Raw genomic sequence first — 53,616 nt, 5'->3', positions numbered from 1 at the left:
CCCCATCCCCCTGCCTCCCGGCCTGTCCACCGCATCGCCCGATGAGGTGGCCGACGCTCTCGCCTATGCGCTGCGCTACGACGAGCGCGGCAAGCCTCGTCCATCCGGCGGCCAGCTGGTCGCCAGCGTAGCCGCCGAGCACTTGGTGAAGCACCTGGAGCGCTCGGGCTTCCTTGTCCTCAAGCTGCCGCCCGCGCGGCTGCACAGCGCAGGATAGGGTTCCCCGATGTCGGCCTCGGACGCCGTTCTGCGCGACCTCCGAGCCTCGCTCGCCAGGATCGAGCGCGGCACCGGGGGCGATGCGACACTGCCCCCAATCAGCTTGACTCCTCCCATCGATGACCATTTGCCCGGCGGTGGATTGGCCCGGGGCGCACTGCACGAGGTCCAGGCATCCGACCTCGGCGCCGGTCTTGCCCTGTGCACGCTCATCCTCAGCCGCACCGATGGGCCTGTGCTGTGGATCAGCGCCCATGCCGAAGGCGTCTGGGCACCCGGCCTGCATGCCCTCGGGCTGCGCGCCGACCGCCTTCTGCAGGCGAGCTATCGCCAGCCTGCTGATGGCTTGTGGACGATGGAGGAGGCGCTCCGCTCGCCAGCTCTGGGCGGCGCAGTGCTCCAAATGGATCGCCTGGACATGACCGCATCTCGGCGCCTCCAGCTGGCGGCAGAGGGCTCCCCGCGAGTCGGGCTATTGCTGCGGAACGTGGCCGAACATGGCCCGTCCAGCGCCGTCAGCCGATGGCGGGTGGCATCGCTCGCCGACGCTGCGGCGCACCACGCTGGCGGCTGGACCTGCTTCGCTGCCGCGCCGGACGGCCAGGCAGCTGGGATGTCCGCTGGGATGAAGGTGCGTTGGAGGTCGAGGAGGCCGCCTTCGCAGAATACGCGTGAGCCGCCGCTACCTGGCCCCGTGCCTGCCTTACCTCCCTCTGGACCGGCTGCGACGCCAGCATCCTGATTGGGATGACCGGCCGTTGGCTGTCTGGGCCGCCGTTGGCAACCGGCGCTGCCTGACCGCTACGGATGCTCCCGGCCTGTCCCCGGGCCAGGCGCTGGCCGACGCCCAGGCAATCCTGCCGGACCTCATTCTGGCCGACGCGGACCCTGATGGGGACGCTGCCATCCTGGAGCGGCTGGCACTCTGGGCGCTGCGCTTCACGCCCTTGTCGGCCGTCGATGGCGAGGACGGACTGATGCTCGACACCACGGGTGTCGAGGCGCTGTTTGGCGGAGAGGCCGCGCTGCTGGCAGCCGTGCTGGAGAGCTTCGCCAGTGGCGGCTACCGGGTACTGGCCGCCATCGCAGGCACGCCCGGCTGCGCCGCGGCCCTGGCGCGCAGCGGCGCGGCGCCGCAGGTGCTGCCCGCTGGCCAGGAACTCAATTCCTTGGCCCGGCTGCCGCTGGGGGCGCTCCGCCTGTCCCAGGACCTTGTCCACAACTTGGGACGCTTGGGCCTGCGGCAGGTCGGCGACGTTCTGCGCCAGCCGCGCGGCCCGCTCGCCCGCCGATTCGGCCGCCCGCTGCTCGACGCCCTGGACGATGCCACCGGCGCCCGCCCTCGGCCGATCCAGCCGGTGCGACCGCCGCCCGTCTTCTCCGCCATCAGGCACCTGCTCGAGCCCATCGTCACCCGGCCAGCCATCGACCACGTTCTCGAGAACCTGCTCGAGGAACTCTGCCAGGCCATGGAGCACGCAGGGGAGGGGGCTCGCCGCCTGGTCTTGCGTGGCTTCCGTGTCGACCGCGTGGTTCAGGAAGTTTCGATAGGCACCGGCGCCGCGTCGCATGCGGCCAGTCACCTGTTCAAGCTGTTTCGGGAAGCAGTCGGCGAGCTCGAGCCCGACCTGGGATTCGAGCGCATGGTGCTGGAGGCCACCGCGACTGAGCCGGTGGCCCGCACGCAGGCCGAGATGGCCCGCGGCGGTGATGGCACGGCAGCGAGTCCTGGCGCGCTGCCGGAACTCCTTGACCGAACGCGCCAGCGAATCCCGATCTCTCGTCCGCAGCCGCTTTCCAGTCACTGGCCGGAATACGCTGCGGTGCCCACGGATCCTTACCTGGCACCCGACATTCCAAAGGACTGGGGGCAGGAAATGCGGCCTCTGCGCCTGCTGCGGACGCCGCTGGCCATGACGGTCGAGAGCGCGGCGTCGGACGGCGCGCCGGTGCGGCTGCAGTGCGGCGGCCGCGTCTACCGTGTCCTGGCAGCGCTGGGGCCCGAGCGGCTGAAGCCGGAGTGGTGGGGCGAGGATTTGAACCGGCCCATCCGGGACTACTACCGGATCCAGACTGCCGAAGGACCCCGCCTGTGGATCTGCCGGTTGCGTGAGGCCGGAGCGGCGCCGCGCTGGTTCCTCCACGGGGAGCTCGCGTGACGCCATGCCCCCTGGCTACGTGGAGCTCGGCGCCCGCTCCAACTTCTCCTTGCTCGACGGAGCGTCGCATCCAGCCGAACTGGTCCTGACCGCCAAGGCCCTGGGCCATGCCGGGCTCGGCATCTGCGACACGAACAGCCTGGCCGGGGTTGTCCGCGGCCACGTCGCCGCGCGCGAGGAGGAAGTTCCCTACGTGGTGGGCACCCGCTTGGTGCTGGACGATGGCACCGCGTGGCTGGCCTGGCCGACGGACCGCGCCAGCTACGGTCGGCTGAGCACCCTGCTTTCCCGCGGGAAGATGCGAGCCCCCAAGGGCGAGTGCCAGATATCCTTCGCCGAGATGGTGGAGCACGCCCGGGATTGGTGCCTGGCCGCCATTCCGCCGCGGCGCCCGGATGCGGACTTCGCCAGCCGCTTCGCCGTGGCCGCCAAGGAGATGGAAAGCCTCGCTCTGCCGCTGTTCTGCGCCGCCGCCTTTTACCTGGACGGCCACGACCACGAGCGGCTGCCCTTCCTTGCCGACACCGTGGCGCAGGCGGGGTGCGGCGCCGCGCTGCTGGCCTGGAACGATGTCCGCTATCACAACCGGCAGCGGCAGCCGGTGGCCGATCTGGTCACGGCCATCCGGCTCACCGTGACCGTCGATTCCTTGGGGCCGAACGCCGAGCCGAACGACGAGCGCTGCCTCAAGCCACCGGCGGCGATGGCGCGCCTCTTCGCTCGCCATCCAGAAGCGCTGGCCAGCACGATGCGGGTCCTGGAGGCGACGCGCGGCTTCTCCTTGAGCCAGCTGCGGCACGAGTATCCGGACGAAATCCTCGAGCCCGGCCGGACGCCGCAGCAGACCCTGGCCAGCCGCGTCGCCGAGGCGGCCGACGTACGATGGCCCAACGGCGTGCCAGCCAACATTCAGCAGCGGCTCGACCACGAGCTCCGGCTGATCCAGCAGCTGGACTACGCGCCCTATTTCCTGACCGTGCACGAGGTGGTCCGCTTTGCGCGGCGGAAAGGAATTCTCTGCCAGGGGCGGGGCTCCGCGGCGAACTCCACCTGCTGCTATGTCCATGGCATCACCGCCGTCGACCCCGCCAAGCACGACCTGCTCTTCGAGCGTTTCGTCAGCGCCTCCCGCAACGAACCGCCCGACATCGACGTGGATTTCGAGCACGAGCGCCGAGAGGAGGTCATCCAGCACATCTACGAGCGCTACGGCCGTCACCACGCTACCATCGCGGGCACCGTCATCCGCTACCGGGCCCGCAGCGCCGTCCGCGAAGTTGGCAAGGCAATGGGGCTGTCGGAGGACGTCACCGGCCGCCTCGCCAAGGCGTCGTGGGGACCGGGCCGGGAGCAGACGCTGGCGGAGCTCGCGTCCGGCCTCGGTCTGGATCCCACCGACACCCGCCTGAACTGGACGCTCCAGCTGGCCGAGGAGATCCAGGATTTCCCGCGCCACCTGGCCACCCATGTCGGCGGCTTCGTCATCAGCCGCGGCCCGCTGACCGAGCTGGCCGTGGTCGGCAACGCTGCCATGGAGGGGCGCACTGTCCTCGAGTGGGGCAAGGACGACATCGACGCCCTTGGGCTGCTGAAGGTCGATATCCTTGCGCTGGGCATGCTCTCGATGCTGCGCCGGGGCTTCTCGCTCCTGCGGCGCCACCACCGGCGCGAGCTCGACCTGGCTGGCATCCCTCGTGACTGTCCGGAGACCTACGCCATGCTGCGGCGGGCGGACAGCCTGGGCGTCTTCCAGGTCGAGAGCCGGGCCCAAATGAACATGCTGGCGCGCCTGCGGCCGGAGAAGTTCTACGATCTCGTCGTCCAGGTGGCGATCATCCGGCCCGGGCCCATCCAGGGCGACATGGTGCATCCCTACCTGCGGCGCCGCTGGGGGCTGGAGCAGCCGGTCTATCCGTCACCCAGCCCGGAGCACGGCCATCCAGACGAGCTCAAGGATGTGCTGAAGAGGACACTCGGCGTGCCGCTGTTCCAGGAGCAGGCCATGCGAGTGGCCATGGTGGCGGCGGAGTTCACCCCCGAGGAGGCGGACAAGCTGCGGCGCGCCATGGCGACCTTCAAGCACACGGCGGGGGTCAGCGAGTACCGGGACCGGCTCGTGGGCGGCATGGTGCGGCGAGGCTACGACCCGGAGCTGGCTGAGCGGGTGTTCAAGCAGCTTGAAGGCTTTGGCAGCTATGGCTTTCCGGAGAGCCACGCCGCCTCCTTCGCGCACCTAGCCTATGCCAGCAGCTGGATGAAGCGGTGGCACCCATCGGTGTTCGCCGCCGCGCTGCTGAACGCGCAGCCGATGGGCTTCTACGCGCCTGCACAGATCGTCCGGGACGCCCGTGAGCATGGCGTCGCCGTTCGGCCGGTGGACGTCAACCGGAGCGACTGGGACTGCACCCTGGAGCCGGAACCCGACAGCGCCGAGGGGCTGGCGTTGCGTCTCGGGCTGCGGCAGGCGGCCGGACTGGCGCAGGCGGAGGCCGAGCGTGTCGTGAAGGCCCGCGAGGCCGGGAACAGGTCGCCGTTTTCCTCGGTCGAGGAGGTGGTCCGGCGCGCCGAGCTGACCCGGAAGGGGACCGAGGCGCTGGCGGCAGCGGACGCCTTTGGCGGCCTGGGGGTCGATCGGCGGGCGGCGATGTGGGCGGCCCGCGGTGTCGAGGAGGACATCCCGCCGCTGCTGCTGCTGGCCGCCCAGAGCGCCGCCGCCGGTGAACCGCCGCTGCTGCCCGAACCGAGCCCCACGCTGCCGCCGGAGCTGGCAGGCCAGAAGGTCGTCCTCGACTACCTGTCCACGGGCATGTCGCCTGGGCACCACCCGCTCGAGCTCCTGCGGCCGCGGCTGCGGGACATGGGATGCCGGGACACTCGGGAGGAAAACGAGCTACACGCCGGGAAGCGGATCCTGCTGGCCGGGCTCGTGCTGATGCGGCAGCGGCCCGAGACGTCCAAGGGAGTCGTGTTTGTCACCGTCGAGGACGAGCGCGGCCAAGCCAACCTGGTGGTCTTCGCGAACATAGTCGACCGCGACCGGGCGGCGCTCGTCAATGCCCGGCTGCTCGTGGTCAAGGGGAAGATCGAGCGCGAGGAGATGGTGAACCGGAACCCTAGCAGTGTTGCAGGCCATGGTGGACCGCCAGTTCAGCTCTCGTTAGCTGAATTCTTTCCCGAAGGCCCAGCGCACCTACAGCGCGTCTACTTGCATCCTGCCAGTTGACGGCTGTGGCGCCTGGCATGTCCAAGGGCTTTTGCCGCTCACGGCCGCTCAGGCCTCAGGCCGCAATCAATCATTGCCAGTCACCAAATGTGGCCACTGGGAAGCACTTCAGAAGCTAGGCTCAGGACTCATTGATCCAGAAGAGGACGGTTGCGGCGAGGCAGATAGCGGAGAAGAAGGTGTGGGCGCAGCGGTCGTAGCGCATGGCGACGCGGCGCCAGTCCTTGATACGGCCGAACATGTTTTCGACCCGATGGCGCTGGCGGTAGAGCACCTTGTCGTAAGGGATCGGGATCTTCCGGCTGCGCGTTGAGGGAATGCAGGGGATGATGCCGCGGGCGATGAGGGCTTCGCGGAAGCGGCGGCTGTCGTAGCCCTTGTCGCCGAGCAGTTCCTTGGCCTGCGGCAGATGGGGCAGCATCAAAGCCGCACCCTTGTGATCGCTCATCTGGCCTTCGGTGAGCAGCAGCAGGACAGGACGGCCCTGACCGTCGCAGACGGCATGCAGCTTGGAGTTCAGCCCGCCTTTCGTCCGGCCGATACATCGGGATAGAGCCCCTTTTTGAGGAGGCTGGCCGCCGTGCGGTGGGCCTTGAGATGGGTCGCGTCGATCATCAGCCGATCGGGCTGGCCTCGGCGGCCCGCCAGGCCTGCGAAAATCCGGTTGAACACGCCCATCCGGCTCCAGCGGATGAAGCGGTTGTAGAGCGTCTTGTGCGGGCCGTACTCGGCGGGCGCGTCGCGCCAACGCAGGCCATTGCGGATGACGTGGATGATCCCGCTGACGACACGCTGGTCGTCCACCCGCGGCACGCCGTGCGACAGCGGGAAGAAAGGCGAGATCCGTGCGACCTGCGCCTCCGTCAGCCAGAACAAGTCGGCCATGGCAGCACCTCCGGCTGCCACGGAATCACAGTTCCATCAGAGCGCAAGATCAGATTTAATAGGTCCTGAGCCTAGCATCCGTGGCAGCCACAAGGAGCAACGCAGCCCCTCAGGCAAAAAATTCAGCGCGGTGGTCATTCCAGATTGCCGGGCCAGGCCTTTCTCCAGCAACCGGAGGCCGAAGCCCCGGCGCAGGGGAGGCCCCTTCAGGAGTGGGCCGCCCAGCTCGACCCACTCGATTCGCTGAGCGCCGCTGCTCTCGATTGTCAAGGTTACGCGAACCCTCCCTTGAGGAACCGAGAGCGCACCATGCTTGACAGCGTTGGTGAATAGCTCGTGCAGTGCCATCGCGAGCGAAAGCGCCTGCGCAGGCACAAGCATCTCCCCGCCGACACTGGAACCTTGCAGGTCGATGCGGACGTCCCCCGCTGTCGCCAACGAAGCCCGGACGACATCGAACACCGGCGCGCCCTGCCAATCCCGCTGTGTGAGCAAATCGTGGGCGCGGGCAAGTGCGATCAGACGGGCCTGGAACGCCGTGCCGAAAGTGGCTAGGTCTGGAGAGCCCCGCACGGTCTGTAGGGCCATCGCCTGGACCACTGACAGGGTGTTTTTGACCCGGTGGTTCAGTTCCTGTGTCAGCAGGAGCTGGCTCCTTTCCGCGTTAGCTTGCGCGAGGGCGCTCCATGCCCGCTCGGCTGCACTGCGGGCGAAGGTAACCTCCTCAATGCTCCAGGCGCGCGGCGTGGTGTCGTGCACGAACATGAAGGCTGCTGGGTCACCGCCGACGAGGACAGGAACCTTCATAAGTGAACGCACGGAGGCTCCACGATAGAAGGGCAGCGAGGCAGCCGCTCTTGGGTCATCCTCCACATCTCTGACAGCCAAGACGTCTGCCGACTTCGAGGATCTGAGCAGGGCTGCCAGCGGCAGGACGTCCTCGGGAGAGGTGGCGCCTAGCCCCGTGTCGGCCAGGCTTCCGACCCGGCCGTCTGTCCAGTCCCACAGGACTGACACGGCGCCGCGCTCGCCGATGGCGGCATAGCCGACCCGGGCTGCGCCCAGCGCGCGGCCCATCGCCTCCGATGCCGCCAGCACGATGTCCGCAGGGTCACGAAGCTCCCTGAGCCGGTCACCGAGCTCGAGCAGGGTTTTGGTGCGTTCCCAGGCCTGCCGTCGGTCGTTCACATCCTCCAGAACGCCGTGCCACGCGAGGATTGTCCCTGCGAAGTCGCGCCGCGGATAGACGCGGGTCCTGAACCAGCGGGGGCCACCATCGGCGGCAAGCAGACGCCCCTCTACGTCGCAGGCCTCTCCGGTTCGGAGACAATGCACCCAGCGCCGCAGGATCGACTTGCGATCGATGGGTATAATGGCTCTGGCCCAGCCCCAGCCCAGCGTCTGGTCGTGGCTCATGCCGGTGAGGACGCTCCAGCGGCTGCTGAAGTCGAGGACGTTGCCCCGCGGATCGCTGGTGAAGGGAATCTGCGGGCTGAGCTCGACGGCGTAGCGGTAGCGCTGTTCGCTTTCGCGCATGGCCTCCACCGCCTCCTGCCCGCTGGTCCGATCACGCATGATCGCGAGCAGCTCACGCGGAACGGCCTGCGGGTCGTCGGGGTCGCGGACCGCCATGAGCCACCCACTGGCGTAGAAGCGGCTGCCGTCGGCCCGCAGATGCCAGCGCTCGTTCCGTGCCCGCCCCTCCGCTAGGGCCTTCGCGCACTCTATGGCAGGTACGCCCGCCGCCTGATCCTCGGGCGTATAAAGGTCATGGAAGGGGCGGCCCGCGGCTTCCGTGGCCTTCCAGCCAAGGATCCGCTCTGCGCCCGCGTTCCAGGATGTGAGGTGGCCATCCAGACCCAGGGTAACGATCGCGTAGTCGGTGGCACTATCGAGCAACACCTGGAGGCGGTGCCCTGCCTTCCGTGCCCGCCCGAGCTCCGCCCTGAGGTACATGACCTCCGCCACCAAGCCCCGATCGCCCTGGGGCTGTGGCGCCTCTCCACCGGGGTTGCTCATTTACGGCCCCATACGCCACATCCCAACGTCTAACACCGTCTGTGTCTTTCACGCCACACATTCGTTTTACGAAAGGCACTGGTCATGTAGGGCCTGTCGCGCTGCAGTACACCAAGCCTGAGGTACGGCTCCTTAGCGGCCATGACGTCCTTCAAGGAGGAGGCATGGGTAGGGAATTTCGTCAGGTTGGCTACCATGGTATTTCCTACCGAATGCGAGTCCGTGCCCTTCAGCCACGTAACACTCTCTCCAAAGGAAAGCGGAGAGCTGCGCCGCAACCCGTCCACAGGTATGGTGGTCTGACGGGTGCGGATGCTGGCGCAGGCGTGTACCTGCAGACCCGGACGAAGGCCCGCAGGCAGCTGCACGGCGTGTCCTTTCTTGTCGTGCAGCGCTTCTAGGATCTTGACCACGATGGATAACGTGAAGCGAGGGCTTGAGTGGAATGAGGCCGATCGGCTGGCGGCTCTGGACGAGTACGCCATCCTCGACACCTCACGAGAGGATGAGTTCGACAACCTCGTCCGTTTGACCGCGGATCTCCTGGAGGCGCCGGTCGCCGTGGTTAACCTGGTCGCCAGGGAACGCCAGTGGTTCAAGGCCGAGATTGGCCTGGGCGTGCGGGAACTGCCACTCGGCAACGCCCTCGGTGCCAAGCTCCTGCTGCAACCCGACGAACTGGTTGTTCCCGACTTGATGGAAGACCCGCGCTTCAAGGGTAACCCGCTGGTCGCCACTGGACCGGGAATGCGGTTCTACGCCGCCGAGCTTCTAAGGTCGCCGGAGGGCCTGCCGCTCGGGACGTTTTGCGTGCTCGACAGCAAGCCGCGACCGAGAGGACTGACCGACCGGCAAAACTTCATGCTGCGGACCCTCGCCCAGCAAGCCATGGGGCAGCTCAATCTCCGCCGGAGCCTCGCTCGGAAGGCACGCCTCCGGGTCGACCAGGCCCGCTCCGAGGCCCATCGGCAGCAAGTCTTGGACAGCGCTTCCGACTTCGCCATCATCAGCATCGATTTGTGCGGTCAAGTTATTGGCTGGAATGCAGGCGCTGTGAACATCCTGGGTTGGACTGAAGCCGAGATGCTTGGCCGTCCGGCGAACCTGTTCTTCACGCCGGAGGACCGCATCTCCGGCGTTGTGGAAGCCGAGATGGACCAGGCTGGCCGTGCAGGCCGGGCGGCGGACGAACGCTGGCACTCGCGCAGGGACGGGTCCCGTTTCTGGGCTTCGGGCGAGATGATGCCCCTGCACGACGAGGCAGGTGTCCATATTGGCTACCTCAAGGTGCTGCGGGATCAGACTGAACAGCACCTTGCAGGTCGGGCGCTGGAGGTGATGAACGAGCGTCTCCGCCTCGCGCAGCAGGCTACCCGGGACGCAATCTGGGACTGGAGCTTCAAGGACAACAGCGTCCTCTGGAACGAGGCGCTGCAGGAAGCTTACGGGTGGCCGCCCGACCAGGTCGAGCCAACCGGCGACTGGTGGATTGCCCAGATCCATCCCGAGGACCGTGACCGCATCCACCTCAACATCCATGCGGACATCGAGGGCACCCGAACGGACTGGAGTGGCGAGTACCGCTTCCGCCGCGCCGACGGCACCTACGCCGAAGTGCTGGACCGCGGATCCATCATTCGGGGAGTGGATGGACGAGCGGTGCGCATGATCGGCGCCATGCTCGACATCAGCGAGCGCAAGCAGGCAGAGGCCGCGCTCGCCAGGAGTCATCATGAGGCGGACCGCCAGCGCCGTCTCTATGAGGCCATTCTGACTAACACACCGGATTTGGTCTACGTCTGGGGCCTTGATCACCGCTTCATCTATGCCAACAAGGTCCTGCTCCAGATGTGGAACAGGACGTGGGACGAGGCCGTTGGCCGGAATTGCCTGGAACTCGGCTATCCCGACTGGCATGCCGCCATGCACGACCGCGAGATCGAGCAGGTCATCGCCACCAAGCAGCCGGTGCGCGGCGAGGTGCCATTCGACGGCGCCTTTGGCCTTCGCATCTACGAGTACATCCTGGTGCCTGTCATCGGTGAGGCCGGAGAAGTCGAAGCGGTCGCTGGCACGACACGCGACGTGAGCGAGGCCAGGGAAACCGAGGCCGCACTGAAGCTGCATGGCGAGCGCGTCCAGCTCGCGCTGACTGCTGGCGCCATCATCGGCACCTGGCTGTGGGATATGCCTACCGACTGTTTCACGGTCGACGAGGGCTTCGCACGCACCTTCGGCCTGGATCCCGCACTCGGACGGGTGGGGCTCAGCCTCGAGCAGGTGGTCGCGACGGTCCATCCGGATGACAAGGCCGGACTGGCTGCTGCCATCAAAGAGGTGGTTGCCCGGGGGGGGGCTTACGCGCACCAGTACCGGGTTCGGCGTGCCGATGGGAACTACTACTGGATTGAGGCGAACGGCCGGGTTGAGCACGCGCCGGACGGGACGCCCCAGAGCTTTCCTGGCGTGCTGATCGACGTGGAGGAGCGGCGCGCCATCGAGGCGGAACGCGACCGGGCGATCCTGGAGCTCCGCGCGCTGACGGAAACGCTGGAGCAACGTGTCACCGAGCGGACGGCCGAGCTGATGCATGCCGAGGAGCAGCTGCGGCAGTCCCAGAAAATGGAGGCGGTGGGTCAGCTGACCGGCGGGATCGCCCACGACTTCAACAACCTGTTGACCGGTGTGACAGGCAATCTGGAGCTGCTGGGCACGCGCATCGCCCAGGGTCGCCTCAAGGAGTTGGACCGCTACATCGCGGCCGCCCAGGGTGCCGCCGGACGGGCTTCCGCGCTGACCCACCGGCTGCTCGCCTTCTCTCGCCGTCAAACACTGGATCCGCGGCCGACCGATGCGAACCGGCTGATCGGCGGGATTGAGGAGCTCATCCGCCGCTCCATGGGTCCCGGCATCAGCGTCGAGGTGGTGGGAGCCGTGGGGCTGTGGCCAACGATCGTCGACCCGAACCAGCTGGAAAACGCGCTCCTGAACCTGTGCATCAACGCGCGCGACGCCATGCCGGACGGCGGGCGGCTGACGATCGAGACAGCGAACCGCTGGCTCGACGGCCGTTCTGGTCGTCTACGCGACATCCCACCTGGCCAGTACATCTCGTTGTGCGTCTCCGACACGGGCACGGGCATGACCCCGGAGGTCATCGCGAAGGCCTTCGACCCCTTCTTCACCACCAAGCCACTGGGCCAGGGAACGGGTCTCGGCCTGTCGATGATCTACGGCTTTACGCGGCAATCGGGCGGGCAGACCCGCATCTATTCGGAAGTCGGCAAGGGCACCATGGTCTGCATGTACCTGCCCCGACACCTCGGCTTGGCCGAGACACCGGAGGCGGCCCCGGAGCTGACTCAGGCGCCCCGCGCAGAGGTCGGCGAGACCGTGCTGGTGGTGGATGACGAACCCACCGTGCGCATGCTGGTGACCGAGGTGCTGGAGGACCTCGGCTACGCCGCGCTCGAAGCTTCTGACGGAGCCACGGGTCTCAAGCTCCTGCAGTCCGACGCCCGCATCGATCTCCTTGTCAGCGATGTCGGGCTGCCCGGCGGGATGAACGGACGCCAAATGGCGGATGCTGCCCGGGTAGTTCGTCCCGATCTGAAGGTGCTATTCATCACTGGCTATGCGGAGAATGCCGTCGTCGGCGACGGGCACCTGGCGCCGGGCATGCACGTACTGACGAAGCCCTTCAGTCTGGAAAGCCTAGCCAGCCGGATTAGAGATCTGATCGCCGGAGCTTGATTCTGACGGATACGGTATCTCCGGAGCCTGAGCGACCGCGTCCAGCGGCTGCACTCCCCGGAGAGGCGTGCAGCCGCTGGACGCAAACGAGGGGCGGGCGAGGGCGGCCTTGGCCGCCCCTGCTCCGCGCGAATGGCGGAGGGGCCGCTGCCAGGCCGATAGCTTGGCGCCGAAAACGGTCGCCGCGACCGTCAGCGCCGGTGTGCGGAAGTCAGGCTGCCCCGCGCCGGATGTCCGCCGCCGAGGAGACGACGCTGTGTCGCCACTATCGCGCGGCTCCGAGTAATCCCATTCCAAGCTCTCGGCGCACATGCGCGAATTGCATCGGGTCCAAGCCCCTACGTTGGGTTGCCAGCCAACGAAGCGCGTTTAGCCCGGCTTCGGTGAAGTAGGCGCGAACCATGTGCGATGAAGCAGCGCTCACCTCCAAAAGCTCGCGCTCGACCATGCTCTTCATCGCGGCGGGAACCTTCGGTTGCCCGGCCAGCGGTCCGGCTCGCCATACCCGGAGGGCGATGCCATCGGCCAGGGCTGGTGGACACCCGAAACGCACAGACAACTCACGGCGGATCAGGTCGCGTTCCGCAGCGTTCAGGAGTTCTGTCGGATGATCGGATCGGGACGGGAAAGGCATGAAGCCACCATAGCGGTTGGAAGACGATTCGTATTGCTCGCAGCCAAGGCGGGCTTAGGGAACGACACCTCTTGGAAAGGTTATCTGCTCCCGATAGGACGGTGCACCGGATGGACTTCAGTGACCCCACTGCGCCAGGGGCTGTCGTTGGGACTCGCCTGGCCAGGAACAGGTCGTCCCCGCCTTCGTTGATGGAGTGGTCCGAAGCCCCGCGTTCACCGGGATGGCCATTGAGTCCGTGGCCGGGCGAAGGTTTTCGCGAGCATGGGCTTAGGCCGGTGGATGCCCGCATCATTGAAGTCCTTGTGGACCTGGTCATGGATAAACTGGATGGCGCGCGAGATCTTGGGTTTCGACTTGGATATTTGCTGCAGCTCAGCAGGAAACGTCGCGAAGTGAGTGAAGGAGGCTTCGATAAAGTCGGCGAGGTTGTAAACCTTCAAAGGATTGCCTTCTGTAGTAGGCAAGGAGCGGCGGAAAAGCAGGCAGCCCCTGATATTAACTCGCTTACCGAGTTCGGGCGACACATCATCTATCAGGTCGAGCTTGCGCAGGACTGCATGGCAAACGTCGGAGATTGCATATGCTTTCGGATGAATCGGCGTGTGCATGAAGGCGCGCCCGCGCCATCCCTCGAGAATGCCTTCGCCGTCGAGGCCAAAACCGCATAACTACTTAACCAGCGCTCTCGTGGCACTTCCGAATTCGGCGAAGTACCCCAGGCGAGAATAGACGTAGCTGTTGAAGAGCCGGACCGTTCGATCCGCTGAGATGCCTTCGCAAAAGGCAGCAGCAGCCAAGGCAGATGAGCATACGCCAAGCGGGCCCACACCTGTGTTGCCCGCAGGCTTGTTGATGTAAACGAAGTCGGGCTGGAACCCGGCAAACGCCAGACTGGGCATCAGATGGGGGTTCCGGTGCGCCGCTTTCAACAGGGCGCTCTTTTGAAGCGGCCCGAATTTAGCTTCCTGGATGGGATGGATCAGTGCCACATCAAAGCTGGATATCGATGTCGCAATGGCCTCGGCCTGCACTGCGGTTGAAGACGCAGCCGAGGAATAGTGCACGACCTCCGCTTCAGGAAGCCAGATCTGCGTGGCATCTCGGAAGGCAGAGGTTTGGCAGTTCCCGACGATTAAGATTCTCATCTATGTGCACTCGACGCGCTTCTCTCAATCTCTTCTTCATCGCAGACGATGAAGGAGGCTTCGGCTTGTTCGTCCGCTACGGTCTTCTCTGCTGCATCGTCAGAAGCGCTTGGCCTGCCGTGCAGCCTACCTTGGGGTGCCGCGGCTATCGAGGCCGCGGATGCTAAGCCGAGCCGCCCCGGCCTGTTCATCATGTGGTGCTCGAACACGGCCATGACGGCTTCAACACCCTCGGCTGTAACCGACCTGAGATCCTCGGCGTAGTAGCGCCCGCGCGCCTGTTGCCCAGTGATGATCTCGAAGGATGGGAAATAGGTCACGTCAGAATGCGTATTGGCCGCCTCTTCCGCCGCCACCCTCAGGACAGACTTGCTGTAGGTATTGGCAACGAGGACATGTTGGCCAGAGTAGGTCGCGATGAGCGGAACAGGGGAAACCGTGAGAATCACCTTTGAAGTCGGATTCACATGACGGAGCTTATCGCTGAAGCTGGAGAGGTCGTCTGACACTTGGGAAGCATTGAAGTTGACGAAATCGTACGCGTCATCGTCGCGACCCGCCCCGACGACGCCCGGTGCAAGCGGGTAAACCGCGCCATCAAGTTTACTGGTCCAGGCCTCCGTCAATCCGAGTGTGAAGACGAAAACACGGCATTCTTCGAAGACCCTCCGAACCGCCGCCAAGTGTGGCTCGCGGCGCTTTCTGACCGCGGCTGGACCGGCAAACCCGTCCTCTGCGATGCGTGGGCGAAAGGCGTCAATGTATCTGCCGTCCTGTCGGCGCCAGACATCATCGACAGGGTTGAACAGGCCATAAGCGCGGTCGAATGTTTGCAGCAGTTGGCGGCAAGTATAGATGTTGCCATACCGAGCGGAAAATAGGTCGTAGCCGAATGGATCTGCGAGACCCGTGCTCCTCTCGGCGCATAGATACGAGAAACCACTCTGGTCCAAATAGCGAGCGATATGCTGAGCAAAGCAGCTTCCAGCCGTTGCCACAGCATCCGTCGGAGCTATGGCAAAATCGGTCCGGACGAGAGACGCTACCGACCCAGCGCTATCGCGGGGAATTCCGCGACCAGAAAGCTTGATCAGGCAGGTTCATATACGGGCTTTTCATCGCTCGTCTCCATCACAACTCAGAATAGTGGTCCTGGGGAATAGTGCAACGCGGGCGTTACGCCTGGTACATCTCCACCTCAACGTGATTCTCCGGCGCACGTAAGCCGGGCCGCGCTCTAGTTTCCAATTCGAAACATATTGCATCGCAGGGTCCATTAGAGCTACCATTATCACGGACTCGGCATGATCGGTTCCAGCAGGTGATGAAGGGAGGGTTCGCGTCATGGTTTTGATTTACAGGCATCTCTTCCGTCGACGCATCCTGGTGGTCGAGGACAGTTTCTTCCTTGCCAGCCACACCGCGGATATCCTGGAGGAAGTTGGTGCTTCAGTAGTCGGGCCTGTTCCCACCGTGGAGCAGGCTCTCGAGGTAGCCCAGTCCATGGACCTCCATGCAGCCCTCTTCAACAGCGTTGTCCGCGGCAGGCGTTCCGATCGCTTGGCTGAGGGCCTCGAGCAACGTGGTATACCGTGCCTAGTGCTCAGTCTTGCGGTGCAGGACGGCACTGACCCGCTCCTGCGCAATCATGCTGTTCTCCTGTGGCCCTTTGATCCGCGCGTTTTGGTCGACATGGTCTCAGCGTTGGTATCTCGTTCCGCTCCGACGGCCGATCGGCAGCCGTTGAACTCCACGCATGCACGATGATCCAGCGTGTCGCTGGGAAGGCGCAGTTCGCTAGTCTCGCTCTTAGGCCGCGAATACGGCCGGAAGCACCCCACCGCCTTAACCGCCAAGGCCACCAGCAAGGTGGTGGGAGGGACGGGCAATCTTTAGCTTCCCGCTATTGAAGGCGCAGGCCGACACCTGCTTTTTTGACACCTGGCGAGCGTGATGGTGGTTCCATCTCTTGGATCGTGCGCACGCCTTACGCTTAGAGGAGGCGTTCCACAGTCGGACGGTGGGCGGGAGTTCCGGGCCATCACGCGCCACCGGTCTGGCAGGCCACTCTCCCAGCCAGCCCGCGCAACTCGTCCACGCCCGGCTCGCGGCCCAACGGGTTCAGCCCGGCTGCCGAGAACTCGGCGCGGCGCCGTTGGACGCGTATTGGGGCCGCCTGCAGATCTGAGGTGAGGGAGGATCCAGCTGAGCTACGGACAGAAGTAAGGCTGGTGGCACTTTGTGGTGACCGCCGCGGCGCCCTGGGCGGACCTAACCACCCGGATGGCTGAACCGCAGCGGCTGCTGCTCGAGCGCTCGAGCATACTCCTCTGGGAAACTTCGGAGCGATGAGGCGAGCACCGTAGCCGCGCCGTCGACGAGACCGCAGCGTCCGCTGCCGGGCAGCAGTTGCGTCAGATGGCCCAGTGCCTCGAGGTCACCGGAACGGCCGGTCCCGGCTTCAATTCGCTCTAAGATGCGCGAGACCTGATGCGTGCCAACCTTGCAGGACGGGCACTGGCCGCAGGAATTCGCGGCGAAGAAGGCAACATACTCGGCCGTCTTGCGCAGGATGCTGGTTCCCTCGCCGACAACGATCATCGCGCCGGTGCCCAGGCGAGAGCCGCGCGCGCGTAGGCTGTCAAAGTCCAGCTTCACGTCGATATCGGCCTCCGTCAGCAGCGTGTTGGAAGGCCCGCCGGTGAAGACCGCCTTGAATGGCTGATTGGCCAACATACCGCCACCATGCTCGAAGACCAGCTCGCGCAGCGTGATGCCCATGGGCAGCTCGTGAAGGCCGGGTCGCAGCACGTCGCCGGAGAGCGAGTAGAGCTTGGTGCCCGAGGCTTCATCACGGCCAAGCGCGCGATAGGCTTCCGGCCCGATCCGCAGAACGAGCCCGGCCTGGGCCAGTGTCTCCACATTGTTCACGAGAGTGGGGGCGCCGTCGACGCCGTGTTCCACCGGCAGAGGCGGCTTCAGCGACGGGAAGGGGAACCTGCCCATGACGCTGGCGATCGCAGCAGTCTCCTCGCCCCCAATGTAGAGGCCGGAGCCTTCGCTGACAGTAAGGCGCAGCTGCTCGCCCACCACGTTGGAGAGTCGATGCAGCAGGTCGTGGCCTTCCCATGCCTTCACCGCCGCCTTCATCATGGCGACGGAAGCCGTCTCACGCGGGTTCACGTAGAGCGCGACATTAGCGGCGCCAACGGCCAGGGCCGCCAGTAGGGCGCCCTCGATGACCTGATGCGGTGTGCGCGACAGCAGGAAGCGATCCTTGAAGGTCCCTGGCTCGTCCTCGTTGCCATTGCAGATTACCCATTTCCCCCGGCCGGGCTGCTGGGCGACGGCGGACCACTTGCGGTGTGTCGGAAACCCAGCGCCACCCAGGCCGCGCAGGCCCGAGGCTTCGAGCGCGGGGATGATCCGGGCCGGGCTTTCCAGCCCGCGGCGCAGGACCGTGCCGCCCCCCACCGCCATCCAGGCCTGGAGGTCCGCGCCGACCTGGACCTCCTGCTTGGTCAGAGGCCTGCTCATGCCGCGCGGCTCCTATCCGTGGTCGCATCGAAATTGCCATAGGGCGGAAACAGGATGGGCGTCTTCCGCGCCAGGGAGAGTCCCTGCGCGATCAGCGCGCGCCGCCAGTCGGCCAAATGGTTCAGGCCAATGTTCCGTGGCCTTTCGCCTCGGGCATCCTCGGCCGCGGCATGGCCGCTCCGGCGCCCGAACACCACCAGCTCCAGCAGCGCATTGCCCATCATCCGGTTGCGCCCATGCAGTCCGCCCGTCACTTCCCCTGCGCAGAGAAGCCCCCGAACCTCTGTCCGACCGGCCGCGTCGATCGCTACGCCGCCATTCTGGTAATGCAAGGTCGGGCAGACCAGGAACGGCTCCTGCGCCGCGTCGAACCCGGCACGGTGGGCAAGATGCGTCAGCGTCACAAGCCGCTTTGCCAGAATGCCGGGCTCGCGCGCCTCCAGGCTCGGCGTGTCCAGGAAGACGCCCTCGACGCCGTCACGCCCGACGCCGCGCCCCTCGGCGACCTCGCGCAGGATGGCGGCGGCCACAACATCGCGCGTCGAGAGCTCGTCTACGAAGCGCTCGCCCAAGCCATTGACCAGGAAGGCGCCGGAGGAGCGTGCCGCCTCACTGACCAGTGCCCCGGTCATATGCGGTGGCCAGGCAATTCCGGTGGGGTGATACTGTAGACTGTCCATGTCCCGCAGCGAGGCACCCGCACGATAGGCAAGCACGAGGCCATCGGCCGTGGCGCCGTAGTGGTTAGAGGTCGGGAAGCCCGCGGCATGGAGGCGGCCCGCGCCGCCAGTGGCCAGCACCGTGGCGCCCGCCCGGGCGAGAACAGGGCGGCCCTGTGCCAGATCGTGCAGCACAGCCCCGGCGCAACGGCCGCGGTCATCGGTCAGCAGCTCGAGCGCCGGATGCCGGTCGAGCAGCGTGATGCCAGGCTGCAGCAGGGTCGCCTCCCGCAGGGCGCGCATCATCTCCAGGCCGGTGAAGTCGCGATAGGAGAGGAGGCGTGCCGCAGTGGCCCCGCCGGGTTTGCGGCGCAGCAGTTGGCCGCCCATCCGGTCACTGCCGGGCGCGAGGTCGAAGCTCATGCCTTCCTGGATGAGCCAGCGGATTGCGGCCGGGCCATCCGATACCAGGGCGGCGACGAGGGATTTAACGGCCACGAAATGCCCGGCGCGCAGCGTATCCTCGAAGTGCCGCTGCAGGCTGTCCTCGGCGCCCACGGCAGCCTGGATGCCGCCTTCCGCCATCACGGTATTGCTGTCGCCCAGACGCAGCTTCGTGGCCAGCAGGACGCGAGCCCCCGCCCGGGCCGCCGTCAACGCAGCGACGCAGCCCGCGCCGCCGCCACCAATGACCAGCACATCGGCGTCCAGCACCGGTGCTCCGGCGATGTCCACATCCTCCACCAGGGCATTGGACTGCAGCAGCGCAGCCAGCTCGGCGCGGCAGGGCTGGCCCATGCTGCGGCCCAGCGTGAGCGGCACCATCGCCCCTGGCTGTCTGTCCGGATGGAAGCGGTCCAGCAGCTCCGGCGTCGGCAAGGTCCCTGCTACCGAAGAGGCTGGCGTCGTGCGGCGCCAGGCGGAGAGCGCCGCGTGGAAGGGCACCGTCATGGCTGCGACGCCCCGCCCGGATTAGCGCCCGGAGCATCCAGATCGATGGGCTGGCCGCCATTCTCGATCTCCCGCAGCCGAGAAATCAGATCTGCAGGACGCAGTGTCAGCGAGGCGGACATGCGGCGCACGAACTGCCCGAGATGCGCGGGATCGATGTGCTCCGGACAGGCCGCCACGCAGAGGTTGCACAGCACGCAGTGGTCAAACAGGGCGGCGGCTGCGAAGGCTTGGCCTTCGGCGGCCAGGTTCACCATTCGCTGCACCTCGATGCCCTTGGGGCAGGCATGATCGCAGCCGCCGCAGTGGCGGCAATGCCGCGCCTCCGGGAAGACCCGGTCGATCTGCTCGAGCGCAGTCCAGCTATCGGTCAGAGCATGGAGATCGTAGGTATGCGACCTGCGAGCGGGGAAGTGATCCACGAAGGAGACCTGCATTCCGTCCTCGGCCTGCATTTCGCAGGCGAGAGCGGTGCCCGCCAGCCGTTCCCCTGGGCGGCGCACCAGGACGCGGCAGGCGCCGCAGACGCCCTGGCCCATGCAGCCGACATTTTCTGTCAGGGGCAGCCCAGCGGCGGACCAGGCCTGCAGCAGGGTCGCGCCAGCGCGGGCGCGAATGGGCTGGCCATCAAAAGTGAAGGCGACCTCGGACGGCGCTTCGGATCCCGGCTCGGTCATGACGGCCCCCCCTGCTGGCAATGCCTCGAACTACCAGAGCCCCAGGATCTTCCACCACAGCCCGCCAAGCAGGCTGAAGACGAGCAGCTCCAGCACGCACATCACAAAGCCGACCTTCCACCACTCCCCGAGCGACACATATCCGCTGCCGAAGATGATCGGCGATGTGCCGGTCGCATAATGGGTCAGCGTCATCATGATCGTCGACCCCGCGGCCATCATCATCAGGAACAACACCACGTAGTCCGCGGGCACAAGCTGCACGCCGACGGTGAGGAAGGCCAGCATCATGGCACTGATATGGGCCGTCGTGCTCGCGAACATGTAGTGAGAGAAGACAAACAGCAGCACCAGCAGGGCCGCCGCAAGCTCCCAGCCCAGCCCGGCGGCGGCGATCCCGCTCTGCAGCCCGGCCGACAACCAGGCAATCACGCCGACCTTGTTCAACTGCTCTGCCATCATCACCAGGGCGCCGAACCAAATCAGGGTATCCCAGGCACTCTTCTCGGAGAGAACGTCATCCCAGTCGAGCGTGCCGGTGATGATCAGGGCGAAGAGACCGACCAGAGCCACCGCAGTTGGGTCCAGCGTGAAGGCTGGGCCCAGGACCATGGCGGGGACATTGGCCCAAAGCACGAGCAGCAGGCCGAAGGTGCCGATCATCACCTTCTCCTTGCCCGACAAGGGTCCCATCCTCGCCAACTCACCGCGCGCATAGCTGACAGCATCCGGCGTGGCCTTCACCTCGGGCGGTGACAGGAAGGCGATGACCAGTGGCATCGCCAATAAGCAGGTGATCGCCGGAACGAACATGTAGAGCGCCCAGTCCGTCCATGAGAGGTGGAAGTTCCCCTTCGTCACCCGCGCGATGTAATCGACTACCAGTGGATTGGGTGCCGTGGCGGTGATGAACATGCCCGATGTGATCGTGTTGGCATGGATGTTCACCAAGGAGAGGTAGGTGCCCATCTTCCGCTCCGTACCGTCGGCAGGGTCCGAGCCAAAGGTCGAGGCGATCGATTTCATGATGGGGTGCACGATGCCGCCGCCGCGTGCGGTGTTGCTCGGCGTGAACGGCGCCAGCAGGAGCTCGCACACCGCCAGCCCATAGCCGATTCCGATGGTGCGTCGGCCCAACATGGCGATGAAGACCAGGCCGATCCGGTTGCCCAGGCCCGTCTTCTTCAATCCGCGCGAGATGATGATGGCGATGACGATGAGCCAGATGAGCGGATTGGACAGGCTGCCGAGTGCATCCGCCATCGCGCCGCGCGATGTGGTGTTCGTCACCTGTGACAGCGAGACGATGACGATCGCCATCATCGCCATCACGCCGATGGGCATGACCTTCAGGATGATGGCGAGGATAGTGGTTAGGAATATGGCGACGAGGCCCCACGCCTTCGGCGTCAGCCCGTCAGGAACCGGGGTCAACAGGAGCGCGAACAGAAAGAAGGTCGTGATGATGGCGGGCTTGAGGCGAAAAGGCACGGCATCATTGAAGTACGCAAACATCGCTCGAAGACGCTCAAGCATCGCGGGGCCCTACCATCGTGTGGATCGAGCCTTCCTTTTGCGGGCGCCCAATCCTGTTGATCCTTTCCCGGTGGTGTTCCGGGAGGCGCGATGAGGATGCGCGTGACATCTAAATCGGCCCGACACCGCCCGCGATCTGGAAGCCAGTTGGCAGGGCGGCGTAGCTTTGCAACAGGATTGGCTGGCAGGCAACCGTGATGAAAGTTTTTGAATGTCCATTCGGTCGTGCGGCCTCTAAAGGCCATCGCCGTAGCCAAGATGGGCTACATCGATTGACAGGCGTATTGACCAGGATGCGGATGCACTGTCGCGGCGAAGGGCCTCTCATCCCTAGAGCTGGATCGTCTCCCGCTTATATAAATCCAGATGCATGCAGTTAATGCTGGCATGCCTAGACGGGCGCCGGGGTGGCACTGGGCCTGCAGCAGATCTTCCCGAGATTGCGGCTCCTCGCCCAGCTGGCGACCGGCTCCCCGCCGTCGCGAACCCTTCAAACCTCATCTCGGGCAGCTGCTTCCCATGACCAAGCTCAGTTGCCCCGCGCTCCGCTTTCACGGCCGTCCTTAGGGGGCCGCACGGAGTCATCGGGCGCGGCGAGAATGTAGCCGATGCGGCCCTGGCCTCGGCGAAAGGACTGCTTGGTGAGAAGCCGATCCCGATCTGCTCCACCAAGATGCGTGAGGTGTGTGATCCCGTGATGGCGTTCCTGAGCAGCGGCAGACCGCGGAGACGGTGTGGCTGCCGTCCTGTCCCCAAACGCCTCGCAGCTTGCGGACGCGGTGGACCGCCGCCGCTTTAGGCCGAATGCCGTCCACGCGCTGCCGCCTCATACGACGATGCTGGGGTGACCAACCGACTTAGCGCCTTCAGGATGGCGCGCCGATGCGGATGGACCCTGCTCCGCAACGATGCCACCGGATGTCAGCCCCGATTTTTCCCTGCCTTCCGTAGCACTGCCCCAGGCTGTCGAGGCTTTCGGCGATCTCGGTCCGCTTGGCGCAGGAGATCCAAGGCTTCTTTTCGTCGCCAGACCCGCCGCGACAGCGGGTGTTCGCGTCGTCGTGCAAGGTGATCAGCCCCAATGCGGCCGCCAGCCGCGTGAATCCTGGCAGGTGCGGATGAACCTCGTATGGTCTCGAGACGTTTCGAAGCCGAGGAAAGCGGACGATGGGTTTGGCAACCTACACCCTGAAAATGGCAGCCGTGGCCGCGCCAGCCGCCGCTATCCTGGCGTTCGGCGCCGAGCCAATCCCCACGGGCTGGCTGGACGGCATAGTGGATCCGGGTGCTACGGTGGCACATGCGGGGGTTGTGCTGGGTATATGGGTCGCTGGCGCAACTGCAACAGCAGGGGGCGTCATCGGCTTTGTCTGTTTTTCGTGGCAGCTCTGGCGTGAGCGGCGGCGCCGGGCAGGGTTGCGGGATGCGAGCTGACATAGAGTTCGGCCCGCTCTCCCAAGCTTCACCGACTTGCAGGTTCCGATCCATAGCCTTCTGTGGCGCTACACCATGGTTGGGGAGTGTCTCGGCGTCCCTGGACCACATGTCCTCTTAGGCTCAAAGGCTAAGCCACCGTTATCCAGTACGTGACTTGCCGTTGATGGTTTACGCCCGAAAGCTGGGCACCTGTGAGAGCTTGAGGGGGGTTCCTGAAGCTAAACGTTTGGCCTGCCTGAAAGTCGACATCGACGTGGTCACCTGGGTGGTAGCCAGCGCTGCGCGGTGGCGATCTGCTCATCTTCGACAACGCCACGAGCGTCGGCAGCGAAGTAGATGCTGTCCAGGTACCTGCCGCTGTTGGGCACGACTTCCTTGGCTGCCGACCACGGAAGCAGGATGAAGGAACGGTCCTCAACCAACGCCAGGGCGAGCATCCCCCTCGAGGCGCCCTCAAGCTGCGCGCGGGCGCGGCCGCTGAAGCGGAAGGCATACTTGGAACGGTAGCGCTCGCGTCTCCCTGCCAGCACCTGCAAGTAGATTCCGCGCTCGGCATCGGCAAAGCCGTTGCTTGATCGCTGCAGTTCGACACCTAGTTCCGAGGCCACGGCGTCGGCTACCGCGCGGGCGAAGCTGAACGCAGCGGAGGCGGCACGACCTGCCGACTTTCGGTCGCGCAAACTGTCCAGCACAGCAGAGGTGATGTCTCCCCGGCGATAGAGCTTGCTGAGCGAAGCCGACGGGAGGGGAAGGTGGCCCTGGAACTCCAGCCGTTCCGCCGCCCAGCGCCCCGATGTCCCGGCCTGCCTCCCTGCCTCCGAGCTGGTGATGTGCTCCGCCGAAAACGATGTGAGCGCGTCGTCGGTAACCCTCGTCCCACGTTCGAAAGGTGAGGTTGAGGTGGTGGTTGCGAGGAAACCTTCCGAGGCCCACGCCCTGACGCTTTCAAGGTCCGCACCCAGGCGCTGCGCCGCCTCCAAGAGCGTCATGGTAGCCCGCGGCGGTGTCAGGGCAGCCTCCACCTCGCCGCTGTCGAGTAAAAGGGCGTTGATGCCCTTCCGCTTGGGAGCAGTGCCCCGAGGGACAACCTGGCCGGAGAGGATGGCCTGGATGAGGGTCGATGCGTTGCGGCGCCCGGCCATGGCACCTGCAAAAGAGACCAGCCGGGCACCTTGCCCGACTGGCGCGACCGCATCCAGAGCCCGGCGGACCAACTCTTCTACCTCGTGCCGCAGGAGGAGGCGCTGATGAGTGACGCGCTCGTCTGGCGGCAGAGAGGTCAGCACCCCGTCCTCGAGCAGCTGCCGCAGGGTGGAGCTGCCTACACCGAGGATCGCCTCGGCCTCATGCTTCATCAGGGTGCTCTGCTTCCTCTGTCCAAGCGCGTGCACGAGGTCCGCCCGGAAGAGCAGGGGAGACACGGCATCGGAAGGCGGCACCAGATGCAGGTTCTCGCGTTCAGCGAGTTCGGCCATCTTCTGCGGTGCAACGCCAAGGTACTCGGCGGCGTCGGTAGCAGTCATATGGCGATCTCGGAGCGCACTGGCCGAATTGGCACGCCGGAGCGCCGCAGGAGTTTCCCTCAGGTCGGGCTGACTAGCGAGGTAGCCGGAGAAGGCGTCGTTGAAGGCTGTCGCCCAAGGCTCGGCTCTCACGTCATAGAGCCACCGGTGGAGGCCGCCGAACTCGCGCCGCATACCGAAGCGCCACCCTCGTCCACCCGCGTCCTCGCGGATCGCGTCCAGCGTACAATGCAGGCCGTGGGGCCAATCCCCGAGAGCCGCCCAGCCCTTGGCCATGGCTTCATGGGCCAACGCACCCTGCGATCGCAGGAAGGAGTCGTGGCGACCCATTTTTGAAATGCCGATCGCGAAGCCCCCGATGGCAAGGGCGACTTCCGCTGCACGCCCCATGCCGAGCTCGCAGCCGGGTAGCGTCGCCGTTGGGCCCCCGCGGTAGAGCGTATCGAGGCCGGTGATGTACGCAGGGACTGGCAGGCTGGCCTCGCCTGACCATGCGGAGAGGTCGTGGTGGCAGCCCACGTTGCCGCAGCGATCCAGTCGCTTCCCTTTCCACCTGACGAGGCGCTTGCAACCCCCACATCTGGTCTGGAGGGGAAGCCCGTGCACGGGGCAGTGCTGCACAGCCAAAATGTCCCAGAACGAGCGATGGTGGGCAGAGATGCTCAGGCAACGCGGGCACCCCCTACGAAGGCTTAGGCCGAGCTGCCGAGGACGGACCTGGTGACCCCCTACCATCGCCGTGTTGGGCGACGTGCCCCACGACGCCATGGTCTCTAGGGTCGCGCAATTCACCCCCAACAAGGCGGCGAGGCCTTCCGCTGTCGCAGCGGGCGGACGCTCACCGGCGACTGCTGGCAAGAGCTGCCTGTCAAAGCCAAGGCGCCGAACGACTAGCATTGGATCGGTGAAGCTGTAGCGTCCAGCGTTTCTGGTGATGAGTGACGCCAAGGACTCGTCTTCCAAGGGCGTGCATGGGTTAGGCAGAGAATAGGGGCGGGGGCTCACCGCGGGCCGTCCTCTGCCAGGGCAAAGGACTCGCCATACTTCTCGACCGAAGCCGCCAAATCTTCGACCTTGAACGGATTGAACTTCAGGCTCGACCAGCTCAGCCGCTTGCTCTCCACCGCCTCCGCCAGCACCTCCGTGGTGAGGCACGAGTACCTCCTGTCGCGGGCCAGCTGCCTTGCTTCGGTCAGCAGGTTTACCAGCAGGCCCACCCGGCCACCGCAGGAAATGAGCAGGCGGGCAGCGGTATCGGCGGCGTGCAGCTTGGACGGCGCGCCCATCTTTAGCCCGCCTTCGAGGTCCTCAAGGATGATGCAGAAGGTGGCGAAGCTCACCCGGTCACTCATCCGGTAAGCCTCTAGGGGGGTAGCGGGGACCAGACGGCCGCCTAGGAAGGGATTCTCCCTGAGGATGTTGGCGAACCGACTATAGCCGATGAGCACCATCGGGCACCTCGTCTGGTCGAGGATGTGCGTCAGCCAATGGGAGCCGTTCTCGCGCACCGACCGCGTCATCGAGCTCGTCAGGTGGTGCACCTCGTCGAAGATCACCATCTCGTAGCCGCCGTCCACGATCATGGAGATGACATCGTCGGTCTGGGTGGTGTCGTGCTTGCCAGCAGAGGGCGCCGGGTGGCCGAGTGCCCTGAGCGTGTGGCTGGGGATCGTGTTCAGGCGGGTGCCCGGCAGTAGTTGGACGTAGAGGTACTTCAGCGGGCGGCGTTCCACCGGCGCGTCGCCGCGGTCACTGACGTCGGAGCGCAGGCAGCGGCGCAGGTACTCCTTGACCAGCAAGGTCTTGCCGCAACGGGCCGGACCGAGGACCGCGACCCCGCAGCCGTTGCTCGCCGTGCAGGGGTTCGCCATGAGGTGGTCCAAGGCCACGAACATGGCCTTGGTCTCGAGCGTGTCCACGAACACGCGGCTCAGGGAATCCTCAGGAAGGTCGCTGATGTCCAGGAAGTCGCGCATCACTCGCTCTCCTCGTTGCGGCGGCGGGCGCCAAGCCCGTGCATCCGCCGAAGTTCATCCATGTCCTGCTCCACCGGCGGCTGCGGCTGCGTGGCATCCCCAGTTGGGTTGGTCGGCTCGGCGACCCGGCTGAGGGCCGCGTTGAGCTGCTCCTGCGGGTCGGGATGCTGCTGCGGGTTCGCCATGCGCCAGTCGCGTTCCGCGGTCTCCCTGGCCTGACGCAGGATGCGCTGCCGCGCCGCCTCCGCCCCCACCCGGTCGCGGGCGAGCTTGCTGTCGGCCCTACGGCGCAGTTCTGCGGCGGCAGCTTCGTACGCGGCATCCCAATGGGTGTCGTCGTCGCCGAACCTGTCAGGGTTGAAGTCCCGCATGCTCCTGGCGAGCTGGTACTCCTCCAGGGTCCGCCCCTTCACCCGCGGCACGTGCTCCTTGCACAGCGTGGCCGTGTGCCAGACCTCGCGGGCGGCGTCCGTGACGCGGGAGTCGAGGAACTTGATGGTGGTCAGGTCTGACGGGTCTCGACGGACCAGCACCTCGCGGTCGCCCTTCGACTTCGCCAGCATCTCCATCATCAGGCCGTCGGCGGTGAGGTACCGCAACTTGTCAACCTGAATGCCGCCCTTCCTGACCATGCGGCCAACCGAGAAGGAAGTGGCGACCTCGATGTCCTCCCGCGTCAGGGGTGGCCGCTGTTCGAAGGATTCGATGCTCCGCTTCCAAAGGCGCCGCGGCGTATTATCGATGCCCCGGTGCATGCGCCCTAGGTAGTCGTTCACCAGCCAGTGGAGGAGCTTCTCCCTGACGTCGTCCACCGTCGCCACCGCAAGGAGCTCCGGTGCCGCATCGCCATCCTGACGCTCTAGGACATTCGAGTAGGTGGTGCCCGGTGTCGTGTGGAAGACCTCGCGGGTGGCGGTGCCGATGGCGCGCTCCACCGTGCCCTTTATCCATGCCTTGAGTAGCGGCATGGTCTCGTGCCTCATGCCCAGCCGCGCCACGCCAGCCTTGAACGCCTTGGAATTGTACTGCTTGCCTTGGTCAACGTGGATCGTCTCCCCCCGGCCGTGCCCCTCCCAGGCGTCCTCCAGCCGGTCCCGCGCTCCGGGGAAACAGTCCTTGGGGAGCATCGCCAGCCGCACCGCCTCCAGGGCGGTCTCGCTGTCCGGAGGCGAGAAGGACAACACGAAGGACATGATCATGCGGGTGTGCCGGTCGATGACCAGGGTCAGCCACGGGCGCCCGATGACGGTCTTGCCGTCCTCGCTGAGGCAGATGATGTCGGCGCGGGTGTCGTCGATTTCCCACACCTCGTTGGCGTGGGTGGTCAGCCAGTCGCCCTGCACGAGCCTGAATTGCTCGCGTGCCGCCTGCGCACCTTGGCGGCAGTAGGCGCGCGTGAAAGCGCAGATGGTGCGTTCGTGGCGCAGCACAGCGTCGTAACTAGGCGGCTGAATACGGAGATCGGGTGCCCTACCCTTGTTCAAAGCCTTGATGAGCTTACAGATCTCCCGGTGCAGGCCAGCAACCTTGGTGCCGTTGAGGACCAGGTAGAATTCGTCCGTGGCCTGCCACATGACGTCCCGGACGGTCCAGCTAAGGCGATGCTCGTAGTTGCCGCGGTGCTCGACCTGCGGGACGACAGTGTCGATCTTCTCGCCACCGTAGCGCCACTTGCGAATCAGCTGAACCAGGCGGCTGCCCGACATCGCCTTCGGCTCCCACCTCCGCTCCGCATCCGCCCGTGCCTTCCGACGCTCGTGGACCCGCTTGCACAGGGGCTCGAGGCTCTCGTGCGTGCGCGGCACCGATCGGTCCTTCGCCCACTCGAGGATGTACTCGTTCGCCCGCTCCGCCATGAACTTGTCGCGCTCGCAGGCGCTCTCAAAGGTTACGCGCGCGCGCTGGACCACCTCGCCGTTCCCCCGTGACGCCACGGAGGGTGCGCTCCAGTCCCGCAAGCGGTTGTCCGCGCGGGATCTGACGAAGTCCTCGTGCGCAAGCGTACACGGGACGCCGTTGTCGTCCTCGAAGACGTAGGTCTGACCGAGGTCGCGTGCCCTCTTGCGGAAGGTGATGACCTGGCCCGATAGAAGGAACTTCTGGCCGGGAATGATGGCGAAGGACGGCATCAGACGTTGCCCCCCTTAGGCAGCAGGCTGATCGAGGAGGCGTCCAGCCCATCCTTGCTGACGTCGAGCCGCAGCCGCCGCCGCATGCCGAGGACGCACGCCGCAGCGACCAGTTCGCCGCCGTCTGCCGCCGACCCGCGCAACTGACCGAGGGTCGCGCGGCCACCGTGCGCGGCCAGCACCTCGCGCAGCCGCGCGACGCAAGCACTCGTCGTCGCCACACCGGCGAATCGGACCATCATTCGGGCAACGGCAGTCTTGGGTGCGCTGGCGAGGGCCTCTTCGCTCATCGCGGTGAGGTAGAAGCCTTGCGCCGCCAGAGCCTCCTCAAGGAGGCGCTCGAACCTCACAGATTCGCGGTCGTCTCGATCTTTTTCATAGAAGACGTCGACGGCAACCCTGCGCCCGCTCTCACCGGTAAAGCCGAGGGCAGGCCAGTACTCAAAGGGTTCGCCCCAGCCGACCCTGAGGGTCACGGGGAAAGCCCAGGGCTGGAAGTCGACGACGCTGTGCGTCACCTCCATCAGGTTGACAAGGAAGCCCTGCGCCCTCGTAGTCCAAGCAACGGTGCGACCGAGCTTCTCGCTCGGCGCCCGCGCCGCCGAGCTCCTGTGGGCGCACCGGCGGATGAAAGCGGGGTGAGCCTCGTGCGGCTCGGTGGCCCCCGCGCTCGCGGGGGTGTTAGGATGCGGCATTCGCGTGACCTTTCGGCAGGCGCGGTGTCTCTGAAGGCTCGAAGCGAGGCGGACGAACCACCCGGGGGTCCGGGTATTCGCGCGTGCCGAGTGGTTTGGTTGCTCATTGGAAATCCTGTCCTTCCGAGGCGCCGCAGCCACCTGAGGTGCCGTGCTGGTGAATGTTCCGCACCGTTGAGTGGTCTCCGATGGGGGACGAGGCGATGTTCAGGGCGAACACCCCTTGAGCCACTATTGCGAGCAGGTGAGGGCGAGGGGCGCCGGTCGCTTGACCCAGGCCGCCCAGCGTGCTGACGCCGCTGCGCAAGGCATCGAGTGCGGCGTCCACCTGTTCCGGGACCAGCCGGTAGTCGGCGAGGCGCCAGATTCGGTTTGCGTTCGATGCTCTGGGCTCCCGTCGGCTCCAGTCCGGTCGAACGATGCGGTAGGTGATGCCGACTTCCGCGAGGCTCTGGCTCAAGGATTCCAGGCGAGCGGCGGCTTCAGTCCCCAGTTTCCGGTCGCCCTTGCACTCCCAGAACTCGACGTCGCCCTGCGTGGTCTCGACGGCTACATCCGGGTATGCGGTGCACCTGCGCCCATCGTGGCCGAACTGGATTGCCACCGCCTGCGGACGGAACGCTCGGACCCGTTCAAGCACATCAGCCAGCAGCAGTGCCCACGCCTCTGCCTTCGAATCAGCCGCGAAACAGCGCTTCATCTTGTTGCTGGGGAACTGGTTGACGATGGCCCGGTGCGAAACGCTGGCGGTGCGGCGAGCAAAGCCTTCCATCGCGATGGCCTGCCGCACCATCGACTTCGCCTCGGCGGCCGACGTGCGGCCGCCCGACAGGTCAAGGGTCCTGGCGACGCGATTGGCCTTGGTCTGGCCCGTGCAGTCGCCGACATGTTCGAACATGCGTCCTCCTCGTCGCCCGCGGACGGGCAAGCGCTGCCATCAGATGACTAGGTCGAGGACCCGGAATGCGGGCGTGCGCTCTGCCGCGATGCGACGAGCATGCCCAGCTCCCGTGGAAGCGACCTAGAACGAGCGGACGGACATCAAGCCGCGCACGCGGCTCGGTGTCAGTTGCTCGATATCGGACGGAGGAGGAGGGACGACGCGTGGGTCGCCGGGCCCGTGCCCGGCGCGGTCTCGACGGAGGTGTCGGCCGTTTGCGTCATCGGCGGGCTTCTCTCATGCGATCGCGGTTCTGGAAAGAGGCAATCGGTTACGCCTGCGCTCTTATTTTGGTGATCGCGCATCACGCTGCCTGTCCCTGATTGGAATGAGCGTTCGACGTTCTTCTTGCGCCGCATCCGAAGACGAAGCCTTGGTGGCGCGTCAGCTTGGTGGACGCCAAGTTGGGCAAAGATGGCTGGATCGGGCCCGCCGCCAGGCAATCGCCAACCGCCGGAGTCCAGCCGGACACGTGCGACCAGCGGCCCGTCGGAAGGCTCCCCGCTCGTAGCTGGGCCAGCATCGGACGCAGGAAATCGGAGACCTGGCGAACGGCGTCCGGAAGTGAGGGCAGGCGGGAGGGATCGGCGGCGGTAGCGGCCAGCTGCTCCCAGGCCACCAGTTCCCGCCGACCCAGTCGCCGGGTGTCCAACGCGCCCTCCCAGTAGCTGTCCCGCCTGACCAGCATCCTTTCGGCGTCTCGGCCCCGGAACACGGTCTGGATGGTTGCGGCCAGCATCGGCGCGTCGAAGTGGGCGCCCCTCTGGATGACCCACAGGTCGAGAATGTCCTGCACGCGGGTATGGTCGGCGCCGTAGGTCACGAGCAGGGCAGCCTTCTCGGCGACGAGCCATTCCTTCGTCATGCAAGGAACCGCATGCTCCGCTGCGCCAAGGAAAGGCGTCCGTAGCCACTCGACGTGCCTCGCATCGCCGACATTGTGCGCGATGGTGACACGGACCGGTGCCCACCTTTCACCACACCGCACTCGTACGTCCGCCAAGGTCCGCGCCGTCCAGCCATCACCGGCAACGCGCACCCCCGCTTCACCCACATCGATGTCGGGGCTCCTCATCCCCAGCAGGGCTAGCCTGGCCATGGTGGCCGCCTCTGCGGCAGGGGCCAGGGCGGCCAAGTCGATGCCCGACGTCTGGCGCGGCACCTGGTTGAACCAGAACTGGAAGCACCAAGCCCCTCTGAGGGCGAAGGCATCCCGCGGGGCCGATAGCGCTAGGCCTTCCAGGATTGATCCGAGCGTGCGGAGGCTCCTCGCTTGCGCAGGCTGGGCTCGCTCCAACCCGCCGATCCGATGTCTGCGGACCAGCACGGGCCTAGCACCTGAGCAGCATCACCATAATGGCGATGCTCTCCATGACGGCCGCTGGCGCACCCACACCGGCCGCCACTGTCGAAAGCACGTCGAGGTCTCCGCCCATCTCCGCGTACCGGCGCGCCGCTTCCACGGCTGGCCCAAGGCTCCGGAGGTGACGGCCATAACGGACCAGGTCGACGATTGTTCGGGCCGGGGTCGTCCAACGCACCCTCGCTCCCAGCAACTCATCCTCCGTGATGCCCACGGTGAACGCGCCGGGGTAGCTCCATCGGATCCAGCGGTGATCGCCTTCGAAGACCCTGACGGCGTTGGCGCCCTGGGGCAGCGCAATCCATGCCACCGGAGGCGGTTCCCGGAGCAGGCCGCAGGTGTAAGCGGCTGTGGTCAGGCACAACACCGCCCTGGGCGCCCGGCGGCATGTGTCCGCCAGCCGAAGCTCCGTCAGGCGGCCGGTGACCGCAGCACGGTTCGGCTCCTCCGGCCCGAAGCCCGGTGGAACCAGCGGCCGCCTACCAGCCACCCCTAAAACGTCGTCGTCACACTCCAGCACTAGCCCCTCCCTCTCGATCCGGCAATCTGGCGAGGCAAGGGTCTCCAGACAAAAGCTCTAGAGTCGAGTCATTTATATAGAGCTTTCGTCTATTCCGACGACGAGGGAGCGAGGGTGTCGCCTGCACTCAACGTGCGTGATCTCGCCTGCCGCCGCGAGAAATTCGACGGTGTGCAAAAGCGCAGATGTTTGCAGAAGAAGAATGATTTTGGCGCGCTGGCGCGGCGGCCGATACTCACTCCCAGGAACACGTCCATGCCTCAACCGCGCCGCGAGTTGAGGCAGGTCGATGGCGCAGCCGGTGGTCTGGGCCGCGTCCGAAGGGTGGCAGCGGGACCCCTGACCAAGCTCGCTACGGCGGCAGCATCTACGAAGCGCAAGGGAACTGACCGAGATGATTGAGCTTCATCGTGGAGGCATGGATGTCGGTCCGAGCCTCATCTTCGAGGCCGGGCGCCTCGAGTGTCTCGCCGCCGACTTGCGGCAGATGGCGGTCGGCCAGTTCCCCTGTCCAAGCGATCTTGTTGCCGCCCCGGTAATCGCCCGGTGGACCTGGGCGGTACGTCCTATGATGTCCCTCGAAGGATTCACGTCAGGGCACCCCCGGCTTGGCAACACCACTGTCCGCACCACCGAGGTCTGGGCCATCGACCTCGAGGCAGGCTGGGCCAGGACGCTCTCGAGGCTTTACGTCCTTGGGGATGCCCACCGTTATGTCGGGCAATGAGCGGTTCGAGGGCCCGCTGGGTGACGTTGGCGCCACAGCGATCGCAGAAGGCCAGCGATATGGGCGGTTCGTCATCGTACGCGATGTCGACGGAAGTTGGCAGGCGCTTTCCGTAACAGCCGTCATGGCGGCCTGCGAGACCGACACCGGAACTGTGCTCCTGCTGCCCGGTGGGCGCATGCTCCAGATGCCGCGCCCGCTCCTCGAGGTGTTGTCGTGGCTGGATCCGGGATGAGCCGAAGAGCAGCCACATCAGGCATCCCGAACCGGCATGCGGGAGGTGCCGCGTCACCCCGCTCTGCGACGTCAGCCGCAGAAAATTGCGGTCCTCACACAAATGACGATCGACAACGGCCCTTCAGGTCGTCATAACCCGCGCCGCCATGAAGCTGAAGCAGTCCCTCTCGATATCATCCTGACGACCGGCACCCAACTCGGGTGCTCATCGTCTGTGTTGGTCGTGCGAGAGGGCCTACTCGTTCCATAGTTGGCAGGCAGCAGCCGTCGCAGGCTGGTCATGCTGGCGGAACGAGGCGCGCACCTCGCACGGAGCATTCGCCCGTGTAGCGAGGGGACGCACAATGCGCTTCACTTCCCACTTTCCCGAAGAATCCTTCCCGCTGGCCGCTCAGGTGCTCGCGCGGGCAAACGAGCCTGGACTGCTGGGCGACGTCGACCGCAGCCTCCAGCATGGGGTCGTGACCTGGGTCTCCCTGAAGCCGGAGGCCGCACTCGCCGTGGAAGGCCTGCAGACGGCGCCCAAGCACGTCCTGCTGTCCGTCGTGGCCGGGTTGAAGCCGTTCGGCAGCGCCTGGGTCGAGTACACCGACAGCACCGGCACCCGCCGCGGCTTCCTGGGCGGCGCCTACGACGACGGCAGCGTCTGGGTTCGGCTCATCCGCAGCGAAGGCGGGGCACCTGCCTACTACAAGCCCGTCTCGCTGCTGAGGCGCGGCGGCGCGCTGCAGGTGACCACCGACTGGCACACGGTCCTGGCGGGGAACTGGCATCCGGACGCGGTGGCCGATGAGCACTGGCTGCGTTGGGCCGAGCAGAACATCCAGCTCGAACTCGTCGACCCTGAGCTCACCGTCGAGCGGAGCTTCGAGCCGCTCGACGGCATCAGCATCCTTGACCTCGTCGTGCTGGCTTCCGCCATGTCCCGCCGTGATGGGAAGCGGCTGGCAGCGGCCAACTCCCCCGACGTGACCTGAAGTTCCGGCCGGGCACGCTCGGCCGCATCCAACCCATTCCACGCCTTCCGCAACGCGCCCCTCGGGCGCGAAGGAGAACCCATGCCCGCTTCGAAGAACCCCGCACCTTCGTACAACTTGCTGCACCACCTGCTCGACGGCAGCTTCACCGGGCGTCTCGCCGAGGTGGCACGGCGGGCCCGCAAGCAGGAGCACATCCTTCCGATTACGCTGGAGGATGGGTACGCCGACCTCCCCGCACAGCTGCAGGCGAAGGGTGGAGCGGCCTTCATGCTGCAGGCTGTCGCTGGCATCTGGATGCCGACGAGGTGCATCCTCGTGCAGCTCCCGCTCGGCACCGGCGCCCTCGGCGTGTTCGCGGAGGTACGGGACGACGGAACCGTCGACATGTTCCGTCTCCAGGCGGACGGCGCGAACATCAAGGAAAGCCCCTTCACGGCGCACCTGAAGCCTGCTGAGCCGAGGCCCGTCACCAACTGGGACCGGCTCTGGGCAGGCGAGGAGATCGTCGCTGACGGTGCGCGCTGGTCAGGCTGGCTCGAGGCGAGCGTGCGCCTGACCTGCCACGACAAGTCCTTGGGAACTCCTGCCATCCAGCGGTGGGCGGAGGCGACCGTTCTCCACGACTTCTTCGCCCTGGCGCTCGCCCTGTCTTTCGTTGGCAGGCGCCGGATTGACCTCTTCCGGCCGGATGGCTCGCGCATCCCGATGGATGGCGGGCACGCTTGACCGGCGGTGGCGCGGGTGTGCTCCGGGCCACCTGCGCCGCTGAATTCCCCAACATCACGGTGCTGCTGGCACTACGGAGACGACCATGCATAACGTTCAGCGGGATGGCGCCGGGTGCGCCTCCGTTTACACGACCCTCAACGACAACCCTCCCAAGGATGGCTTCCTGGCGCACGTGACGCGGCGCCTGTTCGGAAGCGGGCAGCGGCCGCTCCTGATCGAGCTCACCGAGGACGTGGTGTCGCAGGCGAAGGAACTTGCCAGTTCGGCGCCGCCCCACGTCCTGTACCCGGTGATTGCCAATGTTCGGCTGACCAGGGAGGTGGCGCTGGTCGAGCTTCCTGGGGCTAAGGCGGTCTACGCGGAGCGGGAAGGGGACAGCCTCTGCGTCTGCGTGCTCCGCGCCGAGGGGCCGACCGCCACCTTCCGGCCCGTCGCGGGCAGGCTACGCCTGCCCACCGTGCGGCCGGAAGTGGACTGGGAGGCAGTGGATGCGAGGACGTGGGCTTTGGACGTGAACGCCCACATGGTTTGGGAGGCATGGGCGGCGGAGAACATGGCGGTGGTGCCGTTGCGTGGCACGACGCCGCCAACCGAGACGGAGACGGCTCGTGTTCTTCAGACCCAGGTGCTGCCCAGCCTGGCCGCACTCGCTCTCGCCACCAGCCCCATCGTGGACGTGGAGCCCACGGCCTGGATCCGTATCCAGGGGCCGACGAAGGGCTGAGCGCGGCTGAACGAGATGGGCAGCCGGAAAATCGTGTCTGCTGCCCTTCCTGCTCGCTCATCCAGATGAAGGTGACCTCGTCGGCAGCGCAGGGGTAGTGAGGTCGTCTCCCAGCTCCCTTCAATGCTCGACCTTCGGCTCTGTCGACTCAGCGGTGCTACTGTCGCTGTAGTGAAGAACTCCGGGTACGGAGCACGAGGCGCACGACTACAGCTTCAAACGGAAGTGGATGGCTACGCACTGCTGGCGCTGTCGCGTGAAGCGTTGCGCCATGTTGGATCTGCTCAGTAGCGCCGCAAGGCTCGAGGGATGACACCAACGATGCTACCTTCAGCATCGAGGCCAATTACCAAGTTGATCTCCTTCTGAGTTAGACGCTCGACCGCGCGAGCGAAGGGATCGCTGGCAGGCATCGCGATCCAGGCGCCACTGACACTGATGGCACCCAGAAGATCCTTTACGGTGTGCTCGGAAGGTGCAACGAGACCGCCGGTGGCTCGCGCCTCCTTAGCCAAGTACTTCAGCAGCTCCAGGGCTCCGAAAGCCGCGATCGGCGCGCCCGTTCCATCAATGCAAATCGCTACCTGGCACTTCCTTTCCAGACCGTCGGCAATGAGGTCCAATGTGGTTGCCTCCGTGACCTTCACATAATCGGCCGCCAGACGTGTCGACAGCGGCACGAATCCCGCAGAGGCTCCCCGCGGACGGGTGCGGGTCGCGGCGCTCACGGTTGAATGATGCTTCAGCCATTCAGCGGTTTCTGAGCACAGGAGGCTGACCAGGCTGATGATCTTGGCGTGGATATCGTCGAAGTCAGAGTCGAGAATGGGTTCGTGGTGAGCAACTCGGTTGCGGAACCTGTTGATGTCCTTGGCCATCATCTGAACGTCGTGCCGTGTTGTTGAGCGCGGGATGTTCGGGAACACGACGTTGAGGCTTGTGCGCCAAAGGTCGGCGTAATTTCGGCGCAGTAGGTTCGACCAGAAGTCGAAGGTTAATTCCGCGACGACCTGACCGCGCGTGGCGTTTGATCCGGCCCGGGCACTGGCTTTGCTCAGGGTGTTCACACCTTCCGTCATCAACACGTCTTCCAGAAACGCTTGATCCAGATGCCAGTCGGAACCGTGGCGTGATACGAGCAGCGCATCCATTGCGTTGCGTAGCGCCACCTCTACGACGCTGAGTGGGAACATGAAGGCTTTGGCAACACGTGCGTTGTAGAGGTAAAGCTCTACTGCGTACCCCTCGTTCCCGCCACTTTTGGTGAGGTAGGTCGCGAACCTTGGCTCCGAGAGCGATGCGCGGATTGCGGCGATCTGCTGGGGGAGGTTCGCATAGGGTACTTGACTATCGGCCATGGGTAACGCTACCTATCTCTCAGCAGTCGAAGTGGCCCCACTGGCGAAAGCTACGCGCCCTCGGCACAGATTTAGAGCGCCAGGTCAGGCTATGCCTCACCTGGCGTTTCTGTATCTAAATCTCACAGATACGTGAGTCGAGTGGGCGGCGCGAGCAATGCCCGGCTTCGCCTCAGCAAGCGCAGTGTTGCGAGGCTTGATCTCCACCGAAAGGAGATGCGGGCCGCAACGACATCCTGAGCCGCAGCTTTGCCGTTTGGATGAGACCATGCTATGGAAGTTGTCTCATTGGCTTCCCACCGGCTTAGCACTGCCCGAGCCGAGTTCGTCGAAGCCGAAGAAGCTGACAACTCCTTAGACTCTTGCATGAGCCAGCAAATCGCGCGGGCAGGTTGCTGAACCGTTAACGTTAAGACCTCGCCAGACTTCTGTGGCCGCCCCGAATCAGGCGCTCCGGCTTCGTGCGGGAGAGCCTTCGTCGCTCGTGGACGCGGCCGTTGGCCGCGGGATCGAGGATGTGGCGTTGCAGCTGTGCTAATTGGAAAGGATTCAATCTGAAGTCTGGCTGATTAGCCTGCCGCTACGGCCACCTGGAGCATCTCCAGCCTGCTCAGCGTGTCATCGGGAACGCGCAACTTCATCGCGACATCCGCGACTTCCGAAAACGCTCCACCACTTGCAACGAAGCGCCTAGTCGCCGCGGCCGCCGGTGCCATGCCACCCAGGCGTCTGGCGTACCTGACCAAGTCGACCACGGTGCGGGCCGGGCCAGTGTGCCTGACGGAGGCGCCGCCAATGCGCCGCTCCTCTACGCCTTCCTCGAAAGCGCCATCGTAGCTCCACCGCACCAGGTGCCCGACCTGTCCGCAGGCTGTACTGCCATGGGCGTTCAACGGCAGCGCGATCCATGGTTGCTCGGGTGCCCGGTCGGCGAGGCCGGTCAGGTGGGCGGCGGAGAGGAGGCAGGCGACCGCCTGCGGCATGCGGTTGCATCCGGCCACCAAGCTGGCAAGCCCCGGGTCCACACCGGCATCGGCCCGGTAATAGAAGCCCTTGCTGACCTGCGAAATTTGCCCAGCCTTGAGGGCATTGGCGATCGCCTGCGGCCGAATGCCAAGGGACCGCAGCGCCGACGAACGCCATACGGAGCCGTCGGCCAGCAGGTCCTGTAGCTGCTGCAACTGGGTCACGTGGATCTCGTCATTCCTCGCGGGCTTGGCCACCTGCAGATGACGGCCCGGACCCATAGGCTACGAGGTCCCGAGGGCATCGGCAACAGCGGGCTGTCACCACTGGCGGGGCGGTCCGCAAAGGGAGACCCAACAAGGATTTGTGGGCGCAACCCGAGATGCGCGATTCCTTGCGCTGGCTCCCTGGCTGGAACGGAACGGCGAGACTGGCCTCGCGCGCGGCTGGGCTCCGCATGCGCGGTTAACGCGCCCGTCTGATTGGAGCCATTTTGCGTGAACGAGGCAAGGCACCTGAGAAGCGCACCGGCGGCCTGGATGCACGTCGGCGCGCATTTGCCGCTTTAGGTCGGGTAAACCCAGTTTCCCAGGGCACCATCGATGCCCTGCAGGGCGCGATGCAGCCAGTAGGCCCGGTCTCCGCCGGGAGGCAGGATGTGCGAGCCCATCGTGTCCCGATAGGCACGCACGTGCTCCCTCAAGTTGTTTTGGCTGATGGTCTGCAGGGCATCCAGGGCCGCCTTGGCTTCGGTGGCGGTCGCGGCTCCGTCCATGTGGCGCCTCAGCGTCTCGAGATGCAGGCGGGCATGGGCTTCGTCCATGGTGTCGTCCTTTCAGGTGGCGACAGTGGCGCTTCGGCGCCGCGTGCTTTGCTCTGCCTGCCGTCCCGTGCCTGCCACCGCGACACCTGCATGGCTTGGCGGAGCGACGGCGCGCATCGGCCCGAGCAAGGAACGTGGCTGAGGAACGCCTCACCTTGCGCGTACCCCGAGTGATCCAGGAGCCGATAGTGGCCGACGGCGCGCCTGCGCCGGGCCATCTCGGCGGCCCAAGCGTCCAGGCCTTCGTCACCGGCCGCGGCTGCCCTGCGACAGCAACACTTCTGGTAGTCGAGCCGTACGCCGAGCTCTGCTGTATGACGGGCGGGCGAGATGTCGATGGACATGAAGGCGAGCAAGGGCTGGCCGCCGCGACAATGTCGCGAAACCATCCGCGTCGAACACGGAAAACAGACCCGCCCGGCGCGCCCAGGCGGCAACGGCTACCTGGGCGACCTCGCGCTCGAACATGTACCGCCAGCCTTGGTCAGCATGGTGATACACGTAGCAGTAGTCACAATCCAAGTTGCAGCGTTAAGGCAACCTTGAGGAGGAACGACGTCCAGGCGCGGGAGAGACAGGGCGATGCCCGGTCAGGACCGGCTGTGGCTGTGGCTGTGGTGCGTGCGGTCGTTGCTGGTGATCGCCTCGTCGGTCTTGGCGCTGGCTTTAAGTCGGGCCTGCAGCCGTAGAACCGCGCGGTTTGTAGGTGCAGAGGCCAGGACCTCCCCCTTGGGCGTGGCGTCGGTCACGTTCGCATCGGGAGTCGAAGTCGGGGCCAAAGGCACGGGCTTACCCTTCCAGTAGCGGCTCAGGGCGTGGTCATAACGAAGCCGCGCCTGCGTCGATTCGCGATTGAATCATACATCCTGTCCATTCCGTATCCATCGCAACGTTCGTGCGGACGCCATATTGGGCAGGCTGATTCGGCGTCAAAGCGGCCCTTGGCACGTCGGGGGATGCGAAGTAGTGCCCGGAGTGCTTCCGGCACATTCCGCAATGACAGAAGTTCGGATGTGGCAGGCTGCTATCCACGGTGAAGGTCACCGAACCACAGAGACATGAACCGCTGTGCACCTGCTTGCTCCGCTCCTGCGCGCCCGAAGGATGGGAGGTCGGGTCGAGGAGCATGGCATCGGGGGCGCATTGCCCGCAACGTTGGCCGAGATGGGTCGGAGGCGGCCCCTGTTAGCCGTCCGACTGCCCTGGATACGCGTCCAGCATCGCGACTTCCCACAAACCGCCCCGACCTCCGTCTGCGGTGCCGGTGCGAGCGACCTTGCCCTTAGAGGCCCACTGGTTCATCGCCGCGGAAACGCGGTCGATGAGGCCGGGAAGGCGCGGGTCGTCGAGTTCCAGGCCCTTCTCACGCAGCGTCTGTTCTGCGACCTCGGCTGTGGTCGACGGCCGCCCGCGCCCTTCGGCGGCGACCGCCATGGAAGGGCTAACCAGCGCCAGAACCCGGTCGAGGGCTTTCAGGTCGGCGTGGGCGGCCTTCATCTCGTCCGCAGGGCTTCCAGCGGGCGTGCGCCGCTGGGCGGCAGGTTCTCAGGTCATCGGCCGTGTCGTTGACGAAGGGGGCCCTTGCTGCCCCTTCAGGATCTCCTATGCCTCAGCCCTCGTCTTGGGGACACTGACCCATAATGGGGCAAATTCATCCTGTCATATTGCGGCGAGAAAAGATTTCTGCGATTTCTCGCAACCAAAACGCATCTGCAAGGTTGAGCTTGGCATAAATCTGCTCCGCTGCAGGTACTGCAGTTGGGCGCATGCTAACCTTCTTGAGCAACCGTCATGCCATCCAAACTTTGCAGCTCTGAACCGCCTTCCTCGCCACAGGAGGTCCTGGCATCTATACAGAAATGGGACGCTGCCGTGCAGAGGGCCATGAGAGAATATGCAGCAGCTAAGATAGCTTTGAACGTTCGAAAAGCTCCTGCCGCCAGTACGCGCTTCGAAAAGAAGGCGGAAGAGCTGCATCAAGCTTTGGCAAACCGGCACCATTATCAGACGATTGCTGATCAGATGAAAAGTCGGCCGCTTTCTTCTCGTGGCTAGACTTCTTATGATCTCGGCGCGCCAGAAATACCCATGCTTATCGGGTTATCGCCTCCATTAATCGAACATGCCCTGTTGCTCTGCACGAAACCCATGAGCCGCCTTCACGGCTGCAATGGATTTTTCCGACGCAGAAGCTAAGCTCTCGTTGATGCCGCAATTTATCATCTGCATTGACCACACGATCACCGTATACCCAGCTACTCCCTTCGGCGAAGGCCTCTGGGTGGCACGGGCTGTTCTGACGCTGACGAAAGGCGGCGAAACCATCGCCGCCGCCTCTGTTCCACGCTCCAGCCCTGAGGCTGCTAAAACGGAAGCGGTCGCTTGTGTCCGCCACCTGGCTGGCTTACCCCTTGAGTAGCCGCTGTATCCTTTTCCGGCTGCTCGACCCTGTACTGCTCCCGGGCTTTGAAGGCCGCTGCAAGTTTACGGAGCCGAACTCTTGAATGGCGAGGAGGGGCTGAAGGGTCGTTGAGACGGTCTGATAAGCACGCCGCACCCATTTCAACTGCGGTTCGCCCATGACTATGCGGCATGCCATCCGACAAGGGCGGAAGGAACAGATCACAATGCGGGCCAGCAAGGGTTCGAGGGCGAAAAGCTCGGATATGGGGGGCTGACAGTAGATCAGGGGACGGCGCCACGGGATGCAATGGTTGCCCACCGAAGTAGGTCTCGCTCTCTCAACCGGTTCGCTACCGGCGTCGTATCGGCGGGACGATCGTCATCTTTCTCCCTGCCGCGTAGATCTGCCGTAGTACAGTCATCTGCAATAGTATGGACGAGAAAGCCGGGTCCTGAGGCAGACATCCGGTGGCCTGACCTTTGTGACCGGGCTTGGTCAGCAGGGCAGTATTGTTTCGATGACAGAACGTCAGACGGGCGTCCAGAGTCGTTCCTTGACCCACTGGAGGCAATAACCTCGGAGTGCGTGGAGCTACCGACGTCTTTCCGCCTGGTGGAGACTGGCTCCTCCCGGGCCCCTAGATCGTCGTGCTTGACCTACCGGCCGCCCGTGAGCGGGTCGCGCACGCCAGTGGGATGGTAGTGGCCGACAATCCTATCCGGCGGCAGTGCCTGTGGTATGGAGAAGCCAAACCCGCGATGTGGATCGGGGACGCAGTCGTCGCCCTCCAGCAACTCCTCGAACAGGAACTCCAGCACCGTTCCTGCGGCCTCCAGCATATCCATTCGGAGGGCGGTGATGGGGACGTCGCACAGGAAGACGGTTGGCGTGCCGCGTCCCTTGAGGGCCTGCCTATAGTCGCGGCGAACTGCTCCACGCAGATGAGCGGCGATCCCTGTAAGGTACTCGCTTCCATAGAGGAGATAATGGCCACCATCGGCGACGAGCGAACGCTCGTTCACCTCGAAGAAGACGCGTCCGGCACGGAGGCCATGGCCTGTCGCCTTGATGGCCTCCTCAACGTCGTCAGCCGTCAGTTCCGGATAGGAGCCATCGAGGAAGATGGCTCGGGCAGCCTCGCGGGCCCGCTCCGGTACCAACGGCTGAATGCCCCGCCCGTAGTAGAGCCCTAAATCCCTTGCATTGGTCGCGTGGCAGCAGCGCAGGAAGTCATACCGTTTGGCCAGTCGCACCGCCATGAGGCGCTTGCTGTCCAAAATGCGCCCAGTCGCCCGGTCGATGATGCTGTCGAGCCAACTCAGGTCGTCGGATACGACGTACTCCGGCGGGGAGCGCCGGAACTCTTCCCTGACCCGTTCGTCCAAGAAGTCGGCGGCGATCTCCCAGGCGGTGGCACGCCAGGATCGGAAGTCATGGAAATCCCAGACGCGCTCTCCCACGGACGGTCGCTGACCACGCTGCTTGATGGAAGGAAGCAGGCGATCGGTCCAGGTGCGGGAGAGGGCAGTCTCGTCGACCGGGAGCGGCCCGACGACACCGGATGCAGCGGCAGCAGCCGAAGGTCGGGTGGTTTCATCAGCATTGAGGGGGTTCGGCTGCCCACGAGTGGTCACTTGGGATGCTCCGTCGCTGGTGCGCTCGCCTGAGTGACGATTGGCAATAGAACCTTACAGGAGATCGCGCTGCTGGGCAGCGGGATCGGACAGGTAGGCGGCAAGGCGGAGCCGTGTGCGTGACCTTAGTGAAACCCGAACCGGGAAGGCTCAACAGCCTGCAGTTCCTCCAGTGGCTCCCCGGCCCAGCCCGGATCGCGAATTTCCAGGGCCGACGCGAGCTTGCGCAGGCGGGACATCTGCTTGGCATTCGCGAAGGCTATGAGGCCGTCGGCCGTCAGCTCGAAGGAAGAGGCGGCCATCTCAATGTTGCCGCGGCGGATGAACTTCTCGATCTGCAGGATGCCTTCCTCGGCGATCCGCCAGCGCCGCTCGTCTTCCATGTGGGCGTCTCCTCAAGGGCGTTGTCAGGATGCATGGATCGCAAGCAAGCAAGATCCGGGATTGAGCGGCGCGCTCCTCATCCGGTCGGAGTTACTGGCAAATATTTTGGGCGGAAGAATGTTTTGACCACCGCCTTCACGTTCCGGTCCTGTTTCGGTCGCGGGGTTGCTTCGCCCCTGCAGTAGGGCCGTTGGAACAGGAGGCACCATGCTCATCATCGGTGAACCGGGAACTTTCTGCCGCAAGGCAGGGGCGGATGGCGGTAAATACAGTGCACCGGCGCCGGAGCTGCAGTGACCCATGTCAAGATTCGACGGAAGCACCACAAAGCCAGCTGCCAGCACCACCTCGCCGAAGGGGGAGCAGGAGGGCGCCGCACCGTTGACGGATGACGAGGTCCGGGAGCGCCTAATGGACCGGCTGGCAGGTGAGTTCGAGGAAGCCCTCGACTCGCTGCCGGACGATATGGGCACGTCGCCAGGTGAGGCATGGGGCGCCATGCTGCGGGCGGCCGATGGCAGTCCGCTCGGCCAGCCGGAGCCCGCCGATCCGGCCCAAATTACTGCCAACGCCATGGTGCTGCGACTGCTGGAGGCTGACCCCGCACTCAAGGACCGCGCACTCGAGCCCGGAGCCGTGATCGTTGTCGAGGTGCCGGACGCCGAGTGGGTCGAACCCGTCGCCGACGCCTGGCGGGAGCTCATCCACGCTGCGAAGGGAATCCTTCGGGACGGCGACGCCCCGGAGGAGCGGCCCGTTCCCGGGAAGGAGAGTGCGAGCTCCCCCTGGGTGGCCGTCCGCCGAGACGGACGTTCCCGCGACCACCGCCCCGACGAAGGGAACCGTGCAGTTCGCGCGGTGGTCTCGAGTGGTCGGCCGGTCTACGGATTCAGCCCGTCGCCCGCACGCTTCCTGCCCTCCGACCTTATGCGTGCCGCGACCGACCGGGTAACCATTGGCCTACCGGATGCCTCGGTGCTCACCGAGACGGCAACGATCCTGACCGGCGCCCCGCCGGTCACGGCGTCCATCGCTGCAGAGGTGGCGGCTCGGGTGACCGTCGCCGACCTGTGGCTCGCCCGGCGACCGGGCCAGGATGCGGACGCCTACCTCAATCGGCTCGCGCAGCTAGCCTCGGGGCAGACCAACGATCAGGCACTGAAGCTGGATGGCTTGCACGGGATGGATGAGGCCATCCGCTGGGGCTTGGATGTCGCGCGCGACCTTGCGGACTACGCCGGGGGTAAGTTGCCCTGGCGCGAGGTGGACCGAGGGGCAGTGCTATTCGGCCCCACCGGCACCGGCAAGACCACCTTCGCCAAGGCGCTAGCTGCCCAATGTGGTGTGCCCCTCGTGACCGGCTCGCTCGCGCGATGGCAGGGAGCGCGGGAGGGCCACCTCGGCACCACCCTCGGAGCCATGCAGAGGACCTTCGACGACGCGCGCAGGTCGGCGCCGTGCATCCTGCTCGTAGACGAGGTCGACGCCTTCTGCGACCGCGCGACGTTTGGCCGCCGCGAGCGCGACTACGCCGTCCAAGTCGTCAACGCGTTCCTGGAGGAGCTGGACGGCGCTGCAGGGCGCGAGGGGGTCGTTGTCGTCGGCTGCTGCAACGACGCCAGCCGCCTCGACCCGGCTATCCTGCGACCGGGTCGCCTGGAGCGCCTGATCCAGGTGCCGCTGCCGGACCAGGCGGCCCTCGCCGCCATCCTCCGCCACCACCTGGGCGAGGAACTGCCGGACGCCGACCTGCCTCGCCTCGCGCTCCTCGGCCTCGGCTCGACCGGCGCCGACGCCGAGCAGTGGGTCCGCGGCATGCGGCGGCGGGCGCGGCATGACCGGCGAGGAGCCACGTTTGCAGATTTGGAGGCGGAAGTGAGGGGGAGGGTGCCGAGCCCGCCGCTGGCCTCCTTGAGGAGAACAGCCATCCACGAGGCCGGGCATGCCGGTCTGGTGGCGCTGGAACGCCCGGGCGCTGTGATCGCGGCGACGATCGTCCCCTCGAGGGGACTGGCGGGCCGTGTGCACTGGAAGGGCTCGGGCGCCGGGCAGCCCGCTTTCACTCCAGCGACCCTGCTCGCGACACTGCGGGAGGCCCTGGCCGGGCGCGCCGCCGAGGAGGAACTGCTCGGCGAGGCATCAGCCACGAGCGGGGGCGGCGTCGAAAGCGATCTCGCCAGGGCCACGTGGCTGGCAACGGTGGCCGTGACCGCCCTCGGCCTCACCCAGGGGCAGGGCGCCCTGGTGTGGCGGGGCATGCCGGATACCGCCAATGTCCCCGCGCTACTTGCGGAGCAGCCGGATGTGGCGCGCGGCGTTGCCGGGATGCTGGACGCGGCCTACGCCGAGGCGCGTGCGGTGGTGCGGCGGCATGCGGGGGTGATCCGGCGCCTGGCAGACCTGCTGGTGGACAGGGAGATTGTGTCGGGGGCCCAGGTTGAGGCGTTGATGGCGGGGAAGGGGGTTGGCAGAGGCAAAGGATTTGGAGGAGGCATCCCGTTACGTTTCGGAGCTAAGATCAAGGGCTATCGGACGGGCAAGTGGTCTTGGGGGAAGAGCCGGGTGATCGCTGGACGTGTGAGCTGAAGTCTAAATCATTGATCAAAAAGACTTATTTGGGCGCGCAGCCTAACCATGAAGTGCGTCCGACGAAGACCTCGCTTGAAATCTGTCAGAAACTCGCCCATAAATCCTGACGAAGAGGTGCGACATGTCCGTAATGGAGTCTATTCTCACCGAGGCCGGAAGCCTGCCAGAGGGCTCTGTCCTCAATGCCAGGACGCTTTCCCATCTGGGGGAGCGGGGAGCGCTTGATCAAGCTTTCTCGCGTTTGGCGCGAGAAGGTCGGCTGATCCGTGCTGCGCGTGGTTTGTACGTCCACCCGGTGCAGGGGCGCTTTGGTGTTCGGCCACCGTCGCCTGCCAAGGTGGCGGAGCGCCTTGCCGAGGCTACCGGTGAGCCAGTTCTTCCTGCCGGGGCTGCGGAGGCAAACCGTCTCGGGCTGACCACCCAGGTTCCTGTTCGGGAAGTGTTCGTGACCACCGGGGCTGCTCGCAAGCTCAAGCTGGGGGCCCGGACCCTTGAGATCCAGCACGCCCCGAAATGGCAGACGGTCTTGCCGGGTACGGAAGCTGGCGCTGCTGTACGGGCCCTGGCGTGGCTTGGGAAACGGGAAGTTGGGAGGGCCGCCGCGCGGCTGCATGCGAGTTTGCCGCAGTCGGAGTGGAAAGCATTGATTGGCATTCGGTCCTACCTTCCTGCCTGGATGGCGGCGTCGATCGGCGTAGAGATGAGAGGCCAGAGGGTTGCCTGAGAACTTCCTGGAATTGACTGCGGCGGATCGGGCGGAGGCACTTGAGGCGGCCTCCGCCCAATCAGGCCGCCCCAGCTACCTCCTGGAAAAGGATGTCTGGGTTGTCTGGGCACTTGGGGTGATCACCGCGCGCTTCGGTGAGCGCTTGGTTTTCAAAGGCGGCACCTCCCTGTCCAAGGCGTACGGCGCCATCGATCGGTTCTCCGAAGACATCGACCTGACTTATGACATCAGGCATCTCCTGCAGGGTGAGGACGGACTGGAACCAGGGATAGGGGACGGCTTGCCGCCTTCCGGGGCCAGGGCGCGAAAGTGGACAGAAAAGGTTCGGCAGAAGCTTCCCGAATGGATCGAGGGAGAGGTTAAGCCGCTTTTCGAAGATGCGATCAGCGGGGCCGGGCTTGAGATGACCCTGCGCCAGGCAACGACGGAGACGCTGCACATCGACTATAGGCCCACGGCAAACGGCGGCACGAATTATGTCAAGCCCGCCGTCATGCTAGAGTTCGGCGCCCGGTCCACCGGGGAGCCCGCTGAACAGATCACCATCACATGCGATGCGGCGCCCCATCTTTTGGAAGTCTCGTTCCCTACCGCATCGCCCCGTGTGATGGCTCTCGAACGCACCTTTTGGGAAAAGGCGACCGCTGCGCATGTCTATTGCGTGCAGGCCGATCTAAGAGGGGAACGGTTCGCTCGGCACTGGCACGATCTGGCAGCTCTGGCTCGACATTCCCGGTACCGCAACGCGGTCGACGACCGGGGCCTCGCCGAAGCCGTCGCCCGGCATAAAGCTGTGTTCTTCAAAGCCAAGGATCCGAGCAGTGGGGACCCGATAGATTATTGCCACGCGGTGCGGGGAAATATCCGCATCGTACCGCAAGGTGATGCTGCTAAAGTTCTGGAAGAGGACTACGTCGCCATGCGCGACGCTGGCTTGCTACACGGGACAGCGGTTTCCTTCGCCGACTTGATGGCGTCTTGTCAGGCCATCGAGCAGGCCATCAACGCTCCCGTTCAACCTTAACGTCGATCGTACGCTTAACGCTTTTGCCTGCTAGCCGATGAGGCGGGCTCATGTCTGGCGCGCTCCCGCGCGGTTCATCCTCGATGACCGGGGCGATGGCAAATCGGAGATAAGAAGACGTGGCCAACGCCGTCGTGCCCAGACATCAAGGCGACCAATTCCAAGCGCGGATCTTCTGGGTGCATGCTTCATCGCTCCTGAACCCAGACCATCATAACGTCATCGAGGTTTCCTACGAGGCAGATGGTCCCAAGGGCTTTGACGACGTCGTTGTCTGCTACGATCCCCCGCATCGCGGAGCTACAAACGGGCGCGTGACGGTCCACCACTACCAAGTGAAGTACCATGTGGTGGCTTCGGGTCGCTTTGGCTTCCGCGATCTCGTACTGCCTGCATTCACCGGTGGCACGGAGGTATCGATCCTTCAAAGGCTTCGCGAGGCCAAGGCGAAGTCGGCCGCAGGTTCCGCCTTCACGCTCATAACGACGGACCGCATCTCCGATGGCGACCCGTTGGGCGACCTGCGGTCCAACGCGGACAACTCGCTCCGCCTTGACAAGCTGTTTGTCAAAGGTGGCGATCGGAGCCGCATGGGGGAGGTCCGCAAGCTTTGGCGGGAACATCTCGGCATCACCGACGGCGAACTGCGCGACCTGCTGCAGGGCTTCCACCTCCACGAGGAGCACAAGACGCTCGAGCAGATGCGCGACTAGGTCAACGACCGCTTCCGGGTCGTGGGGCTGGCCGCCTGCCGGGACAACATCGAATTCAAGTATGACGGAGCTGCGATAGCCCTGAAGCTCCGGCAGATCAACCGTTTGGACCGAGACGGGTTCAGAGAGCTGGTCATCGCGGAGAAGTGGCTCCGCGAGGAAGGCGCGGAGCGATTCCTGTCCGTCGCCATACGCTCCTTCAGCGACGGCGTGGCCGCCGACCTGGATGCCTCTTCCGACAATCGGCTCTCATTGTTGGGACACTTCCGCGGCCGGTACCTGGATGACGGCGCGACCTGGGACGGAACGATCCGATCACCGGTGGTGGGCCTCCTGGAACGGGCCAAGTCGGATGGCCGCCGGATTCGCCTCACCCTGAACGCGCACTCGTCAATCGCATTCCTGGCGGGGACGGTTCTTGGCCTCAAGTCGGGTGCCGATGTCGAGTTGCTCCAACGAGGGCGTGCGCCGACCTCGGTCTGGCGGGCCGATGACGGCAAGATCGGGCCACCGGCCAGCACGGCGATGGAGGCGGTCGGACAGGGAAGGGACCTCGCCCTGGCCGTCAGCCTGTCGCGCCACGCCCTAGACGATGTGCGTGACTATGTCGGCCAGCACCTTCCGGACGTCGGGCGCATCCTACACCTTGTCGCCGCCAACGGGCCGAACCAAAGCGCCGTCGCCGGTGGGGCCCATGCTGTTGTGATCGCGGACCAGGTGGCTGAAGCCGTCAGGGCAGCCCGGCTTCCTTTCGGATCTGTCGTGCATCTCTTCGTGACGGCGCCGAACGCATTCTCCTTTTTCCTTGGGCAGCACCGCCCCGCCATGGGGCCGACTGTCGTCTATGAGTATGATTTCGAGCGGCGCGTCCACGGCACCTACATGCCCACCTTCAGGATCGACTGACGCCATGGAGCTAAAGGCCCAGTTCAACGAGTTCCTTGCCGCTATCCGTCCGACGGAGAAGCAGAAGGAGGATTGGCGGACCGGGGCGGTCACGCTGCGCAGCCGCCTTGCCAGCGATCCGGAACTGGGGTCCCTTGTCGTTGCGACGTTCCTGCAAGGCAGCATTCGCCGGGCCACAGCAGTTCGACCAAGTGGGGACAGGCGTCCCGATGCCGATGTCGTGGTCGTGACCAAGCTCGACCACACGAGGACAACGCCGCAGAAGGCGCTGGACAAGTTCGTGCCGTTCCTCGACAGGCACTATCCCGGGAAGTGGCGCCCGCAGGGCCGCTCGTTCGGGATCGAGCTTTCCTATGTCGATCTCGATCTCGTCGTGACGGCGCTTCCGCCCGACGATGCGGGCAGCGACTTCATGGCTCGCCTCTACAGGTCCGAGGCGGTGTCGACTCCGCTGACCTTAGAGGAGGCAGAGGACTGGCGGCTCAACGAGAAGTGGCACCCGGCGCGGTTGGGGGTGCTTGCTAACTCCCTCGGTGAATTTGAGCTGGCTGACGAACCGCCCCAGAAATGGCAGCCCCATCCCCTCCTGCTCCCGGATCGCGACGTCAACATGTGGGGGCGTACGCACCCCATCGCCCAGATCCGGTGGACTGCGGCGAAGAACCGTAGGTGCAACGGGCACTACGTGAACCTGGTTCGCGCAGTGAAATGGTGGCGCCACAACTGCAAGGACAGGTTGCCCAAGTATCCCAAGGGCTACCCGCTCGAGCACATGGTGGGCACCATCTTGCCGGACGGGGCATCCTCCGTGGCCCATGGGTTCGTTCAGGTCATGGAGGGCATTCGCGACACCTGGGCGGGGCATGCGCAGCTGCGCATCGTGCCCACCTTGCCTGACCACGGCGTGCCGGAGCACGATGTGCTCAAGAGGCTAGACGTGGAACACTTCGTGGCGTTCCATGGAGCGGTCTCCGAAGCTGCATCGGCAGCCCGCAAGGCTTTGGAGAATGAGGATGCCCAGGAGAGCGCCGAACTCTGGCGCGGCCTACTGGGGTCACGCTTTCCGCTTCCAGGCCCGCAGGGTGGCGACCGTCCAAGGTCTGGGTTCACGCCTCCAATCAAGCCAGCGGCGCCAGCCGTGGGGCGATTCGCCTGACCGTCCACGTCGCGGGTGTTCCAAGGGTTCTCCTCAAGGCCGCGGAGATGCTCGCGCAGATCCCACGCATCGACGTGCTGGGGGGATGGGACGTTGCCGAAGACGGTAGCTGGCAGTTGCCGATCCGCGCGCAGCTGTCGGTGTCCGAGACCGAACACATGCCACGTGCCTCGACATGGTGGTTCGTGCTCGGGCCGGAGCAGCCCAAGGACGGCGTGCGCGTGTTCCCCGATGCAGAGGATGGGATCAGGGTGACATTCCGTCACCAGACCCTCAACTCGGAACCAGGGCTTGGTGTGCGCTGGCGTCCAGGCAACGTGTGCCTTGCACGGCCTCTCGGTGGTTTGGCGCGGCAAGTCTGGACCGATGAGCCTGCCGACGTGGTGCCGCGGGTCATCTGGAATGCGGAGCGCCTGCTGCAATGGGTCGACGCGGCAGCGTCGGATGAACTCTGCACCCCTGGTGAGCCCAACGAACTGCCATCCTACGCAGGCCAGCAGTCCCTGCACACGATTGGTTTCGCCGAGATGCCGGGCGACCTCCACTGGTGGGACCATCAGGACAAGGTCTGGGGCTTCGTCGCTCTAGCCGCCATTCCGGGAGCCGAGGGGACCTGGGTCGTAAATGCCTTCCTGGATGAAGCGGGGCGATTGCTGCGCAGGGCCACCTGGACTGCCATGGTGCCTGCAGGGAAGCGCGACGTCGAAGGCATATGGGTCCGGCTTCCGTCCATACCGGTCATTCCTCCTTGGCGTATCCCAGCAACCTGGGATGAACTGAGGCGGACCCTAGCTAGCCTAGGGATGGATCTCGAGGAGCTTCTCGCGGCGGCAGGGGCGAGATCTCGGGCGCGCCCCCAACCTCGGGATCCCCGCATCCTTTTCCTGGGCTTCCCATTTGCTGAGCGCATCGGCGAGAAGCCGGAGCGCATGCACTGGCTGGTCACGGGGCCGCTGAAGTTCGCGCGCCGGGACGAAGGTCGCAACGGGTTCCGCCCGATCGAGAGGTCCCGCCGCGTTTGGGACCGGCAGTTTGCACGGCAACGAAAGGAACTCACTTGGCTCAGGACGGCGAACTGGGCACCTGACCAGATCCGGCGCCGTGGGGCAGCCGAAGACAGGGTGAGGTGTGCCAGGGTCCTGGTTCTGGGCGGCGGCTCGCTGGGCGGGGCACTTGCGGAGGTCTTGGTTCGCCAAGGGGTGACGGACCTGGCCATCATGGACCCCGATCAACTGGAGGCCGGAAATCTCAGCCGTCATGTCCTGACTCTCCGCGACCTCGGCCGGAACAAGGCACTGGCCCTGGCGAACCGGCTCAATGAATGTGCCCCGGATGCGAGGGTGGAAGCGCTGCCAACAAGCTTTCCGCCGGTCCCCGGCAGCGCAGCCGACTTGGCGTTCCGTGAGTATGACGTGATTATAGACTGCACAGCTTCGGATACTGTTCTCGATGCCATGGCTGAGGCCGACTGGCGCTCCGAAAAGCTTTTCGTAAGCCTCTCGATGACCTGGCGGGCGGAGGGGCTCCTCGCATTCTCCGCCTCTGAAGCGTCCTTCCTAGCAATCGATGCGAAGCAGAGGTTCGCCTCAATGCCGGTGCCGGATGTCGACACCACCAGCCACCATGTGGAGGCGATTGGGTGCTGGAGCCAGGTGTTTCCTGCCACGCCGGATGACGTCCAGATGTGGGCTGCAATTGGAGCCCGCTTCGTTCGAAGTGCAATCCTCAGCCCTGAGCGCAGGGTCCGTTACTGGCGACGTCACGAGAACGGATCGGTCGAGGTCCGCGATGCATGAAGCTGCGGACGTGCTTTACCAGGATGCGAGTGGGCGATTCAGCGTCTTGGTTACCCAAGCCGCCATCGCTTCCATGGTGTCGGTGAGCGCCGCGGCCGCGCAGCGCGAGACAGGGGGCATCCTCATCGGTCGCCTGACCGGGAACGGCTCGACGGCGGTTGTCATGGAGGCGACATCGAAGCCGGGAGGATCCAGATCCGGCTGGTTCTGGTTCGTGCGCGGCACCCGCGGCCTGACGCAGTTGCTGGAGCAGCGTTGGCGGCAGGGACAGCACTACCTCGGCGAATGGCACTACCATCCAAATGTCTCGCCCGAACCTAGTGCACGCGATCTCCAGACGATGGCAGCGATCGCACGAGATGGCAGGTACCAATGCAGGGAACCGGTCCTCGCCATCATCGGCGGGCATCCGCCGACGCGATGGAGGCTGTCAGTGGTAGTGTCGCCGACAGGGGAGCCGCCGCAGGCCCTCACCGCTATCGCTGCCTAGACCCCGCACGGGCAGTTCCAAGGAAGCAGTGACATGCTTAATCACGACCTGTCTCGACGCCTAGACCGAATGCTGCAGGGGATCCGCCGTGCCGACGATTTGGACCGTATCTTCCTCGCGCTGCGCGACCGGCCCGGCGCCCGTCCAAGTGTCCGCGAGGTCGGTGACTTCATTGCCCACCGCGACCAACGCCAGAAGGGGCCGGTGACACAGAAGGCGCGAGACATCTTCACGAGCTCCCGGTCGTGGCTGCGCGTCAGCATCATGCAGGAGCCCGCAACGCTGGACGACATCCGCAAGGCCGCCGAAGCGAACCTGCGCATCGCCACCGACATGCAGTTGGAGGCGAGCCTCGGTTTCAAGCGCGCGGCGGCACGCACCGCCTTGGCGCAGGCTGTCAGGAGACTGGAAGGGGGCAGGCAACCTACGCCCCGTGAACGCAAGACCTTCGACTATCTCGGCAGCGCGTTCATTTGGAACCCAGCATTCACCGGCGCTGAAGTGCTTAAGGATCTGGAGGACATGCTTGGCGAGCTTGGTCTCATGCGCAAAGTGGATCATGCAAGCTTCCGATCCTGCCGGGATTTCATCATCCTGCATGTGGTGACTGTGATGCATGGCTCATCGATCCTGCTCGAGGGCGGCGACCGGGCCGACATGGCTGCGGGCTTCAGCAACCGGGAGGGGCGCCTCGAGGTTAGGGCTTGGCTCAGCGTCAAGGACTTACCAAAACCGGTTTTCATGCCTGCGTGCCTCTTCTGGACAGATCTCGATGGGGTTGGGCACTGCGGACAAGCCCTGCTTGAAGACCCCCGGCGTTGGCAGGAGCCTCTCGAGATCGACACAGACGGAAAGCTGGCCCCGCTCGGGTGATATCCGCCACATCCAGGGAACCGGCTTTACATGGCTGAAGAGCTCGCCCGTCGGTACGCGGTTGGTTCAAGAGGCGCACTCAACGCCGTGATGCATGCAGGTCTCGCTGCTCCGCCCCCTGGCCGCTGCCTGCACGCGCCGCCGAGGAGGAGCTGCTCGGCGACGCATCGGCTGTGAGCGGGGGCGTCGAAGGCGATCTCGCCAGGGCCACGAGGCTGGCAACGGTGGCCCTGACCGCACTGGGACTCACCCAGGGGCAGGGCACCCTAGGCTCAGGACCTATTAAATCTGATCTTGCGCTCTGATGGAGCTGTGATTCCATGGCAGCCGGAGGTGCTGCCATGGCGGACTTATTCTGGCTGACGGAGGCGCAGGTCGCACGGATCTCGCCTT

Annotated in this window: 39 protein-coding genes and 1 pseudogene; 18 read left to right on the top strand and 22 right to left on the bottom strand. The window is 65.3% G+C overall.

Translation table 11 applies throughout. The features are described 5' to 3' along the window. The 3 genes from GVN67_RS06730 to GVN67_RS06720 form a co-directional block, all read left to right on the top strand. Positions 1-217 (top strand): hypothetical protein (locus tag GVN67_RS06730; protein WP_159994084.1); only part of this gene is annotated, 217 nt, incomplete at its 5' end. A 673-nt stretch (positions 218-890) separates the two neighbouring features. Further along, complete coding sequence (locus GVN67_RS06725) at positions 891-2,378, top strand: DNA polymerase Y family protein (RefSeq protein WP_159994082.1); 1,488 nt, start codon at positions 891-893, stop codon at positions 2,376-2,378. Between the two features lie 4 nt (positions 2,379-2,382). Further along, complete coding sequence (locus GVN67_RS06720; RefSeq protein WP_159994080.1) at positions 2,383-5,601, top strand: error-prone DNA polymerase; 3,219 nt, start codon at positions 2,383-2,385, stop codon at positions 5,599-5,601. Positions 5,602-5,722: 121 nt separating this feature from the next. Here the strand turns inward: GVN67_RS06720 and GVN67_RS06715 are convergent. Continuing rightward, a protein-coding gene (locus tag GVN67_RS06715; RefSeq protein ID WP_159994078.1) for an IS5 family transposase occupies positions 5,723-6,486 on the bottom strand; the annotation gives its coding sequence in 2 pieces (ribosomal slippage) (positions 5,723-6,147 and positions 6,147-6,486; 765 coding nt in all). Positions 6,487-6,522: 36 nt separating this feature from the next. Next, on the bottom strand, positions 6,523-8,388 hold the full coding sequence (locus GVN67_RS06710; RefSeq protein WP_159994076.1) for a PAS domain S-box protein: 1,866 nt from the start codon (positions 8,386-8,388) through the stop codon (positions 6,523-6,525). Between the two features lie 531 nt (positions 8,389-8,919). On the opposite strand from GVN67_RS06710, the gene GVN67_RS06705 reads away from it, so the two are divergent. Continuing rightward, a complete protein-coding gene (locus GVN67_RS06705; RefSeq protein WP_159994074.1) occupies positions 8,920-12,258 on the top strand; it encodes a PAS domain S-box protein in 3,339 nt (1,112 codons plus the stop codon). A gap of 849 nt (positions 12,259-13,107) precedes the next feature. Here GVN67_RS06705 and GVN67_RS06700 read toward each other — a convergent pair. The 14 genes and pseudogenes from GVN67_RS06700 to GVN67_RS06640 form a co-directional block, all read right to left on the bottom strand. Next, positions 13,108-13,503: a hypothetical protein gene (locus GVN67_RS06700; RefSeq protein ID WP_159994072.1), complete on the bottom strand. Its 396-nt coding sequence runs from the start codon at positions 13,501-13,503 to the stop codon at positions 13,108-13,110. A 60-nt stretch (positions 13,504-13,563) separates the two neighbouring features. Then, on the bottom strand, positions 13,564-14,040 hold the full coding sequence (locus GVN67_RS06695) for a WcbI family polysaccharide biosynthesis putative acetyltransferase (protein WP_159994070.1): 477 nt from the start codon (positions 14,038-14,040) through the stop codon (positions 13,564-13,566). Next, complete coding sequence (locus tag GVN67_RS06690; protein WP_159994068.1) at positions 14,037-15,038, bottom strand: GSCFA domain-containing protein; 1,002 nt, start codon at positions 15,036-15,038, stop codon at positions 14,037-14,039. Before GVN67_RS06690 ends, GVN67_RS06695 begins: the two co-directional genes overlap by 4 nt. Positions 15,039-16,311: 1,273 nt before the next feature. Next, entirely contained in the window at positions 16,312-17,577 is a 1,266-nt protein-coding gene (locus tag GVN67_RS06685) for an NADH-ubiquinone oxidoreductase-F iron-sulfur binding region domain-containing protein (protein ID WP_159994066.1), read from the bottom strand. Then, positions 17,574-19,187 carry an FAD-binding protein gene (locus GVN67_RS06680; protein WP_159994064.1) on the bottom strand — a complete coding sequence of 538 codons (1,614 nt, stop codon included), beginning with the start codon at positions 19,185-19,187 and terminating at the stop codon, positions 17,574-17,576. The genes GVN67_RS06685 and GVN67_RS06680 overlap by 4 nt, the downstream gene beginning before the upstream one ends. Further along, positions 19,184-19,864 carry a 2Fe-2S iron-sulfur cluster-binding protein gene (locus GVN67_RS06675; RefSeq protein ID WP_159994062.1) on the bottom strand — a complete coding sequence of 227 codons (681 nt, stop codon included), beginning with the start codon at positions 19,862-19,864 and terminating at the stop codon, positions 19,184-19,186. Before GVN67_RS06675 ends, GVN67_RS06680 begins: the two co-directional genes overlap by 4 nt. A gap of 30 nt (positions 19,865-19,894) precedes the next feature. Continuing rightward, positions 19,895-21,400, bottom strand: coding sequence for a DASS family sodium-coupled anion symporter (locus GVN67_RS06670; RefSeq protein ID WP_159994060.1), 1,506 nt, complete (start codon positions 21,398-21,400; stop codon positions 19,895-19,897). Between the two features lie 1,694 nt (positions 21,401-23,094). After that, complete coding sequence (locus tag GVN67_RS06665; protein ID WP_235035010.1) at positions 23,095-24,750, bottom strand: hypothetical protein; 1,656 nt, start codon at positions 24,748-24,750, stop codon at positions 23,095-23,097. Between the two features lie 210 nt (positions 24,751-24,960). Continuing rightward, a pseudogene (locus tag GVN67_RS30540) lies at positions 24,961-25,365 on the bottom strand (TniQ family protein); the annotation flags it as partial. Further along, positions 25,362-26,336: a TniB family NTP-binding protein gene (locus GVN67_RS06660; RefSeq protein ID WP_159994056.1), complete on the bottom strand. Its 975-nt coding sequence runs from the start codon at positions 26,334-26,336 to the stop codon at positions 25,362-25,364. The pseudogene GVN67_RS30540 and the gene GVN67_RS06660, both read right to left, overlap by 4 nt. Then, positions 26,336-28,465, bottom strand: a complete 2,130-nt coding sequence (locus GVN67_RS06655) for a DDE-type integrase/transposase/recombinase (RefSeq protein WP_159994054.1) — start codon at positions 28,463-28,465, stop codon at positions 26,336-26,338. Before GVN67_RS06655 ends, GVN67_RS06660 begins: the two co-directional genes overlap by 1 nt. Further along, positions 28,465-28,989: a hypothetical protein gene (locus GVN67_RS06650; protein ID WP_159994052.1), complete on the bottom strand. Its 525-nt coding sequence runs from the start codon at positions 28,987-28,989 to the stop codon at positions 28,465-28,467. The genes GVN67_RS06655 and GVN67_RS06650 overlap by 1 nt, the downstream gene beginning before the upstream one ends. A gap of 274 nt (positions 28,990-29,263) precedes the next feature. Continuing rightward, entirely contained in the window at positions 29,264-30,058 is a 795-nt protein-coding gene (locus GVN67_RS06645; protein WP_159994050.1) for a hypothetical protein, read from the bottom strand. Between the two features lie 346 nt (positions 30,059-30,404). Beyond that, positions 30,405-31,427, bottom strand: coding sequence for a nucleotidyl transferase AbiEii/AbiGii toxin family protein (locus GVN67_RS06640; RefSeq protein WP_159994048.1), 1,023 nt, complete (start codon positions 31,425-31,427; stop codon positions 30,405-30,407). A 950-nt stretch (positions 31,428-32,377) separates the two neighbouring features. On the opposite strand from GVN67_RS06640, the gene GVN67_RS30535 reads away from it, so the two are divergent. The 5 genes from GVN67_RS30535 (at position 32,378) to GVN67_RS06620 (ending at position 35,380) form a co-directional block, all read left to right on the top strand. After that, complete coding sequence (locus GVN67_RS30535; RefSeq protein WP_368667225.1) at positions 32,378-32,710, top strand: DUF6634 family protein; 333 nt, start codon at positions 32,378-32,380, stop codon at positions 32,708-32,710. Then, entirely contained in the window at positions 32,697-32,945 is a 249-nt protein-coding gene (locus GVN67_RS06635) for a hypothetical protein (protein ID WP_159994046.1), read from the top strand. Before GVN67_RS30535 ends, GVN67_RS06635 begins: the two co-directional genes overlap by 14 nt. A gap of 346 nt (positions 32,946-33,291) precedes the next feature. Next, on the top strand, positions 33,292-33,924 hold the full coding sequence (locus GVN67_RS06630) for a hypothetical protein (protein ID WP_159994044.1): 633 nt from the start codon (positions 33,292-33,294) through the stop codon (positions 33,922-33,924). Between the two features lie 81 nt (positions 33,925-34,005). Beyond that, the gene (locus GVN67_RS06625; protein ID WP_159994042.1) at positions 34,006-34,653 is read left to right on the top strand and encodes a hypothetical protein; all 648 of its coding nucleotides are present in this window, start codon (positions 34,006-34,008) and stop codon (positions 34,651-34,653) included. A gap of 85 nt (positions 34,654-34,738) precedes the next feature. Beyond that, a complete protein-coding gene (locus GVN67_RS06620) occupies positions 34,739-35,380 on the top strand; it encodes a hypothetical protein (RefSeq protein ID WP_159994040.1) in 642 nt (213 codons plus the stop codon). A 284-nt stretch (positions 35,381-35,664) separates the two neighbouring features. Here GVN67_RS06620 and GVN67_RS06615 read toward each other — a convergent pair whose 3' ends face one another. The 6 genes from GVN67_RS06615 to GVN67_RS06590 form a co-directional block, all read right to left on the bottom strand. Further along, complete coding sequence (locus GVN67_RS06615; RefSeq protein WP_159994038.1) at positions 35,665-36,738, bottom strand: hypothetical protein; 1,074 nt, start codon at positions 36,736-36,738, stop codon at positions 35,665-35,667. A 569-nt stretch (positions 36,739-37,307) separates the two neighbouring features. Further along, positions 37,308-37,928 carry an AbiEi antitoxin N-terminal domain-containing protein gene (locus GVN67_RS06610; protein ID WP_159994036.1) on the bottom strand — a complete coding sequence of 207 codons (621 nt, stop codon included), beginning with the start codon at positions 37,926-37,928 and terminating at the stop codon, positions 37,308-37,310. A 341-nt stretch (positions 37,929-38,269) separates the two neighbouring features. Beyond that, positions 38,270-38,527, bottom strand: a complete 258-nt coding sequence (locus GVN67_RS06605) for a hypothetical protein (protein WP_159994034.1) — start codon at positions 38,525-38,527, stop codon at positions 38,270-38,272. Positions 38,528-39,712: 1,185 nt separating this feature from the next. Further along, on the bottom strand, positions 39,713-40,024 hold the full coding sequence (locus tag GVN67_RS06600) for a hypothetical protein (RefSeq protein ID WP_159994032.1): 312 nt from the start codon (positions 40,022-40,024) through the stop codon (positions 39,713-39,715). A gap of 1,563 nt (positions 40,025-41,587) precedes the next feature. Then, positions 41,588-42,565 carry a hypothetical protein gene (locus tag GVN67_RS06595; RefSeq protein WP_159994030.1) on the bottom strand — a complete coding sequence of 326 codons (978 nt, stop codon included), beginning with the start codon at positions 42,563-42,565 and terminating at the stop codon, positions 41,588-41,590. A gap of 125 nt (positions 42,566-42,690) precedes the next feature. Beyond that, positions 42,691-42,948 (bottom strand): hypothetical protein, encoded by a 258-nt coding sequence (locus tag GVN67_RS06590; RefSeq protein ID WP_159994028.1) that lies wholly within the window; start codon positions 42,946-42,948, stop codon positions 42,691-42,693. Between the two features lie 382 nt (positions 42,949-43,330). Between GVN67_RS06590 and GVN67_RS06585 the strand changes: the two genes are divergently transcribed. The 9 genes from GVN67_RS06585 to GVN67_RS06550 all read left to right on the top strand — a co-directional run bounded on the left by GVN67_RS06585 (position 43,331) and on the right by GVN67_RS06550 (position 53,223). Continuing rightward, the gene (locus GVN67_RS06585; RefSeq protein WP_159994026.1) at positions 43,331-45,535 is read left to right on the top strand and encodes an AAA family ATPase; all 2,205 of its coding nucleotides are present in this window, start codon (positions 43,331-43,333) and stop codon (positions 45,533-45,535) included. Between the two features lie 124 nt (positions 45,536-45,659). Further along, on the top strand, positions 45,660-46,262 hold the full coding sequence (locus GVN67_RS06580) for a DUF6088 family protein (RefSeq protein ID WP_159994024.1): 603 nt from the start codon (positions 45,660-45,662) through the stop codon (positions 46,260-46,262). Beyond that, entirely contained in the window at positions 46,255-47,289 is a 1,035-nt protein-coding gene (locus GVN67_RS06575; RefSeq protein WP_159994022.1) for a nucleotidyl transferase AbiEii/AbiGii toxin family protein, read from the top strand. The genes GVN67_RS06580 and GVN67_RS06575 overlap by 8 nt, the downstream gene beginning before the upstream one ends. A 119-nt stretch (positions 47,290-47,408) precedes the next feature. Next, on the top strand, positions 47,409-48,002 hold the full coding sequence (locus GVN67_RS29650) for a hypothetical protein (protein ID WP_200845152.1): 594 nt from the start codon (positions 47,409-47,411) through the stop codon (positions 48,000-48,002). A gap of 21 nt (positions 48,003-48,023) precedes the next feature. Continuing rightward, positions 48,024-48,908, top strand: coding sequence for an SAVED domain-containing protein (locus GVN67_RS29645; protein WP_200845151.1), 885 nt, complete (start codon positions 48,024-48,026; stop codon positions 48,906-48,908). Between the two features lie 4 nt (positions 48,909-48,912). Continuing rightward, a complete protein-coding gene (locus tag GVN67_RS06565) occupies positions 48,913-50,064 on the top strand; it encodes an SMODS domain-containing nucleotidyltransferase (protein ID WP_159994020.1) in 1,152 nt (383 codons plus the stop codon). A gap of 47 nt (positions 50,065-50,111) precedes the next feature. Next, positions 50,112-51,860, top strand: a complete 1,749-nt coding sequence (locus tag GVN67_RS06560) for a ThiF family adenylyltransferase (RefSeq protein ID WP_159994018.1) — start codon at positions 50,112-50,114, stop codon at positions 51,858-51,860. Beyond that, complete coding sequence (locus GVN67_RS06555; protein ID WP_159994016.1) at positions 51,853-52,350, top strand: Mov34/MPN/PAD-1 family protein; 498 nt, start codon at positions 51,853-51,855, stop codon at positions 52,348-52,350. The genes GVN67_RS06560 and GVN67_RS06555 overlap by 8 nt, the downstream gene beginning before the upstream one ends. Before the next feature lie 33 nt (positions 52,351-52,383). Next, positions 52,384-53,223 carry a hypothetical protein gene (locus GVN67_RS06550; RefSeq protein ID WP_159994014.1) on the top strand — a complete coding sequence of 280 codons (840 nt, stop codon included), beginning with the start codon at positions 52,384-52,386 and terminating at the stop codon, positions 53,221-53,223. The last annotated feature ends 393 nt before the right edge of the window (positions 53,224-53,616 follow it).

Origin of the sequence: Roseomonas sp. 18066 (assembly GCF_902706185.1) — a bacterium.
Classification (GTDB): domain Bacteria; phylum Pseudomonadota; class Alphaproteobacteria; order Acetobacterales; family Acetobacteraceae; genus Pseudoroseomonas.
The sequence above is the reverse complement of the archived record's forward strand: the minus strand, read 5'-3'. Positions and strand labels throughout refer to the sequence as shown.

Coding starts and splice junctions, on each gene's coding strand:
- GVN67_RS06625 (WP_159994042.1), top strand. CDS start 34,006: ATGCCCGCTTCGAAGAACCCCGCACCTTCGTACAACTTGCTGCACCAC.
- GVN67_RS30535 (WP_368667225.1), top strand. CDS start 32,378: ATGATTGAGCTTCATCGTGGAGGCATGGATGTCGGTCCGAGCCTCATC.
- GVN67_RS06600 (WP_159994032.1), bottom strand. CDS start 40,024: ATGAAGGCCGCCCACGCCGACCTGAAAGCCCTCGACCGGGTTCTGGCG.
- GVN67_RS06675 (WP_159994062.1), bottom strand. CDS start 19,864: ATGACCGAGCCGGGATCCGAAGCGCCGTCCGAGGTCGCCTTCACTTTT.
- GVN67_RS06555 (WP_159994016.1), top strand. CDS start 51,853: ATGCATGAAGCTGCGGACGTGCTTTACCAGGATGCGAGTGGGCGATTC.
- GVN67_RS06665 (WP_235035010.1), bottom strand. CDS start 24,750: ATGGGGCGTGCAGCGGAAGTCGCCCTTGCCATCGGGGGCTTCGCGATC.
- GVN67_RS06590 (WP_159994028.1), bottom strand. CDS start 42,948: ATGGAAGACGAGCGGCGCTGGCGGATCGCCGAGGAAGGCATCCTGCAG.
- GVN67_RS06650 (WP_159994052.1), bottom strand. CDS start 28,989: ATGGAGGTGACGCACAGCGTCGTCGACTTCCAGCCCTGGGCTTTCCCC.
- GVN67_RS06695 (WP_159994070.1), bottom strand. CDS start 14,040: ATGAGAATCTTAATCGTCGGGAACTGCCAAACCTCTGCCTTCCGAGAT.
- GVN67_RS06550 (WP_159994014.1), top strand. CDS start 52,384: ATGCTTAATCACGACCTGTCTCGACGCCTAGACCGAATGCTGCAGGGG.
- GVN67_RS06615 (WP_159994038.1), bottom strand. CDS start 36,738: ATGGCCGATAGTCAAGTACCCTATGCGAACCTCCCCCAGCAGATCGCC.
- GVN67_RS06705 (WP_159994074.1), top strand. CDS start 8,920: ATGGATAACGTGAAGCGAGGGCTTGAGTGGAATGAGGCCGATCGGCTG.
- GVN67_RS06680 (WP_159994064.1), bottom strand. CDS start 19,187: ATGACGGTGCCCTTCCACGCGGCGCTCTCCGCCTGGCGCCGCACGACG.
- GVN67_RS06605 (WP_159994034.1), bottom strand. CDS start 38,527: ATGGACGAAGCCCATGCCCGCCTGCATCTCGAGACGCTGAGGCGCCAC.
- GVN67_RS06560 (WP_159994018.1), top strand. CDS start 50,112: ATGCTCGCGCAGATCCCACGCATCGACGTGCTGGGGGGATGGGACGTT.
- GVN67_RS06670 (WP_159994060.1), bottom strand. CDS start 21,400: ATGCTTGAGCGTCTTCGAGCGATGTTTGCGTACTTCAATGATGCCGTG.
- GVN67_RS06645 (WP_159994050.1), bottom strand. CDS start 30,058: ATGTTCGAACATGTCGGCGACTGCACGGGCCAGACCAAGGCCAATCGC.
- GVN67_RS06655 (WP_159994054.1), bottom strand. CDS start 28,465: ATGCCGTCCTTCGCCATCATTCCCGGCCAGAAGTTCCTTCTATCGGGC.
- GVN67_RS06630 (WP_159994044.1), top strand. CDS start 33,292: ATGCGCTTCACTTCCCACTTTCCCGAAGAATCCTTCCCGCTGGCCGCT.
- GVN67_RS06700 (WP_159994072.1), bottom strand. CDS start 13,503: ATGCACACGCCGATTCATCCGAAAGCATATGCAATCTCCGACGTTTGC.
- GVN67_RS06565 (WP_159994020.1), top strand. CDS start 48,913: ATGGAGCTAAAGGCCCAGTTCAACGAGTTCCTTGCCGCTATCCGTCCG.
- GVN67_RS06660 (WP_159994056.1), bottom strand. CDS start 26,336: ATGCGCGACTTCCTGGACATCAGCGACCTTCCTGAGGATTCCCTGAGC.
- GVN67_RS06580 (WP_159994024.1), top strand. CDS start 45,660: ATGTCCGTAATGGAGTCTATTCTCACCGAGGCCGGAAGCCTGCCAGAG.
- GVN67_RS06685 (WP_159994066.1), bottom strand. CDS start 17,577: ATGAGCAGGCCTCTGACCAAGCAGGAGGTCCAGGTCGGCGCGGACCTC.
- GVN67_RS06620 (WP_159994040.1), top strand. CDS start 34,739: ATGCATAACGTTCAGCGGGATGGCGCCGGGTGCGCCTCCGTTTACACG.
- GVN67_RS06720 (WP_159994080.1), top strand. CDS start 2,383: ATGCCCCCTGGCTACGTGGAGCTCGGCGCCCGCTCCAACTTCTCCTTG.
- GVN67_RS06635 (WP_159994046.1), top strand. CDS start 32,697: ATGTCGGGCAATGAGCGGTTCGAGGGCCCGCTGGGTGACGTTGGCGCC.